Annotated in this window: 50 protein-coding genes and 1 pseudogene (1 of these 51 running past the window's edge); 25 read left to right on the top strand and 26 right to left on the bottom strand. The window is 62.3% G+C overall.

Annotated elements, in window-relative coordinates:
* From A3764_RS25535 to infB, 5 genes and pseudogenes are all read left to right on the top strand, one after another.
* Positions 1 to 317 (top strand): annotated as a pseudogene (locus tag A3764_RS25535) (ABC transporter substrate-binding protein); the annotation flags it as partial.
* A gap of 137 nt (positions 318 to 454) precedes the next feature.
* A complete protein-coding gene (gene rimP / locus A3764_RS22080) occupies positions 455 to 1,033 on the top strand; it encodes a ribosome maturation factor RimP (protein WP_067923481.1) in 579 nt (192 codons plus the stop codon).
* Positions 1,033 to 2,652, top strand: coding sequence for a transcription termination factor NusA (nusA, locus tag A3764_RS22085; protein ID WP_067923484.1), 1,620 nt, complete (start codon positions 1,033 to 1,035; stop codon positions 2,650 to 2,652). The genes rimP and nusA overlap by 1 nt, the downstream gene beginning before the upstream one ends.
* Positions 2,653 to 2,674: 22 nt before the next feature.
* Positions 2,675 to 3,295 carry an RNA-binding protein gene (locus tag A3764_RS22090; RefSeq protein WP_067923487.1) on the top strand — a complete coding sequence of 207 codons (621 nt, stop codon included), beginning with the start codon at positions 2,675 to 2,677 and terminating at the stop codon, positions 3,293 to 3,295.
* 9 nt (positions 3,296 to 3,304) lie between these two features.
* Positions 3,305 to 5,779 (top strand): translation initiation factor IF-2, encoded by a 2,475-nt coding sequence (gene infB, locus A3764_RS22095; RefSeq protein ID WP_067923489.1) that lies wholly within the window; start codon positions 3,305 to 3,307, stop codon positions 5,777 to 5,779.
* On the opposite strand, the gene A3764_RS22100 is transcribed toward infB, so the two are convergent.
* The 5 genes from A3764_RS22100 to A3764_RS22120 all read right to left on the bottom strand — a co-directional run bounded on the left by A3764_RS22100 (position 5,780) and on the right by A3764_RS22120 (position 10,079).
* Positions 5,780 to 6,586, bottom strand: coding sequence for a metallophosphoesterase family protein (locus A3764_RS22100; protein ID WP_067923492.1), 807 nt, complete (start codon positions 6,584 to 6,586; stop codon positions 5,780 to 5,782).
* Positions 6,583 to 7,500: a diacylglycerol/lipid kinase family protein gene (locus tag A3764_RS22105; protein ID WP_067923495.1), complete on the bottom strand. Its 918-nt coding sequence runs from the start codon at positions 7,498 to 7,500 to the stop codon at positions 6,583 to 6,585. Before A3764_RS22105 ends, A3764_RS22100 begins: the two co-directional genes overlap by 4 nt.
* 99 nt (positions 7,501 to 7,599) lie before the next feature.
* Complete coding sequence (gene mutT, locus A3764_RS22110; RefSeq protein WP_067923498.1) at positions 7,600 to 7,998, bottom strand: 8-oxo-dGTP diphosphatase MutT; 399 nt, start codon at positions 7,996 to 7,998, stop codon at positions 7,600 to 7,602.
* Complete coding sequence (argJ, locus tag A3764_RS22115) at positions 7,995 to 9,221, bottom strand: bifunctional glutamate N-acetyltransferase/amino-acid acetyltransferase ArgJ (RefSeq protein ID WP_067923501.1); 1,227 nt, start codon at positions 9,219 to 9,221, stop codon at positions 7,995 to 7,997. Before argJ ends, mutT begins: the two co-directional genes overlap by 4 nt.
* Before the next feature lie 3 nt (positions 9,222 to 9,224).
* Complete coding sequence (locus A3764_RS22120) at positions 9,225 to 10,079, bottom strand: peptidylprolyl isomerase (RefSeq protein ID WP_067923503.1); 855 nt, start codon at positions 10,077 to 10,079, stop codon at positions 9,225 to 9,227.
* Between the two features lie 173 nt (positions 10,080 to 10,252).
* On the opposite strand from A3764_RS22120, the gene secA reads away from it, so the two are divergent.
* The 3 genes from secA (at position 10,253) to A3764_RS22135 (ending at position 15,655) form a co-directional block, all read left to right on the top strand.
* Positions 10,253 to 12,964, top strand: coding sequence for a preprotein translocase subunit SecA (gene secA / locus A3764_RS22125; protein WP_067923504.1), 2,712 nt, complete (start codon positions 10,253 to 10,255; stop codon positions 12,962 to 12,964).
* Between the two features lie 124 nt (positions 12,965 to 13,088).
* The gene (locus A3764_RS22130) at positions 13,089 to 14,075 is read left to right on the top strand and encodes a hypothetical protein (RefSeq protein ID WP_067923507.1); all 987 of its coding nucleotides are present in this window, start codon (positions 13,089 to 13,091) and stop codon (positions 14,073 to 14,075) included.
* Positions 14,076 to 14,092: 17 nt separating this feature from the next.
* A complete protein-coding gene (locus A3764_RS22135) occupies positions 14,093 to 15,655 on the top strand; it encodes a phosphate ABC transporter substrate-binding/OmpA family protein (RefSeq protein ID WP_067923510.1) in 1,563 nt (520 codons plus the stop codon).
* A 7-nt stretch (positions 15,656 to 15,662) separates the two neighbouring features.
* On the opposite strand, the gene radC is transcribed toward A3764_RS22135, so the two are convergent.
* The 3 genes from radC to dnaK all read right to left on the bottom strand — a co-directional run bounded on the left by radC (position 15,663) and on the right by dnaK (position 19,710).
* Complete coding sequence (gene radC / locus A3764_RS22140; RefSeq protein ID WP_082851108.1) at positions 15,663 to 16,460, bottom strand: RadC family protein; 798 nt, start codon at positions 16,458 to 16,460, stop codon at positions 15,663 to 15,665.
* An 89-nt stretch (positions 16,461 to 16,549) separates the two neighbouring features.
* Positions 16,550 to 17,710: a molecular chaperone DnaJ gene (gene dnaJ, locus A3764_RS22145; RefSeq protein WP_067923513.1), complete on the bottom strand. Its 1,161-nt coding sequence runs from the start codon at positions 17,708 to 17,710 to the stop codon at positions 16,550 to 16,552.
* 80 nt (positions 17,711 to 17,790) lie between these two features.
* Positions 17,791 to 19,710 (bottom strand): molecular chaperone DnaK, encoded by a 1,920-nt coding sequence (gene dnaK / locus A3764_RS22150; RefSeq protein ID WP_067923516.1) that lies wholly within the window; start codon positions 19,708 to 19,710, stop codon positions 17,791 to 17,793.
* A gap of 205 nt (positions 19,711 to 19,915) precedes the next feature.
* Between dnaK and A3764_RS22155 the strand changes: the two genes are divergently transcribed.
* Entirely contained in the window at positions 19,916 to 20,518 is a 603-nt protein-coding gene (locus A3764_RS22155) for an alpha-ketoglutarate-dependent dioxygenase AlkB family protein (RefSeq protein WP_067923519.1), read from the top strand.
* Between the two features lie 4 nt (positions 20,519 to 20,522).
* Here A3764_RS22155 and A3764_RS22160 read toward each other — a convergent pair whose 3' ends face one another.
* Positions 20,523 to 21,347: an ABC transporter permease gene (locus tag A3764_RS22160; RefSeq protein WP_067923522.1), complete on the bottom strand. Its 825-nt coding sequence runs from the start codon at positions 21,345 to 21,347 to the stop codon at positions 20,523 to 20,525.
* A 109-nt stretch (positions 21,348 to 21,456) separates the two neighbouring features.
* Here A3764_RS22160 and cysQ point away from each other — a divergent pair, with 109 nt between their 5' ends.
* The 9 genes from cysQ to A3764_RS22205 all read left to right on the top strand — a co-directional run bounded on the left by cysQ (position 21,457) and on the right by A3764_RS22205 (position 31,685).
* On the top strand, positions 21,457 to 22,254 hold the full coding sequence (cysQ, locus tag A3764_RS22165) for a 3'(2'),5'-bisphosphate nucleotidase CysQ (protein WP_067923525.1): 798 nt from the start codon (positions 21,457 to 21,459) through the stop codon (positions 22,252 to 22,254).
* A complete protein-coding gene (locus A3764_RS22170) occupies positions 22,254 to 23,054 on the top strand; it encodes a 3-deoxy-manno-octulosonate cytidylyltransferase (protein ID WP_067923528.1) in 801 nt (266 codons plus the stop codon). The genes cysQ and A3764_RS22170 overlap by 1 nt, the downstream gene beginning before the upstream one ends.
* Positions 23,051 to 24,289 (top strand): glycosyltransferase family 2 protein, encoded by a 1,239-nt coding sequence (locus A3764_RS22175; protein WP_067923531.1) that lies wholly within the window; start codon positions 23,051 to 23,053, stop codon positions 24,287 to 24,289. Before A3764_RS22170 ends, A3764_RS22175 begins: the two co-directional genes overlap by 4 nt.
* 104 nt (positions 24,290 to 24,393) lie before the next feature.
* Complete coding sequence (gene galU / locus A3764_RS22180) at positions 24,394 to 25,287, top strand: UTP--glucose-1-phosphate uridylyltransferase GalU (RefSeq protein ID WP_067923533.1); 894 nt, start codon at positions 24,394 to 24,396, stop codon at positions 25,285 to 25,287.
* Positions 25,288 to 25,310: 23 nt separating this feature from the next.
* Entirely contained in the window at positions 25,311 to 26,294 is a 984-nt protein-coding gene (galE, locus tag A3764_RS22185; RefSeq protein WP_067923534.1) for a UDP-glucose 4-epimerase GalE, read from the top strand.
* The gene (locus A3764_RS22190) at positions 26,254 to 27,495 is read left to right on the top strand and encodes a glycosyltransferase (RefSeq protein WP_067923535.1); all 1,242 of its coding nucleotides are present in this window, start codon (positions 26,254 to 26,256) and stop codon (positions 27,493 to 27,495) included. Before galE ends, A3764_RS22190 begins: the two co-directional genes overlap by 41 nt.
* A gap of 45 nt (positions 27,496 to 27,540) precedes the next feature.
* The gene (locus tag A3764_RS22195) at positions 27,541 to 28,551 is read left to right on the top strand and encodes a glycosyltransferase family 2 protein (RefSeq protein ID WP_067952116.1); all 1,011 of its coding nucleotides are present in this window, start codon (positions 27,541 to 27,543) and stop codon (positions 28,549 to 28,551) included.
* The gene (locus tag A3764_RS22200; RefSeq protein ID WP_067922198.1) at positions 28,548 to 30,245 is read left to right on the top strand and encodes a DUF5927 domain-containing protein; all 1,698 of its coding nucleotides are present in this window, start codon (positions 28,548 to 28,550) and stop codon (positions 30,243 to 30,245) included. The genes A3764_RS22195 and A3764_RS22200 overlap by 4 nt, the downstream gene beginning before the upstream one ends.
* A 3-nt stretch (positions 30,246 to 30,248) precedes the next feature.
* Positions 30,249 to 31,685, top strand: a complete 1,437-nt coding sequence (locus A3764_RS22205) for a nodulation protein NodH (RefSeq protein WP_067922200.1) — start codon at positions 30,249 to 30,251, stop codon at positions 31,683 to 31,685.
* Here A3764_RS22205 and A3764_RS22210 read toward each other — a convergent pair.
* The 15 genes from A3764_RS22210 to pcaF all read right to left on the bottom strand — a co-directional run bounded on the left by A3764_RS22210 (position 31,673) and on the right by pcaF (position 44,171).
* Positions 31,673 to 32,137, bottom strand: a complete 465-nt coding sequence (locus A3764_RS22210) for a PTS sugar transporter subunit IIA (protein ID WP_067922202.1) — start codon at positions 32,135 to 32,137, stop codon at positions 31,673 to 31,675. The genes A3764_RS22205 and A3764_RS22210 overlap by 13 nt on opposite strands.
* Positions 32,138 to 32,185: 48 nt before the next feature.
* Positions 32,186 to 32,749, bottom strand: a complete 564-nt coding sequence (hpf, locus tag A3764_RS22215) for a ribosome hibernation-promoting factor, HPF/YfiA family (RefSeq protein WP_067922204.1) — start codon at positions 32,747 to 32,749, stop codon at positions 32,186 to 32,188.
* A 249-nt stretch (positions 32,750 to 32,998) separates the two neighbouring features.
* On the bottom strand, positions 32,999 to 33,760 hold the full coding sequence (lptB, locus tag A3764_RS22220) for an LPS export ABC transporter ATP-binding protein (RefSeq protein WP_067922206.1): 762 nt from the start codon (positions 33,758 to 33,760) through the stop codon (positions 32,999 to 33,001).
* Complete coding sequence (gene lptA / locus A3764_RS22225; protein ID WP_443069067.1) at positions 33,760 to 34,218, bottom strand: lipopolysaccharide transport periplasmic protein LptA; 459 nt, start codon at positions 34,216 to 34,218, stop codon at positions 33,760 to 33,762. Before lptA ends, lptB begins: the two co-directional genes overlap by 1 nt.
* Positions 34,219 to 34,259: 41 nt before the next feature.
* Positions 34,260 to 34,868 carry an LPS export ABC transporter periplasmic protein LptC gene (lptC, locus tag A3764_RS22230; protein ID WP_150120698.1) on the bottom strand — a complete coding sequence of 203 codons (609 nt, stop codon included), beginning with the start codon at positions 34,866 to 34,868 and terminating at the stop codon, positions 34,260 to 34,262.
* A gap of 6 nt (positions 34,869 to 34,874) precedes the next feature.
* Positions 34,875 to 35,837: a KpsF/GutQ family sugar-phosphate isomerase gene (locus A3764_RS22235; RefSeq protein ID WP_067922214.1), complete on the bottom strand. Its 963-nt coding sequence runs from the start codon at positions 35,835 to 35,837 to the stop codon at positions 34,875 to 34,877.
* On the bottom strand, positions 35,834 to 36,448 hold the full coding sequence (locus tag A3764_RS22240; protein WP_067922215.1) for a ribonuclease D: 615 nt from the start codon (positions 36,446 to 36,448) through the stop codon (positions 35,834 to 35,836). The genes A3764_RS22235 and A3764_RS22240 overlap by 4 nt, the downstream gene beginning before the upstream one ends.
* Positions 36,449 to 36,507: 59 nt before the next feature.
* On the bottom strand, positions 36,508 to 37,290 hold the full coding sequence (locus A3764_RS22245; RefSeq protein ID WP_067922218.1) for a PaaX family transcriptional regulator C-terminal domain-containing protein: 783 nt from the start codon (positions 37,288 to 37,290) through the stop codon (positions 36,508 to 36,510).
* Positions 37,280 to 39,304, bottom strand: a complete 2,025-nt coding sequence (gene paaZ / locus A3764_RS22250) for a phenylacetic acid degradation bifunctional protein PaaZ (RefSeq protein WP_067952118.1) — start codon at positions 39,302 to 39,304, stop codon at positions 37,280 to 37,282. Before paaZ ends, A3764_RS22245 begins: the two co-directional genes overlap by 11 nt.
* A gap of 9 nt (positions 39,305 to 39,313) precedes the next feature.
* On the bottom strand, positions 39,314 to 40,378 hold the full coding sequence (locus A3764_RS22255) for a 2Fe-2S iron-sulfur cluster-binding protein (protein ID WP_067921995.1): 1,065 nt from the start codon (positions 40,376 to 40,378) through the stop codon (positions 39,314 to 39,316).
* Between the two features lie 3 nt (positions 40,379 to 40,381).
* A complete protein-coding gene (gene paaD, locus A3764_RS22260; RefSeq protein WP_067921998.1) occupies positions 40,382 to 40,849 on the bottom strand; it encodes a 1,2-phenylacetyl-CoA epoxidase subunit PaaD in 468 nt (155 codons plus the stop codon).
* Entirely contained in the window at positions 40,843 to 41,565 is a 723-nt protein-coding gene (gene paaC, locus A3764_RS22265; RefSeq protein ID WP_067922083.1) for a 1,2-phenylacetyl-CoA epoxidase subunit PaaC, read from the bottom strand. The genes paaD and paaC overlap by 7 nt, the downstream gene beginning before the upstream one ends.
* Before the next feature lie 29 nt (positions 41,566 to 41,594).
* Positions 41,595 to 41,939: a 1,2-phenylacetyl-CoA epoxidase subunit PaaB gene (paaB, locus tag A3764_RS22270; RefSeq protein ID WP_082851046.1), complete on the bottom strand. Its 345-nt coding sequence runs from the start codon at positions 41,937 to 41,939 to the stop codon at positions 41,595 to 41,597.
* A 4-nt stretch (positions 41,940 to 41,943) separates the two neighbouring features.
* Positions 41,944 to 42,936, bottom strand: coding sequence for a 1,2-phenylacetyl-CoA epoxidase subunit PaaA (paaA, locus tag A3764_RS22275; RefSeq protein WP_067922000.1), 993 nt, complete (start codon positions 42,934 to 42,936; stop codon positions 41,944 to 41,946).
* A gap of 29 nt (positions 42,937 to 42,965) precedes the next feature.
* Positions 42,966 to 44,171, bottom strand: coding sequence for a 3-oxoadipyl-CoA thiolase (gene pcaF, locus A3764_RS22280; RefSeq protein WP_067922002.1), 1,206 nt, complete (start codon positions 44,169 to 44,171; stop codon positions 42,966 to 42,968).
* A 224-nt stretch (positions 44,172 to 44,395) separates the two neighbouring features.
* On the opposite strand from pcaF, the gene A3764_RS22285 reads away from it, so the two are divergent.
* From A3764_RS22285 to A3764_RS22310, 6 genes are read left to right on the top strand one after another with little or no spacing between them, the layout of a single operon-like run.
* A complete protein-coding gene (locus tag A3764_RS22285; RefSeq protein WP_067922004.1) occupies positions 44,396 to 47,257 on the top strand; it encodes a monovalent cation/H+ antiporter subunit A in 2,862 nt (953 codons plus the stop codon).
* A gap of 2 nt (positions 47,258 to 47,259) precedes the next feature.
* A complete protein-coding gene (locus A3764_RS22290; RefSeq protein WP_067922006.1) occupies positions 47,260 to 47,637 on the top strand; it encodes a Na+/H+ antiporter subunit C in 378 nt (125 codons plus the stop codon).
* A complete protein-coding gene (locus A3764_RS22295; RefSeq protein WP_067922009.1) occupies positions 47,634 to 49,250 on the top strand; it encodes a monovalent cation/H+ antiporter subunit D in 1,617 nt (538 codons plus the stop codon). Before A3764_RS22290 ends, A3764_RS22295 begins: the two co-directional genes overlap by 4 nt.
* Position 49,251: 1 nt before the next feature.
* On the top strand, positions 49,252 to 49,755 hold the full coding sequence (locus tag A3764_RS22300) for a Na+/H+ antiporter subunit E (protein ID WP_067922012.1): 504 nt from the start codon (positions 49,252 to 49,254) through the stop codon (positions 49,753 to 49,755).
* Complete coding sequence (locus A3764_RS22305; protein ID WP_067922014.1) at positions 49,752 to 50,021, top strand: K+/H+ antiporter subunit F; 270 nt, start codon at positions 49,752 to 49,754, stop codon at positions 50,019 to 50,021. The genes A3764_RS22300 and A3764_RS22305 overlap by 4 nt, the downstream gene beginning before the upstream one ends.
* Positions 50,018 to 50,383, top strand: coding sequence for a Na+/H+ antiporter subunit G (locus A3764_RS22310; protein WP_067922016.1), 366 nt, complete (start codon positions 50,018 to 50,020; stop codon positions 50,381 to 50,383). Before A3764_RS22305 ends, A3764_RS22310 begins: the two co-directional genes overlap by 4 nt.
* A 21-nt stretch (positions 50,384 to 50,404) precedes the next feature.
* Here A3764_RS22310 and A3764_RS22315 read toward each other — a convergent pair whose 3' ends face one another.
* Positions 50,405 to 52,054: an acetolactate synthase large subunit gene (locus tag A3764_RS22315; RefSeq protein ID WP_067922021.1), complete on the bottom strand. Its 1,650-nt coding sequence runs from the start codon at positions 52,052 to 52,054 to the stop codon at positions 50,405 to 50,407.
* Between the two features lie 76 nt (positions 52,055 to 52,130).
* Positions 52,131 to 52,742: a DedA family protein gene (locus A3764_RS22320; protein ID WP_067922024.1), complete on the bottom strand. Its 612-nt coding sequence runs from the start codon at positions 52,740 to 52,742 to the stop codon at positions 52,131 to 52,133.
* 488 nt (positions 52,743 to 53,230) lie between these two features.
* Between A3764_RS22320 and A3764_RS22325 the strand changes: the two genes are divergently transcribed.
* Positions 53,231 to 57,671, top strand: the 5' portion of a protein-coding gene (locus A3764_RS22325) for a GEVED domain-containing protein (protein ID WP_067922027.1). It continues 1,421 nt past the right edge of the window; 4,441 of the gene's 5,862 nt are visible here — the first part of the coding sequence; the start codon lies at positions 53,231 to 53,233; the stop codon falls past the right edge of the window.

Raw genomic sequence — 57,671 nt, forward strand, 5'->3', positions numbered from 1 at the left:
TCAGCCCGGGGCGGCGGGTGGTGGCGGAGCGCGTCCCCGGCCACCGGACGGAGGGGGCTTCGGCGTGGTTCGATACCGTCGAACTGGTTTCGATCCCAAGTGCCGCGGTGCGGCTGCAGGCCTTCGACGAACATCTCGTGGATGCGCTCGATCTGGCCGAGGGGGACGCATGCGAACCCAGTCGCGAACATGCGGTTCTGCCCACCGACGAGGGCTGTCGCCAGATCGTCAGCCGCGAACTGGCGCTGGGCGCACGGCAAGGCGCAGAGCTGCCCTTCGATGACCTGCGCGCCCCCCGCCGGTGGTGGTTCGCCTGACGGGGGTTGCAGACGGGGCGGATCGGGCGTATATCCCCTTCAACAGCGGCGCGATCGGGTCCAAACCAATCGCTCCACCGATCTTGATAACGGGCCGCGCGCCCGTTTTTTTGTGCCCGCAGTAACGTGGAAACCTGATGTCGAACGACCTGATTGCCAAAGCAGCCATGGACCGACGCCTGGCCGAGATCATCACCCCGGTGATCGAGGATCTGGGCTTTGAGCTCGTGCGCGTCCGGCTGATGAGCGGCAAGTCGATCACGCTTCAGGTGATGGCCGACCGGCCCGAGGGCGGCATCGAGGTCGATGAGTTGGCGTTGATCAGCCAGTCCATCAGCGCGGTTCTCGATGTGGAGGATCCGATCCTCGATGAATACACGCTGGAGGTTTCCAGCCCCGGTATCGACCGGCCCCTGACCCGGCTCAAGGATTTCGAAGCGTTCGAAGGCTACGAGGCCAAGCTGGAAACGGTGGACCTGATCGATGGCCGCCGCCGCTTCAAGGGCGAGCTGGCGGGCACGGAAGGCGACGAGGTGCTGATCAACGTGGAAGAAGGCACCATCGGGCTGAAGTTCGATTGGCTGTCGGATGCCAAGCTGGTGCTGACTGACGAGCTGATCAAGGAAATGCTGCGCCAGCGCAAAGCGTCCGGTGCGATTGACGAAACCAAGTTTGACGACATTGAGACTGAACAGTCTGCCGAGGGAGACGACTGATGGCCATTACATCCGCCAACCAGCTTGAACTGCTGCAAACCGCCGAGGCGGTCGCCCGTGAAAAGATGATCGACCCCGGTCTGGTGGTCGAGGCGATGGAAGAATCGCTCGCCCGGGCGGCGAAGTCCCGCTACGGCGCCGAGATGGACATTCGCGTTTCCATCGACCGCAAGACGGGCCGCGCGACCTTTACCCGTGTCCGCACCGTGGTGGAGGACGAGGAGCTGGAGAACTACCAGTCCGAGTTCACCGTCGAGCAGGCGAAGCAGTACATGGATGATCCCAAGGTGGGTGACACCTATGTGGAGGAAGTGCCCCCCGTGGAAATGGGCCGCATCGCGGCGCAATCCGCAAAGCAGGTGATTCTGCAGAAGGTCCGCGAAGCCGAGCGTGACCGCCAGTTCGAAGAGTTCAAGGATCGTGCGGGCACCATCATCAACGGGCTCGTCAAGCGCGAGGAATACGGCAACATCATCGTCGACGTGGGTGCCGGTGAAGCGATCCTGCGCCGGAACGAAAAGATCGGCCGCGAAAGCTATCGCCCGAACGACCGTATCCGCGTCTATATCAAGGATGTGCGCCGCGAGCAGCGCGGCCCGCAGATCTTCCTCAGCCGCACCGCGCCCGAATTCATGGCGGAACTGTTCAAGATGGAAGTGCCGGAAATCTACGACGGCATCATCGAGATCAAGGCAGTGGCCCGCGACCCCGGTTCGCGCGCCAAGATCGCCGTGATCAGCTATGACAATTCCATTGATCCCGTCGGCGCCTGTGTGGGTATGCGCGGCAGCCGCGTTCAGGCAGTGGTGAACGAGCTTCAGGGTGAAAAGATCGACATCATCCCGTGGAACGAAGACCAGCCGACATTCCTCGTGAACGCGCTTCAGCCTGCCGAGGTATCCAAGGTGGTTCTGGACGAGGAAGCCGGGAAGATCGAAGTGGTGGTGCCCGAAGAGCAGCTTTCGCTCGCCATCGGTCGCCGGGGCCAGAACGTGCGGCTGGCAAGCCAGCTTACCGGTCTTGATATCGATATCATGACCGAAGAACAGGAAAGCCAGCGTCGTCAGGCGGAATTCGAACTGCGCACCAAGCTGTTCATGGACAACCTCGATCTGGACGAATTCTTTGCCCAGCTTCTGGTTTCCGAAGGGTTCACCAATCTGGAAGAAGTCGCCTATGTCGAGGTCGACGAACTGCTGGTGATCGATGGTGTGGACGAGGACACGGCGAACGAACTGCAGGCGCGTGCCCGCGATGTGCTGGAAGCGCAGAACAAGGCCGCACTGGAATCCGCCCGGGCGCTGGGTGCCGAAGATAGCCTCATTGAATTCGAAGGGCTGACGCCCCAGATGATAGAGGCGCTCGCCAAGGACGACGTGAAAACGCTCGAAGATTTCGCGACCTGCGCCGACTGGGAACTGGCCGGTGGCTGGACGACGGTCGACGGTGAGCGCGTGAAGGACGACGGCACGCTGGAAACCTTCGGCATCAGCCTTGAGGAAGCGCAGGATATGATCATGACCGCGCGGGTGATGCTGGGTTGGGTCGATCCCGCCGACCTCGAAACCGAAGAGGGCGAGGAAGAAGGCGAAGACGAAACCGAGGAGGCCGGGGCCTGATCGCAGGCCTCGGGGGCTCTGAATGGGACGCGGTGGCGCCTCGCATGACCGGACGGACGGTCCCGAACGCAAGTGCATTGCCACGGGAGAGGTGCAGCCGAAATACGGGCTGATCCGCTTCGTGGTCGGTCCCGAAGGTCAGGTGGTGCCGGATATCATGGGCAAGCTGCCCGGGCGCGGCATCTACGTGGCGGCGGACCGCAAGGCACTGGAACTGGCGGTGCGGAAGAACCTGTTCTCCCGCTCCGCAAAACAACAGGTCAGGCTGCCGGAGGATCTGGTGGCCGAGATCGAGACCCAACTGGCGCGCCGCGTGGTCGATCTGATCTCGCTGCAGCGCAAGGCGGGCAAGGCGGTCGCCGGTTACGAGAAGGTAAAGAACTGGCTGCAGACCGAAGAAGCCGAAGTGCTGATCCAGGCGGTGGACGGATCGGGGCGCGGAAAATCGAAGTTGAGCACACCGCATTTCGGTCACTACATCGGGTGGTTGACCGCAGATGAATTGGGTTTGGCATTCGGTCGTCAAACTGTGATACATGGGGCGCTCGCCTCTGGTGGACTCACGCAGCGTGTTGTAGAGGAAGCCCAAAGACTTAAAGGCGTGCGCGTAAACGAGGCTGGCAAGGGCCAGCCGAAAGGATAGACGAGCTTCATGAGCGATACTGACGGCAAGAAAACATTGGGTCTGCGCGGCGGTGGCGCGCGTCCGGGCAACGTAAAGCAAAGCTTTAGCCACGGACGGACCAAGAACGTCGTGGTCGAAACCAAGCGCAAGCGTGTCGTGGTGCCGAAGCCGGGCGCCGCCAAACCCGCTGCGGGCGGCAAGTCGCTGGGTGATCCATCAAAGCGTCCGGCAGGCATTACCGATGCCGAAATGGAACGCCGCCTGAAGGCCGTGCAGGCCGCCAAGGCGCGGGAGGCGGAAGAAGCCGCCGAGCGCGAAGCCGAGGAAAAGGCCCGCGCCGAGGAGCGTGAGCGTCGCCGGGCCGAACAGGAAGCCAAGGAAGCCGAAGAGCGCGAGCGCGAAGAAAGCCTCAAGGCCAAGGCCGAGGAAGACGAGCGCCGCAAGCGTGAAGCCGAAGCCGCCGCACAGGCTGCATCCGCCCCGCCGGCGGAACCCGTCGTATCGCGCGGACCCAGCCCGAAATCCTCTTCCGGTGCGCCGGCGCGCAAGACGGAGCGGGATCGGGAAGACACCAACAAGAAGAACCGCGGTGGCGACAACCGCCGTTCCGGCAAGCTGACGCTGAACCAAGCGCTGTCCGGCGGCGAAGGCGGCCGCCAGCGTTCCATGGCGCAGATGAAGCGCAAGCAGGAGCGCGCGCGCCAGAAGGCGATGGGCGGCAGTGTCGAGCGCGAAAAGGTCGTGCGTGACGTTCAGCTTCCCCCGGCGATCGTGGTTTCCGAACTGGCGAACCGCATGGCCGAACGGGTGGGTGAAGTGGTCAAGGCGCTGATGAACAACGGCATGATGGTGACGCAGAACGAAACCATCGACGCCGATACAGCCGAACTCATCATCGAGGAATTCGGCCACAAGGTCGTGCGCGTTTCCGACGCCGACGTCGAAGACGTCATCAAGGAAGTCGAGGACGATCCCAAAGAGCTGCGCGACCGCCCGCCCGTCATTACCATCATGGGCCACGTGGACCACGGCAAGACCTCGCTGCTGGACGCGATCCGGAATGCCAAGGTTGTCGCGGGCGAAGCCGGCGGCATCACGCAGCATATCGGTGCCTATCAGGTAACGACCGATGGCGGCACCACGCTGTCGTTCCTCGATACGCCGGGCCACGCTGCCTTTACCTCCATGCGGTCACGCGGGGCACAGGTGACGGATATTGTGGTTCTGGTGGTTGCGGCGGATGACGCCGTGATGCCCCAGACGATCGAGGCCATCAACCACGCCAAGGCGGCCAAAGTGCCGATGATCGTGGCGATCAACAAGATCGACAAGCCCGCGGCCAATCCTGACAAGGTGCGCACCGACCTGCTGCAACACGAAGTCATCGTGGAAAAGCTCTCTGGCGACGTACAGGATGTGGAGGTTTCGGCCACCACCGGTCAAGGGCTCGACAACCTGCTGGAAGCCATCGCGCTTCAGGCCGAGATTCTGGAACTGAAGGCGAACCCGAACCGCGCCGCCGTCGGCGCCGTGATCGAAGCGCAGCTTGACGTGGGCCGCGGCCCGGTCGCGACCGTTCTCATCCAGAACGGCACATTGCGGCAGGGCGATATCTTCGTCGTGGGTGAGCAATACGGTAAGGTCCGTGCGCTGATCAACGATCAGGGTGAGCGCGTGAAAGAAGCTGGTCCGTCGGTTCCGGTGGAGGTTCTGGGCCTCAACGGTACGCCCGAAGCCGGTGACGTTCTGAACGTGACCGACACCGAAGCGCAGGCGCGTGAAATCGCCGAATACCGGGCCAATGCCGCGAAGGACAAGCGCGCCGCTGCCGGTGCAGCCACCACGCTGGAACAGCTGATGGCGAACGCCAAGGCGGACGAAAACGTCAGCGAATTGCCCATTCTGGTCAAGGCCGATGTGCAGGGCTCTGCCGAAGCGATCGTTCAGGCGATGGAAAAGATCGGCAACGACGAGGTGCGCGTGCGCGTGCTGCATTCAGGCGTCGGCGCGATTACCGAAACCGATGTCGGCCTTGCGGAAGCGTCCAATGCGCCGATCATGGGTTTCAACGTCCGTGCGAACGCATCTGCCCGCAATACCGCGAACCAGAAGGGCGTGGAAATCCGCTATTATTCGGTCATCTACGATCTCGTGGATGATGTGAAAGCGGCGGCCTCGGGCCTGCTGTCGGCGGAGATCAAGGAAAACTTCATCGGTTACGCGACCATCAAGGAAGTCTTCAAGGTCACGGGCGTGGGCAAGGTTGCCGGTTGCCTCGTTACCGAAGGTGTCGCACGCCGCAGCGCGGGTGTCCGTCTGCTGCGCGACAACGTGGTGATCCACGAAGGCACGCTGAAGACCCTGAAGCGCTTCAAGGACGAAGTACCCGAAGTCCAGTCCGGTCAGGAATGCGGCATGGCCTTCGAGAACTACGACGATATCCGCCCCGACGACGTGATCGAAATTTTCGAGCGTGAGGAAGTGACCCGCACCCTTAAATAATCAGTCCGTCGCTGGCTGCACTGTCTGAGAGACCCGGTCGAAGTGCCGGGTCTCTGTCGTTTCAAAGGTCCTGGTTTCATCGGCATAGGCGATGCGCGAGATCTCGAAGTAGTCGGGACTGATGTCGATCAGGTTGAAGTCATTCGGCTCCCCCCGCAGGCGAGAGGACAGGCTGGTCCCGGCATGAAGCTGAACCGCCGCACCCCCTTCTTCGCCGCGGGCGAATTCCCCCACGTGCCAAGTATGAAGATGGCCTGACAGCACCAGATCGGCCCCACAGGCCAGCAGCTTGTTCAGCGCGCGATCCGCCCCCGGGATCGGTCGCTTCTTCGTCTCCTGCGGATGATTGAGCGGGTGGTGGGCCACAAGTATGCGGGCCTTGTGGTCATCCACACCTTCCAGCGCCCGGCAGGCCTTGCGGATTCGCCTGTCGCTCATCCTGCCTGTTTGCCAGCTGAGCGGGTCGACGGTGTTAACCCCGATCACGGTATAATCTTCGCCTTCGTGGATCGGGGTGAGATCCCGTGCGATGAATTTCTTGAAATAGCGCCATGGCAGGAAGAAGCGGGTCAGCGGGCGGTGGATCGGTACGTCATGGTTCCCCGGCACGCAGAGAACGGGTGCCTCCACGCGATCGATGAACCGCCGGGCAGAGGCAAATTCGGTCGCCCGGGCGCGCTGGGTCAGGTCCCCCGAGATCGCGACCATATCGGCAGAGAGACGGTTTACCGCATCCAACAGCGGTTCGAGGAGATCGGGCCTGTCCTTTCCGAAATGCAGGTCGGACAGGTGAACGATACGGCTCATCTTGTTTGCTCCTTTCGCCCAGACGGCACCAGCACGTCGAGCTTGTCTTGCGATAACGTCAGGCGGAAGGGGCCGCGCATCTTGTCCAGCTCTCCGTCCCGCGCCACGTGCCGGCGCTTGCGCGCCATTTCGATCCTGATGTCCTTGCCGCAGTGGAGTTCATAATCCACCTTTTTACGGGCCATTCCCACGGCAAGGGCGAGTGCCAGCTTCAACATGCCCCAGCGATCGGTGTCCGGGGCGACGAGTAGCACCATTTCGCCTGCAGCGATGCAATCGGCGCCGCCCAGTGCCATCTGCTCAAGCTGGAAGGCGTTGTTGACGGCGAAGATCAGCGGTGTGCGGTAGCGATGTTTCGTGCCGTCCACCGTCACGGTCAGCCGCATGGGGGCCCGCAGGGTGGCGAGCGCCTTGATCACCGACCAATAGGCGGCGACACGGCTTCGCCCCCAACGATGATAGATGCCTTCCCGGGTTTGCAGGATTGCGGGATAGGCGCCCAGGCTGGCATTGTTGAGGAATACGCGGTCGTTGATCCGCGCGACCTTGGTCAGTTCGGTTTCCCCGGACAGGATAACCTGAACGGCGGCGTCGATGTCTTCGGGTATGTCGAGCGACCGGGCGAAATAGTTGAAGGTGCCGGAGGGGATGATCCCCATCTTGCGCCCCGTCCCGACGACCAGTTCGGATACACCGCAAACCGTCCCGTCACCGCCCGCGACGACGATGGTGGCATCTTCGGTCTGCAGGGCTTTGCGCGTCACTTCTGCGAGGCTGTTTTCCTTGCCGAATTCCAACACCTCCAGCGTGGCGCCGTGTTGGGCAAACAACCGACGGATACGATCCACCCGGCTCTCCGCATCCTGCTTGCCGGAGCGGCGATTGATGATCAGGATATAGGTGTCCGCTTGCATCGAATGTTCTGCCCCATGCTTCGATCCTCAACGCTGCAGACGCAGAATGGTTCAGGAACGATAGGGCGGAAAGGGAAGACCGTGCGGCCCGTGAAACCGTCAGAGCCAGTCGCGCAGGATGGGGATAAGCGGCAGGTCGGCGGGGGGCATCGGGTAGGATCTAAGGTCCAGCGGCCGCACCCATTTCAGCGCCTGCCCTTCAAGGCCGCGCGGAATGCCTTCCCATTTTCGGCAGGCAAAAAGCGGCATGAGCAGATGAAAGCTTTCGTAGCTGTGGCTCGCAAAGGTCAACGGGGCAAGACAGGACGCCCAGGTACCGATGCCCAGCTCTTCCTGCAATTCACGGATCAGCGCCGCTTCGGGCGTTTCGCCGGGTTCGATCTTTCCACCCGGGAATTCCCAAAGGCCCGCCATGGACTTGCCTTCGGGCCTTTGGGTCAGCAATACGCGGCCGTCAGGATCGATGAGCGCGACGGCCGCGACCGTGACAGTTTTCACGAGCGGTAATCGGCGTTGATGTCGATATAGCCGTGCGTGAGATCGCAGGTCCAGACGGTGGCCGTCCCATCGCCTAGGCCGAGGTCTACGCCGATGTTGATCTCTTCGCCCTTCATATGCCTGGCCGCCGCCTCTTCGGAATAGTCGGGGCTGCGCCAGCCTTCCTTTGCGACTTCGACATCACCGAACCGGATCGCGATGCGATCCCGGTCGGCGGCTGCGCCCGATTTGCCGATGGCCATGACAACCCGCCCCCAGTTGGGATCCTGACCGGCGATTGCTGTCTTGATCAGTGGCGAATTGGCGATGGACAGGGCATGGACCTTTGCATCGGAATCGCTGGCTGCGCCGGATACGGTGATCTCGACGAACTTGGTCGCACCCTCGCCGTCGCGCACCACCTGATGCGCCAGATCCCGCATGATCCGGTGAACCGCCTGATCGAAGGCGTCGCTTTCGCTCACATCGACGCCCGAGGCGCCCGTGGCGGCCATCAGCAGCGTGTCCGAGGTGGAGGTGTCGCTGTCGACCGTGATGCAGTTGAAGGTCCGTTCCGTATGTTCCGAAACGATGTGCTGCAGATCGGCCAGGCCGATTTTCGCATCCGTGAAGATATAGACCAGCATCGTCGCCATATCGGGCGCGATCATGCCCGAACCCTTGGCGATACCGGCGATGCGCACTTCCTTGCCGTCGACCTCGATGGTTTCCCGGGCACCCTTGGGGAAGGTATCGGTGGTCATGATGGCCTTCGCGGCTTCGGCGATGCCGCCCGCGTCCTGATCCGCCTTGAGGCTATCGAGAGCGGCGATGACCCTGTCGTGGGGCAGCGGTTCACCGATCACCCCGGTCGAAGAGGTAAAGACCCGCGCCTGCGGGATGCCACAGGTTTCCGCGACGGCGGCGGTGATCGCCTCCACCGAGGTGACACCGCTGCGGCCCGTGAAGGCATTGGCATTGCCCGAATTCACGAGGATGGCGGCACCTTCATCAGAGGTGCCGCCGATCTTGGCCTGACAATCCAGTACCGGGGCGGCCCGCGTGGCGGAGCGGGTGAAAGCCCCCGCCACCACACTTCCGGGGGCGAGCAGGGCCAGCATCACGTCGGTACGGTCCTTGTAGCGCACGCCTGCAGCGGCGGTCGCAAAGGTCACCCCTTCGATGACGGGAAGATCGGGAAAGCTGGCCGGGGCCAGCGGCGATACGGCCAGCTTCTTTCCCATGGATTACTCCAGCAATTCGGTCTGCTTCAGGACCGCGGGATCGATGCTTTCGACATCCTTGCGGTCGACATCCGCAGCCTCTGCCAGACGCTCGATCTCGGCCTGAAGGGTCTCTTGGCGCAACTGGTTTTCGATATCGGTGCGCACGTCCTCCAGCGCGGGGGCCTCGGCGGTGCGGGTTTCGTTCAGCTTGATCACATGCCAGCCGAACTGGGTTTGGACCGGCTCGGAAACCTCGCCGGGTTCAAGCTCCACCACCGCTGCTTCGAAGGCAGGAACCATCGCGCCCTTGCCGAACCAGCCCAGCGAGCCGCCACCGGGGCCGGATGGGCCGGTCGACTTTTCCTTTGCGGTCTCGACGAAATCGGCACCGCCCTTGACGGTTTCCATGATCTCGCGCGCCTCTTCCTCGGTTTCCACGAGGATATGGGAGGCGTTGAATTCCTGCTCAGGCTCGGCGCTTCCGAACTGTTCGTCATAGGCGGCCTGAACATCGGCCTCGGGCAGGGGATCGGCCATCATCTTTTCGATCACTTCGCCTGCGGTGAGCGAACGCTTCTCGTTCTCCAGCGACAGTGTGACGCGGGCGGGCAGGTCGCCCTCAAACGTATCGGCCAGCGCGGCCTGCTGAATGAGCTGGTCGAGGATGCCGGTAAACAGCACGTCGTCCGGCAGTTCCTGATACTGCGGAGGCAGCGCGGCACGGGCCACGATCATGTGGCCCACGGTGATGTCCGTTCCGTTAACGGTGGCGACGACGGTATCGGCCTTTGGGCCTGCGTCATCCTGCGCGGCGAGCGGCAGTGCGAGTACGGTAGCGACAGCAGCTGTCGCCAGAAGTTTGAAAGGTTTGTGCATGAAGAGTCCTATCGGTTCGATCGTTACGGGCTGCAACGTTGACAGTGTTTATCGCGCCCCTTACATCGCCCTATGGGCGCGGCCCGGGGGGCGGTTCCCCTTCTACTTAGGGACCGAAACGCCGCTGGGCAAGCGGATCACCGCAAGACATCAGAAGTTCGTCTGGAGAGTACATGCTGGGTATCGGAACAATCGCCAAAAAGGTCTTCGGGACGCCGAATGATCGCAAAATCAAGGCGACGCGCCCGCTGGTCGAACGGATCAACGCGCTGGAACCTGAGTTCGAGAAGCTCAGCGACGATCAGATCAAGGAAAAGACGCAGGAATTCGCCCGCCGCGCCGAAGAGGGCGAAAGCCTTGATGATCTGCTGCCCGAAGCCTTCGCCAACTGCCGCGAAGCCGCCCGGCGTACGCTGGGCCTGCGGGCGTTCGACACACAGCTCATGGGCGGGATTTTCCTGCATCAGGGCAATATCGCCGAGCAGAAGACCGGCGAAGGCAAGACGCTGACCGCGACATTCGCCGCCTATCTCAACGCGCTTACCGGCAAGGGCGTGCATATTGTTACGGTGAACGAATACCTCGCAAAGCGCGATGCCGAATGGATGGGCAAGGTTTTCGGTGCGCTGGGGCTGACCACCGGCGTCGCATGGTCCGGCATGTCCGAAGACGACAAGCGCGCGGCCTATGCCTCCGATATCACCTATGCGACGAACAATGAGCTTGGCTTCGATTACCTGCGGGACAACATGAAGCCCGAGCTGAGCCAGATTTTCCAGAAGCATCACAATTTCGCCATCGTGGACGAGGTCGACAGCATCCTGATTGACGAAGCGCGGACACCGCTGATCATTTCCGGCCCCTCGCAGGACCGGTCAGAGATGTACAGCATCATCGACAAGCTGATTCCGTCGCTCCAGCCCGAGCACTACGAGCTGGACGAAAAGACCCGCAACGTGACCTTTACCGACGAGGGTAACGAGTTTCTGGAAGAGAAGCTGCGGGCCCACGAGCTGATCGAGGAAGGCCAGAGCCTGTACGATCCCGAAAGCACCACGATCGTTCATCACGTCAATCAGGGTCTGCGGGCCCACAAGCTGTTCCAGCGGGACAAGGACTACATCGTCCGCGACGGCGAAGTCATGCTGATCGATGAATTCACCGGCCGCATGATGCAGGGCCGCCGCCTGTCCGACGGATTGCATCAGGCGATCGAGGCCAAGGAAGGCGTCAAGATCCAGCCCGAGAACGTGACCCTCGCCAGTGTGACGTTCCAGAACTACTTCCGCCTTTACGACAAGCTCGCCGGGATGACCGGGACGGCCCTGACCGAAGCGGACGAGTTCATGGAAATCTACGGGCTCGGCGTTGTCGAAGTGCCGACCAACGTGCCCGTGGCGCGCGAGGACGAAGACGATCAGGTCTACCGCACCGCGCGCGAGAAATACGAGGCGATGATCGAAAAGGTGAAGGAGGCCAATGAAAAGGGTCAACCCGCGCTGGTGGGAACGACCTCTATCGAGAAATCCGAGATGCTGAGCAATCTGCTGAAGGAGGCGGGGATTCCGCACAATGTCCTGAACGCGCGCCAGCACGAACAGGAAGCCCAGATCGTGGCCGATGCCGGCAAGCTGGGGGCGGTCACCATCGCCACCAACATGGCCGGTCGGGGCACCGACATCCAGCTTGGCGGCAACGTCGAGATGAAGGTGCTGGAAGCGCTTGCCGCCGATCCTGAGGCGGACCCCGTCGAGGTGCGTAACCGGATCGAGGCGGAACATGCGGACGAAAAACAGAAGGTGATCGAGGCGGGCGGCCTCTATGTGCTGGCCTCCGAACGGCATGAAAGCCGTCGGATCGATAACCAGCTGCGCGGTCGGTCGGGTCGTCAGGGGGACCCGGGGCGGTCGTCCTTCTTCCTGTCGCTCGAAGACGACCTGATGCGCATCTTCGGCTCTGAACGGCTGGAAAAGGTGCTGACGACCCTTGGCCTGAAAGAGGGTGAGGCGATCGTTCACCCTTGGGTCAACAAGTCGCTGGAGCGGGCGCAGGCCAAGGTCGAAGGCCGTAACTTCGACATCCGCAAGCAACTGCTGAAGTTCGACGACGTGATGAACGAACAGCGCAAGGTCATCTTCGGCCAGCGTCGTGACATCATGGAAGCCGCCGATCTGAACGAGATCGTCACCGATATGCGGGAGCAGGTCATCGACGACCTGATCGACACCTACATGCCGCCCCGGACCTATGCCGACCAGTGGGACGGCGAAGGGTTCCAGCAGGCCGTGGTCGAGAAACTGAACATCAACCTGCCCGTGGCCGAATGGTGCGACGAGGACGGTGTCGATGACGAGGTCATCCGCGAGCGCCTGACAGAGGCAACATCGCGGATGATGTCCGAAAAGGCGGAAGCCTTCGGCGCGGAAAACATGCGCAACATCGAAAAGCAAATTCTGCTTCAGGCCATCGACAGCAAGTGGCGCGAACACCTGCTGACGCTGGAGCATCTGCGGTCTGTCGTGGGCTTCCGCGGCTACGCCCAGCGGGATCCGCTGAACGAATACAAGAACGAATCCTTCCAGCTCTTCGAGACCATGCTGGACAGTCTTCGCGAAGAAGTAACGCAGAAGCTGTGCCGTGTGCGCCCCATGTCCGCCGACGAACAGCGCGAGATGATGGAAGAGATGGCCGCCCGGCAAGCCGCGGTTCAGGCCGCCGCGAAGGCGGCGGGCCAGCCCGAAGATTCTGCGGGGGCGACCGATGGTTCCGCCCGCGAAGGCTTTGACGAGAACGATCCCACGACTTGGGGAAACCCCGGGCGGAACGATGAATGCCCATGCGGATCGGGGAAGAAATTCAAGCATTGCCACGGCAAGGTCGCCTGACACAGGGCGCCTTTCTGTCGCCCGACGCCGGGCGCCTTTCTTTCGTCAAAGACTCCTCATACGGCGGCCATCATCGTCGGCGATAACCTATCGTTAACACTTTTGTTGATAGGGAATTCGCCCCATGCCAAATCAAAAGGAAATTCTGACCACCGTCGGTGCCTTGGTCGTTGCGGCCGGTATCGGCTTTGCGATGCAAAGCTCTGCCACGGCTGATCGGTTCTATGGCCCCGGAGAGCAGGCGCAGATACCCTCCTCCGCCGGGTTCGCCAATTCCAGCGATGCCCTGCTGGAGGTAGAGGGGATCACCCTCACCTCTGCCGAATTCGACGCGATCGTCGCCTCCCCCGCTGCTGAATCGCAGGTCATCCCCGCAGCCGCGCCCCAGGCCCTGCCGGAACCCACGCCGCCCGCAACACTGCCGGGGCTGGACTGCACCGTAACCGCCGATGCGCGGGCGAAGGCAGCCGCGATGGTTCAGCTGAGCATGTCCGCCCCTTGCCTGCCGAACGAACGGCTGACGATCCATCACAACGGAATGATCTTCACCCAGACCACCTCCGCCGAGGGAGAACTTGATATCACGGTCCCGGCGCTCGCCCGGGATGCGGTTTTCATCCTTGCCTTTTCCAGCGGTGATGGCGCCGTCGCACAGGCCACCGTGGAGGATCTGGAAGACTTCAACCGCGTCGTCGTGCAATGGCGCGGGGACATGGGGTTTCAGATCCATGCACGCGAATTCGGCGCGGCCTATGGGAGCGAAGGCCATGTCTGGTCCGGCGCGCCGCGCGATCTGACCGCGGCGATCACCGGGGCAGGCGGCTACATGACGATGAATGGCGACACCCGCGCCGCCGATCCCCTGCTGGCGGAGGTCTATACCTTCCCCAAGATCGGCACCGGGCGTGACGGGCAGGTTGCCCTGAGCGTCGAAGCGGAAGTGGCCCCTGCCAACTGCGGAACCGAGATCGAGGCGCAATCGCTGGAAATCGGCGGTGACGGAAAGATCAAATCGCAGGACCTGACGCTGGCGGTGCCGGGTTGTGATGCGCAGGGCAACTTTCTTGTGTTGAATAATCTGCTACAAAACCTGAAAGTCGCGCAATACTGACGCAACGCCGGGGCACCATGTACCTCTTGAAACGTGCGGCGGCTTTCGCCGCACTTTTTCTGTTCTGTTCCACAGTCATTGCCGCCGCGCAGGATGTCATGCTGACGTCGCGCGACGGCAAGATCGAGGTTGCAGGTACGCTGCTGGGATTCGATGGTGAATTCTACCGGGTGCAGACCGACTTCGGCGAGTTGACCTTCGACGGGAGCGGTGTGCTCTGCACGGGGCCGGGCTGCCCCAATCTCGACAATTATGTCGCCGAGCTGCAAATTTCCGGCTCTGCCACGATGGGGGCGGTCCTGATGCCCGCTTTGTTGGAAGCTTTCGGTCAGCGTGCGGGATTCACCACCACCCGCGAGGATCTCGAAGCCGGGAGCTTCGTCTATCATCTGTACGGCGAACGGGACGGCGAGCTTGCCGCCAACTTTTCCTTTCGCGCGACCAATACGAATGAAGGGTTCGCCGATCTGTTGGCGGATGAAGCCGATGTGGTGATGGCCCTGCGGGAAATTCGCCTGCAGGAGCGTATCAATGCACGCGAGGCCGGTATGGGAGACCTGACCGGGGCCAACCGCAGCCGCGTGCTGGCGCTGGACGCCATCGTGCCGGTGGTGGCACCGTCGAACCCGGTGGATCGGATTTCGGTGCTCGACCTGGCACGGATCTATTCAGGCCGAATTGTCAGCTGGAAGGATCTCGGCGGGCCGGATGCGCCCATAGAGATGCATCTGCCGGATGAAGGGAACGGTCTGGCGCAGGCTATCGTGGATCAGATCATGACCCCGGCAAAGCTGGAACTGGCGGAGGGTATTATCCGCCACCGGTTTCCCGCCGATTTGTCGGACGCCGTGGCAAAGGACAGCTTCGCCATCGGGCTGACCAGTTTCGCCGAACAGCGCAATACCAAGATGCTGGCGCTCGCCGGGACCTGCGACTTCGCGCTCTCGGCGTCCCGCCGGACGATAAAGACCGAAGATTACCCGCTCACCGCGCCCATGTTCCTTTATTTTCCGGCACGGCGCCTGCCGCAGATCGCGCGGGAGTTTCTGGCCTTCACCCGCAGCCCGGCGGCGCAGGTCGTCATCCGCCGTAGCGGGTTCGTGGATCAGGGGCCGGAAGAGATACCGGTGGACGAACAGGGCAACCGCTTTACCAACGCGATCGCGACAGCGGGTTTCGAGACGTCGCTGGACGAGCTGCAGCGCATGGTGACGACATTGGCCCCCATGCAGCGGCTGACGGTCTCCTTCCGGTTCGAAGCCGGGTCGATCAGGCTGGATGCGCAATCCCGCTCCAACATCCAGCAACTGGCCCGCGCGATGGAGCAGGGGCAATACGATGCGCGGCAGATACTTTTCGTCGGGTTCAGCGATGGCGAAGGCCCGGCAGCGGCAAACCGTGACATCGCGCTTCAGCGTGCCCAGGCCGTATCCCGCGCCGTGCTTGCCGCTGCGGTGACGGCAAACCCCGAAAGGATCGACATCGGGGTGGAAGCCTTCGGAGAGGCCCTGCCCATGGCCTGTGACGACAGCGCCTGGGGCCGGCAGGCAAACCGCCGAGTGGAGGTCTGGGTGCGCTGAGCGCTTGTCAGACCAAGCCTTCTGCCCTGAAGCTCAGCTCCTGCGACTTGCCGATGATGAGGTGATCGTGCAACGCGATCCCGAGCACATCGCAGGCGGAGATGATCCGCTTCGTCATCTCGATGTCCATCTGTGACGGTGTCGGGTCCCCCGAAGGATGATTATGCACGAGGATCAGGGCAGAGGCGTTCAGCTCAAGCGCGCGCTTGGCGACCTCCCTCGGGTAGACGGGAACGTGATCGACCGTGCCTTCGCCTTCCTGTTCGTCGGCGATCAAAGTGTTCTTCCGGTCGAGGTAGAGGACGCGAAACTGCTCCGTCTCCCGGTGGGCCATGGCGGTATGGCAGTAATCGAGCAGCGCATCCCAGCTCGAGACGACGGGCCGCCTGATCACCTTTGAGCGCATCAACCGGTGCGACGCCGCTTCGATGATCTTCAACTCCACCACGACCGCTTCGCCCACCCCATGGACGGAGAGGAGCCGTGCCTTGGGAGCGGTGATGACCCGGTTGAAGTCACCGAAGGTTTCCAGAAGCTCCCGCGCCAACGGCTTCACGTCCTTCCGGCCCAATGCGCGGAAGAGGATGAGTTCAAGCAATTCGTAGTCGGGGACGGCATCGGCCCCGCCCGCCATGAAGCGCGCGCGCAGGCGAACCCGGTGGTCCCTGAGGTAGGAGGGCACCTTTGCCGTTTGGTCCTGTGAGTTGCGGCTGGCGCCGACCTCCTCCGGCAGCAGAAAGAGTTGCCCACTTTCACGCAGGCTCTGATCGCCGGGAGGGTGCGTTTTGTCTTCTGGCCGTCGCATCGGGCCAGAGTGACCCTCGAATGGTTGCCAAGTGGTAAACGAAAAAGGCCGGGCGATGCCCGGCCTTGCTACGACAGATATCAGCTTGGTCAGCCTTTCATCGAATCCCAGAAGGATTTCACGCTGCTGAAAAAGGTGGAGCTTTCCGGGTTGTTCTTGTCCGAAAGCTCTTCGAATTTCCGCAGCAGGTCCTTCTGCTCCGACGTCAGGTTCACCGGCGTTTCGACCGCCAGTTCGATGATCATGTCACCGGCCCCGCCGCCCCGCAGCGGGGGCATGCCCTTGCCGCGCAGACGCATCTGGCGACCGGACTGGCTGCCCGCCGGCACCTGCACCCGCCCGCGACCACCGTCGATGGTGGGGACTTCGATGCTGCCGCCCAGGGCAGCCGTGCTCATCGAGACGGGAACGCGGCAGAACAGGTTCGGCCCGTCCCGTTCGAACAGATCGTGTTCGGCGACCTCGATGAAAATATAGAGATCACCCGAAGGCCCGCCGCGCAGTCCTGCTTCGCCTTCACCGGCGAGACGGATGCGTGTGCCTGTTTCCACCCCCGCGGGGATATTGACCGAAAGCTGCCTGTTCTTTTCGACCCGCCCCGCGCCCCGGCAGGTGTTGCAGGGATTCTTGACGATCTGGCCGAGGCCCGAACAGGTGGGGCAGGTGCGTTCGACGGTGAAAAAGCCCTGCTGCGCCCTTACCTTGCCCATGCCGGAACAGGTGGGGCATGTGGTGGGCTCCGCCCCGCCTTCGGCACCCGATCCGTCACATGCCGAACATTGTACCGATGTCGGCACGTTGATCGACTTCTGCAAACCGGAGAAGGCGTCCTCCAGCGAGATCCTGAGGTTGTAGCGCAGGTCCGCACCACGGGCCGCACGCCGACCGCCGGCCTGGCCGCCGCCGCGTTGGCCCATGAAATCGCCGAACAAGTCGTCGAAGACATCGGAGAAGGCGCTGCTGAAATCACCCTGCTGCCCGCCGCCGAAGCCGCCGCCACCGGGGCGTCCACCGCCCATGCCACCTTCGAAGGCGGCATGACCGTAGCGGTCGTATGCGGCTTTCTTGTCGGCGTCTTTCAGAACCTCGTAGGCCTCGTTGGCCTCCTTGAACTGCGCTTCGGCCTTGGGGTTGTCGGTATTGCGGTCGGGGTGCAATTCCTTGGCCTTGGTGCGGTAGCCTTTCTTGATCTCTTCGGCAGAGGCCCCTTTGGCAACGCCAAGCACCTCGTAGTAGTCACGTTTTGCCATGGGTCATAAGCTCCTGCTGTTGATACATGACGGGCCGGCCCGCCTGACGGACCGGCCCTCATCATGCAGTCAAACCGCGATTACGCGCGCTTGTCGTCGTCCAGATCCTCGAACTCGGCATCGACGATATCGTCATCATCGTTGCTGTCGTTCCGCGGCGCATCGGTGGACTGGGCCACGTCCTCGCCTTCGTCCTGGGCCGCCTTGTAGATCGCCTCACCCAGCTTCATCGCCGCTTCGGTGACGTTCTGGATGCCGGATTTGATCTTGTCGGCGTTGTCCGACTCGAGCTCGTCCTTCAGGGCGGCGATGGCCAGTTCGATCGCTTCGACGGTTGTCGGGTCGACCTTGTCGGAGTGCTCTTCCAGCGACTTTTCGGTCGAGTGGATGAGCCCTTCGGCCTGGTTCTTCGCCTCGATCAGTTCGCGGCGGGACTTGTCGGCCTCCGCGTTCTCCTCGGCGTCCTTGACCATCTTTTCGATGTCTTCCTCGGACAGGCCGCCCGACGCCTGGATGGTGATCTTCTGCTCCTTGCCGGTGCCCTTGTCGAGCGCGCCGACCGAAACGATACCGTTGGCATCGATGTCGAAGGTCACCTCGATCTGGGGCATGCCGCGCGGTGCGGGCGGAATGTTCTCCAGGTTGAAGGCACCAAGGATCTTGTTGTCGGCAGCCATTTCACGCTCACCCTGGAAGACCCGGATCGTCACCGCGTTCTGGTTGTCTTCTGCGGTGGAGAAGATCTGGCTCTTCTTGGTCGGGATGGTCGTGTTGCGGTCGATCAGACGGGTGAAGACACCGCCCAGCGTTTCGATACCCAGCGACAGCGGGGTCACGTCGAGCAGTACGACGTCTTTCACGTCACCCTGCAGAACGCCCGCCTGAATGGCGGCACCGAGTGCCACGACCTCATCGGGGTTCACACCCTTGTGCGGCTCCTTGCCGAAGAACTTGGTCACCTCTTCGACGACCTTCGGCATGCGGGTCATACCACCCACGAGCACGACTTCGTCGATGTCGGACGCGGACAGGCCGGCATCCTTCAGGGCGTCCTTGCAGGGCTTCATCGAAGCCTTGATCAGGTCGCCGACGAGGCTTTCCAGCTTGGCGCGGGTCAGCTTCATGACCATGTGCAGCGGCGAGCCGTCCTTGCCCATCGAGATGAAGGGCTGGTTAATCTCGGTCTGCGAAGAAGACGACAGTTCGATCTTCGCTTTTTCCGCAGCTTCCTTCAGACGCTGCAGCGCCATCTTGTCCTTCGTCAGGTCGACGCCGTGCTCTTTCTTGAACTCTTCGGCGAGGTAATTGACGATCCGCATGTCGAAGTCTTCACCACCAAGGAAGGTATCGCCGTTGGTGGATTTCACTTCGAAGAGGCCATCGTCGATTTCGAGGATGGTCACGTCGAACGTACCGCCACCAAGGTCATAGACGGCGATCGTCTGGGTGTTTTCCTTGTCGAGGCCATAGGCAAGCGCCGCGGCTGTCGGTTCGTTGATGATGCGCAGCACTTCCAGACCGGCGATCTTGCCGGCATCTTTCGTGGCCTGACGCTGGGCGTCGTTGAAGTAGGCGGGCACGGTGATGACGGCCTGCGTGACTTCTTCGCCAAGATACTTTTCTGCGGTGTCCTTCATCTTGCCGAGGATGAACGCCGAGATCTGCGAAGGGGAGTATTTCTCACCCTTAGCTTCAACCCATGCGTCACCGTTGCCACCGTCCATGACGGTGAACGGCATGTTCTTGCGGTCCTTGGCGAGATCCGGGTCATCATTACGACGACCGATCAGGCGCTTGACACCGAAGATCGTGTTTTCCGGGTTGGTGACCGCTTGCCGTTTGGCGGGCTGGCCGACAAGGCGTTCGTCGTCGGTGAATGCGACGATCGACGGTGTCGTGCGCGCGCCTTCGGCGTTCTCGATCACGCGAGGCTGGCTGCCATCCATGATGGCGACACAGCTGTTTGTAGTTCCAAGGTCAATACCAATTACTTTGGCCATGTTTTCGATCCCTCTTTTACTCAGGCGATGAAACGAGGCGTGGACCCGTTTCGGCATCCTGCCCCGATCTGTGGACGCGTCGGACAGGTGGTCCTTCGCGGTTCGGAGGGTATATAAGGAGGCGATTTCGGCCCTGCAACCGTTGCGAAGAGGCGGATGCAGTATTTTCCAACCTTTTCCGATGCTCAGCGCAGGAGGGTCACAGATGGCACCAGTCATGGTCAGGGACTTCGCGATTTACGACGGCTATCTCGATCTGACGGCCCAGCGTGAACTGGTCGAGGCCGTGCAGGATGTGGCCCGGCAGGCGCCGTTCTTTCGCCCGCAGACCCCGTACGGCAAACCGATGTCCGTACGCATCACGGCGGCGGGGAAATACGGCTGGTTTTCGGATCGAAGCGGCTATCGCTATGTGCCTACCCATCCCGACGGTCAGCCCTGGCCGTCGATTCCGGCCCCGGTCCTGCGGATATGGGATGCGCTCACGGGGTTGGAGCGGAGGCCAGAGTGCTGCCTCATCAATCATTACGACGCGCAGGCCAAACTGGGCATGCACCGCGACGCGGACGAAGCGGATTTCGCCTGGCCGGTGGTCTCCGTTTCGCTTGGCGATGACGCGCTTTTCCGGATGGGCAACCCCACGCGGGGCGGCAAGACACAGTCGGTCTGGCTTCGGTCCGGGGATGTGGTCGTCATGGGCGGGGCGGCCCGGCTCACCTATCACGGGGTGGACCGTATCCGCCCGGGTTCATCGCCGCTGCTGCCGGGCGGCGGACGGATCAACCTGACGCTGCGCGTGGTCGACTGATCCGTCAGCGCCGTGCGCTCCAACTGAGCGAGGCATGTTTGCGGGTGTAGAATTCGCCCATCATCCCGATCATCAGCAGGACCAGCCCGACCCAGATCGGATACTCCCAATTGCTGTAGCGGGGGTAGTAATTGATGAACGCGAAGCCCCGGCTTTGATCGATGGCGTGAAACAGCGGGTTCCAGTCGAACATCGCCAGCATGAAACCGGGCAGCGTGTTGGCAAGGAACATCTTGCCCGATGCGATCATGTTCGCGCGCTGATAGACGGTGGTGAAGATCTGCACGAAGGTCGGAAACCACGGCTTGATCGCCAGCAGCACCACGCCGAGCGCGCCCCCTGTGAACCACGCGATGAGCAGCATCCCGAAGGCCGGGATCGGTTGCTCGATCTCCAGCGGGGTCATGACCACGTGATAGGCAAAGAGAATGACGAAGAGCGACAGCACCTGAATATAGAGCGCGCCGAAGGCCGCCGAGGCGATCGAGATGACGGTCGTCATCGGGGCGTGCTGCATCATCGGGCTCGCCGGTCCTTCGGAGGCGACAACGGCGCCGAGCGTCTTGGTGTGCGTGAGGAAGAGGAAGATGCCGGTCATCACGTAGATGAGGAAATCACCACGCACCGCCGCCCCGCGCAGCCCGAGGATGGTGAACATCACGTAGAAGGCCGCGACGAACAGGACCGCCTGCAGCATGTTCGTGAAAATCGCCATGATGGCGTTGTTATGCGTCTTGCGGATCGACCGGACGATCGAGTGATAGATCAGTTCGAGCATCGAAACCGCGCTCGACAAGCGGCCGGTCGGCTTTCGGGTGGACTGGAACATCTGCCTGCGCCTCTGACTGAGCGGGAGTATACACGGAATTCTTGCCGTTCCGTAGTCAGCGCAGCATAAGAGGTTTGAAAAGAATATCAACGAAAGCGGGGCGCAGAGAATGGATTACGAAGAGTTGGTGACTGTGATGCGTCGCCTTGCCCTGCAGGCGGGGGAACGCATCATGGAGATATATGGACAGGACGATTTCGACGTCCGGTCGAAGTCCGACGAAAGCCCCGTCACGGCTGCGGACGAAGCAGCCGACGCCCTGATTTCCGAAGGGCTGCGGGCGGCCTTTCCCGACCTTATGCTCGTGACCGAAGAACAGGCGGAGACTCATTCGGCCCGGGGGGATACCTTTCTTATCGTTGATCCGCTGGACGGCACCAAGGAGTTCGTCCATCGACGGGGGGAGTTCACAGTGAACATCGCGTTGGTGGAGGGCGCGGTGCCGACCCGCGGTGTGGTCTATGCCCCAGCGAAGGGACGCCTTTTCTATACCGATGCAGAGGGGCGTTCGGTGGAGGAAACCGGTGCGCTCGATCCCGACCGGGCGGGTGAGACGATGCCGCTGAATGCGAAGGACCCGGAGGGCAGCGGCCTCATGGTGGTGGCGTCGAAATCGCACCGGGATCAGGCGACGGACGACTACATCGCCCGTTACGACCTGCGGGATATGACCAGCGCCGGTTCATCGCTCAAGTTCTGCCTTGTCGCCAGTGGTGAGGCCGACCTTTATCCCCGGCTGGGCCGTACGATGGAATGGGATACTGCCGCAGGTGATGCCGTCGTGCGCGGCGCGGGGGGCTTCGTTGTGCGTTTCGATGATCACAGCCCGCTGACCTATGGCAAGCCGGGGTTCGAAAACCCGCATTTCATCGTCCATGCGCCGGGCGTCGCGCTGAAGGAGGCATGATGTCCGTTCTGGTGGTAATTCCCGCGCGCTATGCCTCGACCCGCTATCCGGGCAAGCCACTGGTCGCGCTGAAGGGGGCGGGTGGCGAAAGCCGCAGCCTGATCGAACGCAGCTGGCGGGCGGCCCGCTCGGTGTCCGGGGTGGACCGCGTCGTCGTCGCCACCGACGACGCCCGCATTCGCACTGCTGCCGAAGCGTTCGGCGCAGAGGTCGTTATGACGTCGACGGAATGCGCCAACGGGACGGAGCGGTGCGCCGAAGCGCACAAGGCGCTGGGCGGGGGCTATGATATCGTGGTGAACCTTCAGGGCGATGCCCCGTTGACGCCCCCATGGTTCGTCGAGGGGCTGATTGAGGGGCTGCGCGCGAACCCCGGTGCCGCCATTGCCACCCCCGTCTTGCGCTGCGAGGGGGCGACCCTGTCGGCGCTGCTGGACGACCGGAAGGCCGGGCGCGTGGGCGGCACTACGGCGGTCTTTGCGGCCGACAACGCGGCGCTCTATTTCTCCAAGGAAGTCATTCCCTATACTGCGACCCGCTATGATCCGTCGGAACCCACGCCGGTTTTCCACCACGTCGGGGTCTATGCCTATCGCCCGGACGCGCTCGCTGCCTATCCGTCTTGGGAGGTGGGGCCGTTGGAACGGCTCGAAGGGTTGGAGCAGCTTCGGTTTCTGGAAAACAACCGCCCGGTTCTCTGTGTCGAGGTCGAGGCGCGGGGCCGGTCCTTCTGGGAATTGAACAACCCCGAAGACGTGCCCCGGCTTGAAGCCATGATGGAAGAGATGGGGTTGGAGTGAGCGAGACGACGGTCAGCGTCGTCGTTGTCAGCCGAAACCGTCCTTCGGCTTTGCGCCGGTGCCTCGTCGGGCTTTCGCAACTTCGCTATCCCGCGTTCGAGATCGTCGTGGTCGCGGATCCGGCTGGGATCGCGGCGGCCCGGGACGGCGGGTTCGGCGAAACCGTCAAGCTGCTGGAATACGATGTTCCCAATATCTCCGCGGCGCGCAACATGGGCATCACCCATGCCGCTGGCGATATCGTTGCGTTCATCGATGACGATGCGGTGCCCGAACCCCTGTGGCTGCATCACCTGACAGCACCCGCATCGCGCGACGAAGTCGCTGCCATGGGCGGCTATGTTCGGGGGCGCAACGGGATCTCCTTCCAATGGAAGGCGCGCGGCCTCGACAGGCATGGCAGTACCTATCCACTTTCCCTCGACGATGCCCATGCCACGGTTCTTACCCCGGCGCACGGCCATGCAGTGAAGACCGAAGGCACGAATATGGCTTTCCGCCGGGATGCGCTGATCGCCCTCGACGGGTTCGATCCGGCCTTTCACTACTATCTGGATGAAACAGACCTGAACATGCGGCTTGCGCGTACGGGGCAGGCCACGGCGATCGTGCCCCGCGCCGAGGTCCACCACGGGTTCGAGGAAAACCGCGTACGGAGTGCGGACCGCGTGCCACGGGACCTGTTCGACATCGGTGCCAGCTGGGCGGTTTTCGCACGCAAGCATATCCACGAGGCGGACCGGGCCACCCACTGGAAGGCGGTGCAGGGGGCAGAGCGGCGCAGATTGTTGCGGCACATGGTTTCCGGCGCACTTGAGCCGCGAAGCCTGCGCAGACTGATGGCGCGGCTTGAGGAAGGCCATTCGGAAGGTCTCGCACGTGCCATCGGGACTGCCCGCTTGCCCCGGCGCGCGGCGAGCCCTTTCTTGCGGTTCGTATCTTCGACCAAACCCCATGTATGGATCACAACCCGCCCGGCCCGCCGGAAACGGGATGAGACCCGCGCGCGGAAACTCGTCGGGCAGGGGCATGTCGTGACGCTTCTGTCGCTTTCGCCCAGTGCTTTTTATCACCGCGTGGCGTTTACGGAGGAGGGGGTCTGGCGTCAGACAGGAGGCCTCTTCGGACGGTCGGAGCGGGACCAGCCATTGGTCAGCTTCCACCGCAGGAAGGTTCGGAGCCGAACCGAAAGGGAAAGAGTGACGTTTACGCGGGGAGATGCTATTGACCGCTGAAGTATCGATTTACTTTAAATTCATTAAGCGGTCAGAACTACTTTGGGCTGCCTATCGGCAGGCGATGGAGTAGAAGACCAATAAGAAACGAGCCGAGGTTTGAGATGCCGAAGAAAGTGACAAAGGCGATTTTCCCCGTTGCAGGTCTGGGAACGCGCTTTTTGCCCGCAACCAAGTCTGTTCCCAAAGAAATCATGACGTTGGTCGATCGGCCACTGATCCAGTACGCGATCGACGAGGCGCGGGCCGCCGGCATCAGGGAGTTCATCTTTGTCACCTCGCGCGGCAAGGGCGCGCTGGAGGATTACTTCGATCACGCCCCGGTGCTGGAGCAGGAATTGCGCTCCAAGGACAAGAAAGAGCTTCTGAGCATCCTCAAGCAAACCAACATGGAAAGTGGCGCCATTGCCTATATCCGTCAGCACAAGGCGCTGGGTCTGGGCCATGCCGTGTGGTGCGCGCGGCGCCTGATGGCGGATGAGCCTTTCGCAGTCATCCTGCCGGACGATGTCATCGCGGCCGAAAAGCCCTGCCTTCAGCAGATGGTGGAAGCCTATGCCGAAACAGGTGGCAATATGGTCGCCGCGATGGAAGTCGAACCTGAACGGACATCCGCCTACGGTATCCTCGATCTCGCGGAAGATATGGGGAAGATGGTTCAGGTGAAAGGCATGGTCGAAAAACCGAAGACTGAGAATGCGCCCTCGAACCTTGCCGTGATCGGGCGTTATATTCTTGCGCCGACTGTCCTTCAGAACCTGAACAAGATCAAATCTGGTTCTGGGGGGGAGATTCAGCTTACCGACGCAATCGCGGCGGAGATTGCTCAAGACCGGAACGTCTATGGCTATCGCTTTGACGGTCAGCGGTTCGATTGCGGCTCGAAATCCGGCTTCTTGCGTGCCACGGTGGCCTTCGGGCTCGCGCGGGACGAGTTGCGCGAAGATCTGACGCAATACCTGCATGAGATCGTTCAAAGCGACAAGGCCGCGCAATAGCGCTGGTACGGCAAGGAAGACCAATGGCCAATGTTCTGGTGACCGGGGGTGCGGGATATATCGGATCGCACGCCTGCAAGGCGCTTGCGGCGGCGGGCCATACGCCCGTGACCTTCGACAATCTGGTGACCGGCTGGCGGGAGGCGGTGAAGTTCGGACCTTTCATCAAGGGTGACCTGATGAACCGGGCCGAGGTCGACGCGGCTTTTGCAGACTATGAACCCGTCGCCGTCATGCATTTCGCCGCCCTTAGCCAGGTGGGTGAAAGCATGAAGGAGCCGGGCCTTTACTGGCGCAACAACGTGCTTGGCTCACTGAACCTGATCGAGGCGGCCGCCGGGGCGGGGTGCCGGAACTTCGTCTTCTCTTCGACCTGCGCGACCTATGGCGATCAGGATAATGTTGTGCTGGATGAATCCTCGGCCCAGCTTCCGATCAATGCCTATGGCGCATCGAAGCGGGCGATCGAGGATATATTGCGCGATTTCGAAAAGGCGCATGGGCTGAACCACGTCATTTTCCGCTATTTCAATGTGGCGGGCGCGGACCCGGAGGGCGAGGTGGGCGAATTCCATCAGCCGGAAACGCACCTCGTGCCGCTTATGCTGGATGCGATCGAAGGGAAACGCGACGCGCTGACGATATTCGGAACCGACTACGACACGCCGGACGGCACCTGCATTCGGGATTACGTTCATGTCTGCGATCTGGTGGACGCCCACGTTCTGGGCCTCGACTGGTTGTTGCAGGGGCGCGGCAGCCGGGTGTTCAACCTTGGCACGGGGTCCGGGTTTTCGGTCAAAGAGGTTCTTGCCCACAGCCGTTCGGTCACGAACCGTGAAGTGCCCCATGTTATAGGGCCCCGCCGCCCGGGAGATTGCACCAAACTGGTTTCGGGTTCGACCCGCGCGGAAAAAGAACTGGGCTGGCGTCCGCGCCGCTCAACGCTGGAGCAGATGATCACAGATGCCTGGAGATGGCACCAGACCGGGCATTACGACGCCTGAACGCCCGACTGCGCGGTTGCTTGACCTGACGCGCAGCCTGCGCCGCGCCGGTCGCGTGGCGACGGGTGTGGATCGGGTGGAGCTCGCCTATGGCGATGCGTTGCTTTCCGATGAAAGCGTTCCCGTGTTCGGGCTGGCGCGGACAGCATTCGGTTACGTTTTGCTCGACGCAAGCGGCGTACGGAAGTTCATCGAACGTCTTACGGGGCGCGAGGAGTGGGGCGCGCCCGATCTGTTATCGCGGTTGCCACGCGGTCGCTCGAACCTCCAGCGCCGGGCGGAGGCAGACCTGCGCAGGCTGGCCCTCGCGCGGGCGGTTCCGGGCCGGTTGGCACGGATGTTGAGCCGTAACCTGCCGCAGGATTACGCCTATCTGAATGTCGGCCATAGCAATATCACCGACCGCGTGTTTGGCGCGGTTCACGCCTCTGCCGGGCGGATTGCGGTGCTGGTGCATGATGTGATCCCGCTCGAACACCCGGATTTTCAGCGCCCCGGCACGGTCAGCCCCTTTCGGGACAAGGTGCAACGCGTAGCGCAGGACGCCGATCTGGTGATCTATAATTCGGCGGATACCCGGAAACGCGCGGAAACCTTCATGCGGGGTTGGGGGCGGGTGCCGCCCGCCCTTGTCGCGTATCTGGGCGTCGTGCGGCCCATACCCGTGCCTGTCGATCTGCCCCCACATTTGCCCCCCGAACAGCCCTATTTCGTCACTGTGGGGACGATAGAGCCACGGAAGAACCACGCCTTTCTCCTGGATTTGTGGGAGCAGATGGGGCCTTCGGCGCCGCGCCTCGTCATCTGTGGAAACCGGGGGTGGAACAACGCGGCGGTCTTTGCGCGTCTGGATGCCCTGCGGGCCGATGACAGGGTGATCGAGGCTCAGGGATTGTCCGACGGGGCAGTTGCCGCCTTGGTTCAGGGGGCGGCGGGAACCCTGTTTCCGAGCCTGAGCGAGGGCTTTGGTCTACCCCCGGTAGAGTCGGCGGCTCTGGGAACGCGTGTTTTATGCAACGATCTCGAAGTTTTGAAGGAAGTACTTGGCGTCAAAGCGCATTTCCTGTCTGTCGCTGAACCCCGGTTGTGGATAAATACCATCGAGAATTGGGCCAGTAACCCTCCGGAGACGCATCAGCCTGCTGTTTACGACGATCTGAAATGGGACTCCCACTTCAAAACCGTCTTAAGGTTGACCTGATAGCGGAATGAGAGAGCGGTGCGACCCGAGAGCAGGGGACGGTAAGTGAGCGTGTGGCAGTCATACAGGCTGAGGCTTCAGCGCAAGCGATGGCGTATTCGCGCCTTTCGCAAGCGTCGTGAGCTGAAGCGCATCGCTGATCGGACATCCGAGATACGTCAGGATGACATCCTCGTTTTCTGCACCCAGCGGAACGAGCGGGTGAGGCTGCCCTATTTCCTCGACTACTACCGGCGCATGGGCGTGGCGCATTTCTTCTTTGTCGATAACGATAGTGACGACGGATCGCTCGACTATCTTGCCGACCAACCGGATGTTTCGGTCTGGTCAACCTCTGCCGGTTACAAACGGGCGCGCTTCGGGGTCGATTGGCTCAACTGGCTGCAGATGAAATACGCGCACGGCCATTGGACCCTGACGGTCGATCCGGATGAATTTCTTGTGTATCCGTTTTGCGATACGCGCCCCCTGCGCGCGTTGACGGACTGGCTGGACGCCTCTTCGATCAAGTCGTTTTCGGCAATGCTGCTGGACATGTACCCAAAAGGTCGGCTGGACGAACAGCCCTATCAGCCGGGACAGGACCCGATCGAGATCGCCTCCTGGTTCGATAGCGGCAACTACACGATGGAGCCGAACTACCTGTTCCGGAACCTGTGGATTCAGGGGGGGCCGCGTGCCCGCGTTTTCTTCGCGGACCAACCGGAAAAGGCGCCCGCGCTCAACAAAGTGCCGCTGGTCAAATGGGACAGGCGCTATTGCTATGTCAGTTCGACTCATATGCTGCTGCCGCGTGGGCTTAATCAGGTCTATGACGAATGGGGTGGTGAAAAGGCATCGGGCGTGTTGTTGCATGCGAAATTTCTCGACACGTTTTCGGCCAAGGCCGAAGAAGAGCTGGCGCGCGGTCAGCACTATGCCGGATCCGTTGAATACAAGGCCTATGCCGAACGGCTCAAAGACGATCCACAGCTCTGGTGCAAATGGTCGGAGCGCTACATAAACTGGCGACAGCTCGAAATATTGGGGCTGATGTCGAAAGGGAACTGGGCGTGAGCGTCGGGATCGTCATGCTGGTGCACACGGCGCTTGGCCGTGCAGAGCAGGTCGCGCGGCATTGGTCCGCCGCGGGCTGCCCGGTTGTGATTCACGTGGATCGCCACGTGCCGAAGGCGACCTTCGATACCTTCGTGAAGGCGCTGTCCGATGTGCCGGACATCCGGTTTTGCGAACGGTATCGCTGCGAATGGGGCACCTGGGGGCTCGTCGCGGGAACACAGGCCGCTTCAGAGATGATGCTGGCCAGCTTTCCCAAGGTGCGGCACGTCTACCTTGCCTCGGGTTCCTGTTTGCCGCTGCGCCCGGTGCAGGAGCTTATCGATTACCTCGCCTCGCGCCCCCGGACCGACTTCATCGAAAGCGCGACCACATCGGATGTACCCTGGACAGTGGGCGGTCTGGATGAGGAACGCTTTACCCTGCGGTTTCCGTTTTCGTGGAAACGGCATCGCTATTTCTTCGACAAGGCGGTCGCGGTTCAGCGCCGGCTGGGTCTTCAGCGGAAGATGCCGAACGGGCTGGTGCCGCACATGGGGTCGCAGTGGTGGTGTCTGACCCGGCACACCCTTTCCGCGATCCTGCAGGACCCGGAGCGGGATACCTATGACCGCTATTTCCGACATGTCTGGATCCCTGATGAAAGCTATTTCCAGACTCTCGCCCGCCAATATTCGACGAAGATCGAAAGCCGGTCCCTGACCCTCTCGAAGTTCGATTTTCAGGGCAAACCGCATATCTTCTACGATGATCACCTGCAGTTGCTGCGCCGGTCGGATTGCTTTGTCGCCCGCAAGATCTGGCCCTACGCCGATCGTCTCTATGACGCGTTTCTGACCGATGCCGCCGGGGCGATGAAAAAGACGGAGCCGAACCCCGGCAAGATCGACCGGATCTTCGCCAAGGCGGTGGAAAGGCGCACCCGGGGCCGTTCGGGCCTTTACATGCAAAGCCGGTTTCCGAACGAGGATTGGGAAAACGGCGTTACCGCGGCGCCCTATTCCGTCTTTCAGGGCTTTGCCGAACTTTTCGAGAATTTTGAGCCTTGGCTGGCCAAGGCCACCGGCGCGCGGGTGCATGGGCACCTCTTTGCGCCCGACAAGGTCCATTTTTCCGAAGGGCAGACGGCGATCAACGGCGCGTTGAGCGACAGTGCCATCTTGCGCGACCACAATTGCAAGACGTTCCTGACCAACCTGATCTGGAACACCCGGGGGGAACGGCAGTGTTTCCAGTTCGGGCCGCATGACAACCAAGACATTTGCTGGCGCATCGCCAGAGATTCCAACGCGCAGATTTCCGTCATTACCGGCGCATGGGCGGTGCCGCTGTTCCGATCAAACCTCGATTTCGCAGAGATCCGGGCCACTGCCGCCCGTCTGCAGCGGATCGAGAACGAGCATATGGATATCCTGCGGTCCCCCCATGCGAAGGCTCATGTGCGCATCTGGACCATGGCGGAGTTCATCGAGGCCCCGATGGAACCGCTGCAGGGCATATTGGACGAGATCGGGCGCACAAAGCTGCGCCGTCTGGCCGAAGCGCCAAAGATGGTGGACCTTGGCGGGTTCGGGCAGTTCCTGCAGAACCTGAAGAACCAGGGAATGCACCCCTATCTCATGGGCGATTTTCCCGTGGAACGGGGCGTCGAAGCCAGCCCGAAGCCGCCGCGCAAACCCTATCTGGTGCAATAGGGCATGGCGGACGGTTTCCACAGTTTCGTGGTCTTTGCCGAAATGCGTACCGGATCGAACTTTCTCGAATCCAACCTGAACGCCTTTCCAGGAATCGCCTGCCATGGGGAGGCGTTCAATCCGCATTTCCTCGGGTATCCGAGCAGCGAACCGATCCTCGGTATCGATCAGGCCACGCGGGATGCGGACCCTAAAACACTGCTGGACGCAATACGGAACGACCCTTCGGCGCTGGGCGGCTTTCGCTATTTTCATGACCATGATCCGCGCATACTCCACCCTGTGCTTGAGGATCGCGGCTGCGCCAAGATCATTCTGACGCGCAATCCGGTCGAAAGCTACGTGAGCTGGAAGATCGCGCAGGCCACCGGCCAGTGGAAACTGACGGATATGAAAGCGCACAAGGCCGCAAAGGCCCAGTTCGATGCCGATGAATTCGCCAGCCACCTTGATGCCCTGCAGCAGTTTCAGGTACTTTTGCTGAACCGTCTTCAGCGCAGCGGACAAACGGCTTTCTACGTGGCCTACGAAGACCTTCAGAGCGTCGATGTCATGAACGGGCTGGCGCGCTACCTCGGGGTGGACGAGGCGCTGGAAAGCCTTGATCGGAACCTGAAAAAGCAGAACCCCAGCCCGATTTCGGAAAAGGTCGAAAACTACGACGAGATGCTGGATGCGCTCGCATCGCTCGACCGGTTCGATCTTACCCGGACGCCAAATTTCGAACCCCGGCGCGGGCCGAACGTGCCGTCCTACGTCGCCGCACCAGAGGCCGGTCTGCTTTATCTTCCGCTGCGGTCCGGGCTGGAGGGGCAGATCAACGAGTGGCTCGCCGCACTGGACTATGCGGAAACCGAAGCCTTGCATACGCGGATGTCCCAGAAAAGCCTGCGGCAGTGGAAACGTCGCCACCCGGGGCATCGCAGCTTCACCGTGCTGCGCCATCCGCTCGACCGTGCCCATGATGCGTTTTCTCGTCATATCCTGACCACGGGCAAAGGCGCCTATATCCAGCTGCGGAAGACGTTGATCCGCCGGTACAAGCTGCCCCTGCCGGAGGGTGAGCCCGGGGCGGATTGGACGCTGGAGACGCATCGCGCGGCATTTGCCGCTTTCCTGCGCTTTCTCAAGGGGAACCTCGCCGGGCAGACGGCGATTCGCGTCGATCCGGCGTGGTGTACGCAGGCGCAAGCTTTGCAGGGGTTCGGCGAACTGACGTTCCCTGACCGCGTGCTTCGTGAAAATGAACTGGCCGAAGGCCTCGCCGATCTGGCGCGGGCGGTTGGGTATGACGATGCCCCGGCATTGCCCGCAGCGGAGCCGGTAGGCCCCCATGCGCTGGGCGACTTCTATGATGCGGAATTGGAAGCATTGGTCGCGGATGCCTACATGCGCGACTATGTGACCTTCGGCTTCGGAAAGTGGGATCAGGCCGCCTGAACGGCGCTGTCCTCCGTCAGGATCGTATAGAGGGTCGCCGCATCGGGGTTCGCGCGCAGCTTCGTGCAGATCGCGTTGTCCCGCAGGGTGCGCGCCACCAGCGCCAGCGCCTTGAGGTGTTCGACTCCGGCGTCTTCCGGCGCGAAGAGCGCGAAGGCGATATCCACCGGCTGACGATCGACCGAGCGGAAGTCGATCGGCTTGTCCAGAAGGACGAAGGCCCCGATCACATGATCAAGGCCTTCCATCCGTGCATGTGGCAGAGCCACCCCATGGCCTACGCCCGTGGGTCCAAGGGATTCGCGGGTCATCAGCGCGTCGACGACATCGCCGCCATCCAGATGATAGGCGACATGCATGAGCTCGCCGATGTCATGCAACAGACGCTTCTTGCTGGAGGCCGAGGTGAGAACCTTGACCGCCTCCGGCTTCAGGAGTTTAGCAAAATCCATTCGTTCCGCTCTGCTCTCTCCGACGGACTGGTGCCGCCGCTTGCTCGTTCAGGGATCGATCCAGCCGATGTTGCCGTCATCGCGGCGGTATACGACGTTCAGACCGGAATTCCCTTCCTTTCGAAAAACCAGCACGGGCGCACCTGCCAGTTCCATCTGCATGACCGCCTCTCCGACCGAAAGCGTCGCGATGCTGGTCTGCATCTCGGCGATGATCATCGGCTGGAGGCTGTCGGGTTCCTGCGTGTCAGAATCATTTTCTGAAGCGAGGATATATGATGAGGCTCCCATGAGTTCAACCGGTTCGGCCCGCTCGCGGTGGTGGTCCTTCAGCCGGCGCTTGTAGCGGCGCAGCTGCTTTTCCATTTTCTCGCGGCAGGCATCGAAAGCCCCATATATTTCAGTAGCATGCGCCCGCGCGGAGGCTGTCAGTCCCGTGGAAAGGTGCACCGTGGTTTCGCAGACATATTCATGCCCCGACTTGGAAAAGACGATCTGAGCGTCCGTGGGACGCCCGGCGTATTTGTTGACCGCCTCCCCCAACTCTTCCTTGACGTGGGTCTGCAGTGCTTCGCCTATGTCGATCTGTTTTCCACTGATCTGGTACCGCATGGGTTCTCCTCTTTTTTTTGTATGGCAAGAACAGACTGCCCCCGTCGAAGGGCGGACGGATCATGCCGGATGCGGAAAATATGGGCCTGTTTTCCGCCTGTGTTCAGCCGCGCCCTGGCGTGAAGGCATGCGCGCTGACAAGTGGGAAAGACGGGTTTCCATACCCCCATCAGGGCAAATTCGCCCTGAAAAGTCAACGAAAAGCCGCTGTACCCCGGTCACGGAAACGGTAGCGATTCCTTAACGATTTTAGGAAATCTTGAAATTATCGCCGAGGTAGACGCGGCGCACGTTCTCGTTCTGCACGACTTCCCCCGGGGTGCCCGACATCAGCACCCTTCCTTCGTGCAGGATATAGGCGCGGTCCACGATCTCCAGCGTTTCGCGCACGTTGTGATCAGTGATCAGCACGCCGATTCCGCGTTTCTTCAGGTCGCTGACCAAGGTGCGGATGTCCCCGACCGAAATCGGGTCGACGCCCGCGAATGGTTCGTCCAGCAGTAGGTACTTGGGGTTGGCAGCAAGGCATCGGGCAATCTCCACCCGGCGTCTTTCGCCGCCCGACAGGGCGATGGCGGGCGCGCGGCGCAGATGCTCGATGGAGAATTCGGTAAGCAGTTCCTCCAGCCGCTCGCGGCGCTGGTGGCGATGCGATACCGTGATATCGAGGATCGCGGCGATGTTGTCCTGCACATTGAGCCCGCGAAAGATGCTCATTTCCTGCGGCAGATAGCCTACGCCCAGTTGCGCGCGCCGATACATGGGCAGCTGGGTGACGTCTTTTCCATCCACTGTCACGGTGCCGCCTTCGGGGGTTACCAAACCGGCGACAGCGTAGAATGTCGTCGTTTTCCCCGACCCGTTGGGGCCGAGAAGGGCAACGACCTCTCCCCGCTCCAGATACATGGAAAAATCGCGGATCACGGTCTTCTTGCGGTAGGACTTGCGCAGATGTTCGATACGCAGGCCCGCCCCGCCGTCGGAGACAGCCAGTTCGGGCGGCGTGGTCATCAGTTGCCGCTGCCGGTCTGCAAGATGGTTTTCACCCGCCCGGACATCTGCGCCGTGCCGTCTTCGAGCTGGATGGTCATCTGTTCGGACGACAAAGCACTGCCGCCCTGTGTCAGAAGGACATTGCCCGTCATGACGAGCGTTCCCGCGTCGATGTCATAATCGGCCCGGTCCGCTTCGGCGGCGTCGTCACCGGAAACGAGGGTGACGCCGCCCGTCGCTTCGAGCTTTGCGATACCCTCGGCCTCCGCGCGGTACACGACCTCGACCCGTTCTGCGGTCAGCCGCATGGCGCCTTGCCCGATAAGCACGTTTCCGGTGAAGACCGCCGTGCCGGTCGCCTGATCCACCGAAAGGTTGTCGGCCGTGACCTCAACCGGGAGGGAGGTATCCTGCTCGATCGTGCCGAAGGCGACGGTGGCGCCCTGAGCCAGCAGGGGGGCGGCGAGAATCGCCATCAGGAGCGATGCGATCAACGAACGGATGTATGTCACCTGAGCTACTCTACCTGTTGTCGGGGCGTGTATACCAGTTTCACGCCGCGAGTGAAATTCATTTGCGCGCTATCGGTTGCGCCATCTTTCTCAAGAGTCATCGCACCTGCTGTGAGCGTGCCGCCGGGCGCGGTTCCCTCCACTGGTCCGGGTGAAACGATGCGCAGCGTCGACAGTTCCGAAGTCAGCAGATCCGAGGTCAGCCGGTAGCCGTCGGCGGTCGTGATCACGACATCGCCGGTCAGGTCGGCCCGGTCCTCGGAAATGTCGAAATCCGCCTGTTCGGCATTGATCGTGATCTCTGCCCCCCTGGTCGGACGCAGCCGGGCATTGACGGTTTCCGCCCGGTTGGCACCGTCCTGTCCGGAGGGGGAGGTCAGCCGGTTCGCGGAAAAGGAGATCTGGTCGCCATCCGCGGTGGTGCCGGAGAAGAACGGGCCGGTTACCTGCTGATCGCGAAGTCGGTCCTGAATTTCCTTGTCGGCGAAGGGAATCGCGGCATCCGGATCGTTCTGGCGAGAGAGCAGGAAAAGCGTCGACAGCAACCCCAACGCCATGAGGGGGAAGGCCACCTTCAGCAGGGCGACGAGCCGCGTGTGACGGTCCGAAGCCACGGCTCCTCAGCCCAGCCCGACGCGCAGGCAGTCGTGAATGTGGATCAGCCCTTCGGGCTGCCCCGTGCCCGCGGGATCGACGACGAAGAGGCAGGTGATCTTGCGCGCGTTCATGATCCCCACGGCCTGTTCCGCAAGCGCCCCCGGCCCGATGGTCGTGGGGGTCTTGGTCATCACGTCCCCGGCGGAAAGCGATAGCAGCCCGTCCATATGGCGGCGTAGGTCGCCATCGGTGATGACCCCCCTGAGAGCACCCGCCTCGTCCGTCACGCCCACGACGCCGAACCCCTTCTGGCTGATCTCTATCAGCGCGTCGGTCATGGGCGTGTCGCGTGTGATCAGCGGCAGCGCCTCTTCCCGGTGCATCAGGTCGGACACGCGGCTGAGCTGCGCGCCCAGTTTGCCGCCCGGGTGAAAATCACGAAAATGTTCGGGCGTGAAATTGCGGTTTTCCATGAGCGCCACGGCAAGCGCATCGCCCAAGGCCAGCGTCATGGTGGTGGAGGAGGTGGGCACAACCCCCGTCCCGCAGGCTTCGCCTGTCTGGGGCAACAACAGCACCACGTCGCATTGAGCGCCCAACGCGCTTTCCGCGCGGCTGGTGATCCCGATGAGCGGTATCGAATAGCGGCGGGAATAGGCGATCAGGTTTGCCAGTTCCGGCGCTTCGCCCGAGTTCGAGATTGCCAGAACCACATCGGCAGAGGTGATCATGCCCAGATCGCCGTGGCTCGCTTCGGCGGGGTGAACGAACTGGGCCGGCGTTCCCGTGCTGGCAAGCGTTGCGGCGATCTTCTTGCCGATGTGACCGGATTTGCCGATGCCGGTCACGATGACCCGGCCACGCGTATCCTTCAGCAGGTCGATGGCTGCGCGAAAGCGGTCATCGAGCCCGGCGGCGAGGGTGGTCAGTGCATCGGCCTCGGCTTCGATCACACGCCGTGCGGTATCGATGAAAGGCGTGCTCATGCGTGCGCGAAGATGTCGGTCTCGGGCCAGCCTTCGAGGTCGAGGCGAGCGCGGGTCGGCAAGAAGTCAAAGCAGGACTGGGCAAGCTCCATGCGTCCTTCGCGCAGAAGCCGGGCATTCAGTTCATCCCGAAGCCGGTGCAGGTAAAGCACGTCGGATGCCGCGTAGTCGATCTGTGCATCGGTGAGCGTCTCGGCGCCCCAGTCGCTGGATTGCTGCTGCTTGGAAATGTCCACGTTCAGGAGCTCCTGCAGCAATTTCGCCAGCCCGTGACGATCGGTGTAGGTGCGGATCAGGCGGCTTGCGATCTTGGTACAATAGACAGGCGCAGTCTCTGCGCCGAAAGCATTCAGCAGCGCCGCGATATCAAAGCGACCGAAATGGAAAAGCTTGAGCACCTTGGGGTTTTCCAGCATGGCGCGCAGGTTGGGCGCCTCTGTCTGGCCCTTAGCGATCTGGATAAGATGGGCGTTGCCATCCCCGCCGGACAGTTGCACGACGCAAAGCCTGTCCCGGTGCGGGTTCAGCCCCATGGTTTCGCAATCGACGGCGACCATCGGTCCGAGGTCGAGACCGTCTGGAAGATCATTCTGGTAAACGTGGTTTGTCATGGCCTTCCTATATAGCGCGTACACCGGCTGGGAAAGCGCGTGTTTCCGGGCCGGGCGGATCAGTTCCGGCTGCAGCCGATATCCGAAAGGGAAGGGCGCGGAAAGCGCTGCAGCAGGTCCGCCACCAGAATATGCGCGCGGTGCCCGGCCCAGTCGAGGGACACGAGCGCACGCGGCGGCCAGTTGTGCTTGAGCACCAGTCGGCGCCAGTTGTGCACGACAAGACAACGCAGGACCGCGGTTTCGACCGCCGACAGGCTGGCATCGCGGGGCAAACGTTCCGTCAGTTCGCCAAGCGTTCGGGCCAGCGCGGCATAATCCTCGGCCAGCCATGCAGGCTCTACCGCTTCGCGCAGCCATGGGGGCGCATCCTTGGCCTGCAGTTCCAGCGCCCCAGCGGGCAAAGACGCGGCTGGCGGTTTGGCATAAAGCCGGGGCAGGATCTGGATGTAGCCCGCCTGCCCCAGCGCGTCGGACGCGGTTGCGTCGGGGGGGAGGAGGACGAGGCTCCATTCCTCCGGTCCGGCGTATGGGTCCGCGTAGATCACCGGGCTTGCCTCGGCGCTCAGCTTGCGGCCATGCGGGGTGAGCGTGTGACGGCTGATGCGCCCGCGCTTTTCTGAGGCGATCCATCCATCGTTGCGCAGCCGGTGGAGCGCCACCCTTGTGGCTTCCGGTCTGATCTGCATTGCGGTCATGATCCGCGACAGGACCGGCCCGTCGATCCCCGCGCCTTCGGCCTGGGCCAGATCACCGAAGAGGCTGACCATCAGCGACCAGACCCGCTGACCGCCGAGCGTGCGCAGATCCGCGACCGTATGGGTAAAAACGTCAGACGGCATTCATCGTCAGCAAATCGTAGGTGGCCACGGTTTCGCCCTTCTGGTTCGTCAGCGTGACGTCCCAGCGTATTTCGCCATAGTCGTCGTTGCGGGGTGTTTTCTGTTTGACGACGAGCCGTACCTTGATGCTGTCGCCTGCCTGTACCGGTGCCATGAAGCGCAGGTTGTCCAGCCCGGTGTTCGCCAGCACGGGGCCGGGATCAGGTTGCACGAACAGCCCCGCCGCGAAGCTGAGCAGCAGGTAGCCATGCGCCACCCGGCCCGGGAAGAACGGATTGGCCGCCGCCGCTTCGTCATCCATATGGGCGTAGAAGGTATCGCCGGTGAAATGGGCAAAGGTCTCGATATCGTCGAGCGTGACCACGCGGCTGTCGCTGTTGAATGTTTCGCCCAGCTCCAGTTCGGTGAAGCTGCGGGTGAAGGGATGCGCCCTGTCGTCGATCTCCGCCGCGCCGGGTATCCATTGCTGGCCTATGACGCTGAGCATGTCGGGGCTGCCCTGAACAGCGGTGCGCTGCATGTAGTGCATGACGCCGCGGATGCCGCCCAGTTCCTCGCCGCCGCCCGCGCGACCCGGGCCACCGTGCACCATATGGGGCAGGGGGGCACCGTGGCCGGTGGCTTCCTTCATGGAGGTTCGGTCGGCGAAGTAGAGCCGCCCGTGATAGGCCGCCGAACTCAGGGTGATGTCCCGCGCAAAGCCTGCGTCATGCGTGATGACAGAGGCGACGAGCGAGCCTTGCCCGCGGTTCAGCAGGTGCGCCGCATGTGCCACGTCGCGGTAGGGCATAACGGTCGAAACCGGGCCGAAGGCTTCGGTATCATGCACTCGGCTGGCGGTATCGGGGTCGGTGCAATGAAACAGCATCGGTGGCAGGAAGGCACCCGCCGCGGCATCCGCACCGTGAACTTCGAACCGGTCCGGGTCGCCCGACACACGCTCGGCTTCCCGCGCCAGCAGTGCTGTCTTTTCCAAAACGTCGCGCTTTTGTGCGGCGGAGACGAGGGCGCCCATCTTCGTGTCCTTGTCGCGCGGATCGCCGATGCGGGTGGCTTCCAGCTTTTCCTTCAGCGCCTCGATCAAAGGTGCCACCAGCGGTTCGGGGGCCATGATCCGGCGGATCGCGGTGCACTTCTGCCCGGCCTTCGCCGTCATTTCGCGATGAACCTCCCTAACGAAGAGGTCGAATTCCGGCGTGCCCGGTGTTGCATCGGGGCCAAGCACCGAGGCGTTGAGGCTATCCTGTTCGGCGGCGAACCTGACGGAGCGCGCCAGCAGGTTGGGATTGCCGCGCAGCTTCAGCGCGGTATCGGCGGAACCGGTGAAGGCAACGGTATCCTGACAATCCAGCCTGTCCAGCATATCGCCCAGCCCGCCCGCGACGAACTGGAGCGAACCTTCGGGCAGGATGCCCGACTCCAGCATCAGGCGCACGCAGGTTTCCGTCACATAACAGGTCGCCGTTGCGGGTTTCACGATGGCGGGCATCCCGGCGAGCAGGGTAGGCGCCAGTTTTTCCAGCATGCCCCAGACGGGGAAGTTAAAGGCGTTGATATGAACGGCGGCGCCCTGCAACGGGGTGCAGATATGCCGCCCGAAGAATTGACCACCCCGGCCAAGCTGCTCCGCCGGACCGTCAAGGAAGACATGCGCATCCGGCATTTCCCGCCGTCCCTTGGAGGCGAAGACGAGCATCGTGCCGATGCCGCCATCCACGTCGATCAGGTGATCTGCTTGCGTGGCGCCGGTATCGAAAGACACATCGTAAAGCTGCTGCTTGCGTTCCTTGAGATGGAGCGCCAGCGCCTTCAGCATCCGCGCCCGGTCATGGAACGTCATGGCGCGCAGGGCCGGACCGCCGGTTTCGCGGGCATGGCGCAGCATGGCGTCTGGGTCGATGGCCCCGCCCCCGGCGCGGGCAAGCGGGATGTTGTCTATCGCGCTGCGAATGTCGCGGGCATCTGTGCCGGGCGGCACCCATTTTCCGACGGCAAAACTGTGAACGTCTTTCATCGGCGCCCCCTAATGTGTGTCGTAATCGATCGTCAGCTTGTCCGAGACCGGGTAGCTCTGACAGGTCAGCACATAGCCACGCTCGACCTCGTAATCCTCCAGCGCGTGGTTCGACAGCATTTCGACCTCGCCCTCCAGCACCTTGCCCATGCAGGTGGAACAGACCCCCGCCTTGCAGGCGAATGGCGCATCGAGACTGTTTTCCAGTGCCGCCTCCAGCACCGACTGGCCGCGTGACATCGTAAAGCTTCGGCGGGCGCCTTCTATGATCACCGTCACTTCGGTGCCAGCAGCGCTTTCGCTTCGCTTTTCCATTTCGCGCTTTGCAAGGCGGCCCTGCTGGCTTTCCCCGAAGAGTTCGAACTTGATCTGATCGGGGTCCATGCCATGGGCCTTCAGCGCCTCGGCGATGGCGAGCATCATGGGTTCGGGCCCGCAGATGAAGGCGGTGTCGAGCTTGGAGGGATCGATCCAGAGCTTGAAGAGCAGCGCGCATTTCTCGGCATCGACCCGGCCGGTGAACAGGTCGATGTCCTGCCCCGATTCCAGCATGTGAATGATGGTCAACCGGCCCATGTAGCGGTTCTTGAGGTCCTCAAGCTCCTCGCGGAACATGATCGTGTTCACCGCGCGGTTGGCGTAGACCAGCGTGAAGGTCGATTGCGGTTCGCGCTTCAGCACGGTCTTGAGGATCGACAGGATCGGCGTGATGCCGGAGCCGCCCGCGAAACCGATATAATCCTTGGCGCGGTCGGGCTCGATCTCGGTGAAGAATTTCCCCTGCGGCGGCATCGCATAGAGCACATCACCGACCTTCAGTTCCGTGTTCGCGTAGGTCGAAAAGGCGCCGCCATCGACCCGCTTTATGCCGACCTTCAGCTCGCCGTCGTCAAGGCCTGCGCAGATCGAATAGTTGCGCCGAACCTCTGTCCCGTCGAAATCCTTGGAGAATGTCAGGTACTGCCCCTGACGAAAGGCGAAGGCCTGCGGATCCTCCGGGCGCAGGGTCAGAACCACCGCATCGCGGATGGTATGATGGATGTCGGTGACTTCGAGGGGATGAAAGCTGGACATGGTTCAGATGCACTTGAAATAGTCGAAGGGTTCCAGACAGGCGCGGCAGCGCCATTGCGCCTTGCAGGGGGTGGAGCCGAATTGGCTGATCCGCTCCACATCCGGCGATTTGCACAGCGGGCAATGTTCCGGCCCACCTGCGGGACGGGGCGGGGCGATGCCGTAACGCTCCAGCTTCTCGCGGCCCTCGGCTGTCAGCCAGTCGGTTGTCCAGGCGGGGGAAAGCTGGCGTTTCAGGCGGATGTTCTCCACCCCGCGTTCGCGGAGGGCCGTTTCGATGTCGAGGTTGATGATCGTCGTAGCCGGGCAGCCCGAATAGGTCGGCGTGACCGTCACTTCGAGCGTATCGCCCGCCCACGCGACATCCCGGACGATCCCCAGATCGGTGAGCGAGATCACGGGGATTTCGGGATCGGGGACTTCGGAAAGCCAGCCCCAGACCGTGTCTATGGAGGGGCGTTCGATTACCATGTCGCGTCCGGATAGGCCCGTTGCAGCCATTGCATCTGCGTCAGCATGTGACCCAGATGTTCGGAGTGGCGCGCACCGGTCTTGCCGCCCTTGTGGGCAAAATCATCTTCGGGACGCTTCAGCGTGGCCGCCGTGAACACATCGCCCACCAGCTCGTCATAGCCGGGGCGCAGGCTGGCCGGGTCCGGCGCGAGGCCCCGTTCCTGCAGGGAACTGTCGACCGCGTCGCCGACGAACATCTCGCCGACATAGGGCCACAGCCGGTCCAGCGCCGCCTGCATGCGGTTGTGGCTTTCTTCGGTGCCGTCGCCCAGACCGATCACCGTGTCGGTCGAACGTTCGAGGTGATAGGTCACTTCCTTCGCCGATTTCTCGGCGATGGCGGCGATGCGCGCGTCCTTCGAGTCCATCAGGGCGGTCAGATACGGCAGATGCCATGCGTCGAACAGGAATTGCCGCATCATGGTGCGCCCGAAATCGCCGTTCGGTTGTTCCACCAGCAGAAGGTTGCGGAAGTCCCAGACATCGCGGCGGAAGGCCAGTGCATCGGCGTCGCGCCCGGCATCTTCGACCTCGGCGGCGAGGCCGAGCCAAAGTTGCGTCTGACCGATGAGATCGAGCGCGGTATTCGCGAGCGCGATGTCTTCTTCCAGTACCGGTGCCACCCCGCACCATTCGGACACGCGATGCCCCAGGACGAGCGTATTGTCCCCCATGCGGCAGAGGTATTCGAACAGCGGATCGCTCACATGGCCCCCACTTCATCTGGAATGTCGAAGAAGGTCGGGTGGCGATAGACCTTGTCGTTGGCCGGATCGTACATCGGGCCCTTGTCTTCGGGGGAGGAGGCGGCGATGGCCTCTGCTGGGATGGCCCAGATGCTGACCCCTTCGTTGCGCCGGGTATAGACGTCGCGCGCGTTCTTGATCGCCATTTCGGCATCCGCCGCGTGCAGGCTACCCACGTGGCGATGGCTCAGCCCGTGCTGGCCCCGGATGAAGATTTCCCACAGGGGCCATTCGGTGGCGCGGGCCTTGCCGTGCTTTTCCGCATGGGTTTCGCGATAGGGGGAGGATTCAGGGCTGCTCATCTCTTCACTCCGCCGCCAGTTTCGCGATGCGTTTCTTGGCTGCATGGGCCAGCAGACCCTCCCGCACCCAGCGACCGTTGTCCCACGCCTTATTGCGTGCTTCCAGCCGTTCGGTGTTGCAGGGGCCATTGCCCTTCAGAACGTCGAAGAATTCTTCCCAGTCGGGTTCCGAGAAATCGTAGCCGCCCTTCTCCTCGTTCCATTTCAGGTGTTCGTCAGGCACCGTGAGGCCGAGATATTCCGCCTGCGGCACCGTCTGATCGACGAACTTCTGCCGAAGCTCATCATTGGTGTTCATCTTGATTTTCCACGCCATGCTCTGCGCCGAGTGGACGGATTCCTTGTCGGAGGGGCCGAACATCATCAGCGACGGGTACCAGAAGCGGTTCAACGCATCCTGCGCCATCTTGCGCTGGGCGGGCGTGCCCTTGGCCATCTTCATCATGATGTCGTAGCCCTGCCGCTGGTGAAAGGATTCCTCCTTGCAAATGCGGACCATGGCACGGGCATAGGGTCCGTAGGAGGTACGTTGCAGTGGCACCTGATTCATGATCGCGGCGCCGTCGACCAGCCAGCCGACCGCGCCCATATCCGCCCAGGTCAGCGTGGGATAGTTGAAGATCGAGGAATATTTCATCTTGCCCGACAGCAGGTCGCGGGTCATCTGGTCCCGCGTGACGCCGAGCGTTTCTGCCGCGCAATAGAGGTAGAGGCCATGGCCCGCCTCGTCCTGAACCTTTGCCAGCAGGATCGCCTTTCGTTCCAGCGTGGGCGCGCGGGTGATCCAGTTGCCTTCCGGCAACTGGCCCACGATTTCCGAATGCGCATGCTGTCCGATCTGGCGGATCAGGTTCTTGCGATACCCCTCGGGCATCCAGTCCTTCGGTTCGATCTTGCCGCCCGCGTCGATACGTTCCTGAAAGGCGCGTTCCTGCGGATCCATCTCATCAAGGGATTTCACGCCCTTTCCGGTGGACTTGATCATCTGTGCATACATGGTTCAGATCCTTTCGAGGATAAGAGACTTCAGCTTGCGTTTTCCAGTATCAGCGCCACGCCTTGACCCACGCCAACGCACATTGTGCAAAGCGCGTAGCGCCCGCCTGTCCGCTTGAGTTGCAGTGCAGCGGTCATCACCAGCCGTGCCCCCGACATGCCGAGCGGATGCCCGATGGCGATGGCGCCGCCGTTGGCGTTGACCCGCGGGTCATCGTCCGCCACGCCCAGCGCGCGCAACGTCGCGAGCCCCTGGCTGGCGAAGGCTTCGTTCAGTTCGATCACGTCGATCTGGTCGATACCGAGGCCAGCGCGGTCCAGCGCCTTGCGGCACGCCGGAATTGGGCCAATGCCCATGACCCGGGGCTCGACCCCGGCGGCGGACATGGCGACGACCCGGGCGATGGGGGTGAGCCCCTGATCTTTCGCCGCGGCCTCCGACGCGATGAGAAGTGCTGCGGCCCCGTCGTTCACGCCAGAAGCGTTGCCCGCGGTGACCGTCAGGTCCGGCCCGTTGATGCCGCGCAGTTTGCCCAGTTTGTCCAGCGTCGTGTCGGGGCGGGGGTGTTCATCCCGGTCGACGACGATGGGATCGCCCTTGCGCTGGGGAATGGTGACGGGGGCGATTTCCTCTGCGAAGACGCCCGCTTTGTCCGCGGCGGCCCAGCGTTCCTGACTGCGCGCGGCAAAGGCATCCTGATCTTCGCGGCTGACGTCATGGTCCTCGGCCACGTTGTCGGCGGTCTGCGGCATGGAATCGACGCCGTATTGATCCTTCAGCTTGCGGTTGACGAACCGCCAGCCAATCGTGGTGTCATAAACGGCATTGCTGCGGGAGAATGCGGTTTCTGCTTTTGGCATGACAAAGGGCGCACGGCTCATGCTTTCGATACCGCCCGCGATGCCAAGGTCCATATCGCCGGCGCGGATCGCCCGGGCGATGGTGCCCACCGCATCCATGCCCGACGCGCAGAGCCGGTTGATCGTGGCGCCCGGAACATCCACCGGCATCCCCGCCAGCAGTACGGCCATGCGGGCGACGTTGCGGTTGTCTTCCCCCGCCTGGTTCGCGCAGCCCATCACGACATCGTCGACCCTGGACCAGTCCACCTGACTGTTGCGTTCCATCAGCGCAGCGAGCGGTACCGCCGCCAGATCGTCAGCCCTGACGGACGAAAGCGCACCACCATAGCGCCCGATGGGTGTGCGTTGCGCGTCACAGATGAATGCCTGCATTATCGTTCTCCCAAATTGTCATCAGTGTACCGCTACCTGCGATTCGCAACAATATAAATGTTACGAAATCGCGCATACAACCAGAGGATCGTAACGTATTGAGGGCCGTGCGACCTGCGCGCGCTTCTGGTGCGGCGGGGCAACTGTGACAAAGCGAATATGCCGCTCCGAAAACACCCATTGGGGTATTTCCAAACATTTCGCTTTCCTTCATGTTCGCGCGCATGTCGTTGTTTCTTATCGTGGCTCTTCCCTTCATCGGCGCCCTGCTGCCGGGTCTGATGATACAGGCGGGCCGACAGGCCTGTTTTTACGCAACCTTTCTGGTTACGCTCGTCGCCGCGATAGGGCTTGCGACCCATGCGCCTGCCGTCTTCGCGGGGGAGGTGGTCACCGCACGGATCGACTGGCTGCCGCAGCTTGGTCTGAACGCGAATTTCTTCCTTGATCCTTTGGGCTTCATGTTCGCGGCGCTGATCCTCGGTATCGGGCTGCTGATCATCGCCTATGGGCGTGCCTATCTGTCGCGCAACGACAACATGGGCGAGTTCTTTACCTATCTGCTGCTGTTTCAGGGCGCGATGGTCGGGATCGTGCTCAGCGACAACATCCTGATGTTGCTGGTGTTCTGGGAGCTTACCTCGCTGTCGTCCTTCCTGCTGATCGGTTTCTGGAAGCATCTGCCCGAGGGCCGGCGGGGTGCTCGTATGGCGCTGACGGTCACCGGCATGGGCGGGCTTTCGATGATCGGCGGGATGCTCATGCTGGGCAATATCGCGGGCAGTTTCGATCTGACGGTGATCCTGCAGAACAGGGAGCTGATACAGGATTCCCCGCTATATCTGCCGGCCCTTCTGTTGATCCTCCTGGGGTGTTTCACCAAGTCCGCGCAGTTCCCCTTCCATTTCTGGCTGCCGCACGCCATGGCGGCACCCACGCCGGTTTCGGCCTATCTGCATTCCGCCACGATGGTTAAGGCCGGGCTGTTCCTGATGGCGCGGCTCTGGCCGGTGCTGTCGGGCACCGAGGCATGGATCGTCATCGTCAGTTCGGCGGGTCTGCTGACCATGGTGCTGGGCGCGATCATCGCGCTGTTCAAGAATGACCTCAAAGCGCTGCTGGCATTCTCCACCGTCAGCCAACTTGGGCTGATCACGTTCCTTCTGGGCACCGGCACAGCATTCGGTGCGATGGCGGCGGTGTTCCACATCCTGAATCACGCCAGTTTCAAGGCCGCGCTCTTCATGAGCGCGGGTATCGTCGATCACGCGGTGCATACGCGCGACATCAGGCGTTTGGGCGGGCTCGCCCGGGTGATGCCTGCGACCTTCGCCATCGCGACGCTGGGAGCGTTGTCCATGGCCGGCATACCGCTGCTGAATGGCTTCCTGTCGAAGGAAATGATGCTGGAGGAAGCCACCCATGTGACGCTTTATGGGTCGCCCTATCTGGTGGCCGCCGTTGCGACGCTTGGCGCGGTATTCTCGGCGGCCTATTCCTTCCGTTTCATTGCCCATACTTTCCTCGGGCCGGTGCGGAACGATTATCCCGCCAAGCCGCATGATCCGGGCGTCGGCCTCTGGCTGCCGCCTGCCCTGCTGATCATTCCGGTCGTCGCGATCGGGGTTGCGCCCTTCCTTGCCGAACCCTTCGTTAAACTCGTAACGGGGGCGGTGATCGGAAGCGCGGCGGAGCTGCCCGATACGCACCTGAAGATCTGGCACGGGGTCAATCCCGCGCTGATGATGTCCGCCGGGGCGCTTGTCGGCGGTCTGATCCTGCTGGCGCTCTACTCCCCGCTGGCGAGGGGCTGGAACGCCGCGCCAAGGCCCGAGGCGAAGGATATCTTCGACGGGGTCATCGCCCGCTGCGTGTCTGGCGCAGAGCGTTTGGCCGGGGGGCTGCACAACGGGGCCTTTACCCGGTACGCGGCGATTTTCCTTGTCACCGTGATCGCCATCGGGGTGCATGCGTGGGTTACCGGCTCCAACGCGGCGTTCAGCCGGACGATGCTGCCCATCACCCCCAACGCCGTGGCCGCATGGGCGATGCTGGTGGCGGCAACCGGTTTCCTCGTCGCGGTACACCGGAACCGGCTGGCCGTTCTGATCCTGATGGGTGTGATCGGCCTGATGGTATCCATCGGCTTCAATTTCTTCTCGGCCCCGGACCTCGCGCTTACGCAAATCTCTGTCGAGGTTGTGACGATCATTCTGCTGTTGCTGGCCCTGAACTTCCTGCCGAACCGATCCCCCGCGGAATCCTCCGCCGGGCGGCGGCTGCGTGACGGGACGATTGCACTGGCTGGGGGCGCTGCGGCTGCGGCGCTGGTTTATACCATGATGCTGTCGGACTTTTCGGCGGAGACCATTGCCGAATACCACCTCGCCAATTCCTACAAGGGCGGGGGCGGCACCAACGTCGTCAACGTCATCCTCGTGGATTTCCGGGGCTTCGATACGTTCGGCGAGATTATCGTGCTGGGGATCGCGGCGCTGGTGATCTACGCGCTGACCGAGGCGCTGCTATCCGGCCCTGTCCGCGCCAAGCTGCTGAACCGCCGGTTCGAGGAACGCCGCGCCGGGGATCCGCATCCGTTGATGATGGTGGTGCTGACCCGCGTGATGATGCCCGTGGTGCTGATGGTCGGTGTCTACATCCTGTTGCGGGGTCACAATGATCCGGGCGGCGGATTCATCGCGGGGCTCATCGTCGCGATTGCCGTGGTGATGCAATACATGGCGAGCGGTTTCGCCTGGGCCGCGCAACGGCAGCGTTATCCTTACCATGGCATCATCGGCGCGGGGGTGCTGGTCGCGGGGCTGACGGGCATTGGCGCATGGTTCGCCGGTCAGCCGTTCCTGACATCCGCCTATGGCTATTTCCAGATACCGCCGATGGCCGAATTCGAACTGGCGACCGCCATGGGCTTTGACCTTGGCGTATTCCTTGCGGTCGTGGGCGCGGTGATGCTGTCGCTTGAAAGCTTTTCGCGGCTGGGTCGCCGGGCCGGGACCGCCGTCAGCGAACACGCGATGGATATCGACCCGTCCCGCGATGCTGCCGCCGAACGGGAAGGGGGCTGAACATGGAGCTTCTGGTCGCTACTGCCATCGGTGCGCTGACAGCCGCCGGCATCTACATGGTGCTGCGCCTGCGGACCTTTCCGGTCATTATCGGTACGTCTCTGCTCAGTTATGCGGTGAACGTGTTTCTCTTTACCGCCGGGCGTCTGGCGGTGGACGCGCCCCCGATCCTGCAGGATGGGGTCGAGGTCTACACCGACCCGTTGCCGCAGGCTCTTGTGCTGACGGCCATCGTGATCTCCTTCGGCATGACCGCGGTTGTCGTCATTATCGCGCTGGGGTCCTACCTCAGCTGTGATGACGATCTGGTGGACGCGCCCGCCACGCAACCCGAAGCGCAGCCCGCGCCGGAGGCAAAGCGCGGGGAGGCGCCGTCATGATGCATTGGACGGTTTTGCCGGTCGTGTTGCCAGCGATGATGGCCGCGATCATCGTACTGGTTGCGCGTCACCACCAGATGCTGGCGCGCGTGCTGTCGATCGCCAGCACGTTCGGGCTGCTGGCGCTCGCGCTCGGGCTGTTCTGGCAGGCGTCGGACGGCACGATTTCGATCTATCAACTGGGGGCGTGGAAGGCGCCTTTCGGCATCATCCTCGTGGCTGACCGGCTGGCGACGCTGATGGTCCTGCTGACGGCGCTGCTGGCTGTGCCGGTCCTGCTTTATGCTGTGGGATCCGGCTGGGATGCCCGGGGGCGACATTTCCATGCGCTGTTCCAGTTCCAGCTCATGGGGATCATGGGGGCGTTTCTCACCGGGGATGCCTTCAACCTTTTCGTGTTCTTCGAAGTGCTGCTCATCGCCTCCTACGGGCTGATGATCCATGGCGGCGGGGCAGAGCGGCTGCGCGCGGGCACGCAGTATGTCCTCTACAACCTGCTGGGCTCCACGCTCTTTCTCTTTGCGCTGGGCACGCTCTATGCCGAGACCGGAACGCTCAACATGGCAGACCTTGCAGGGCGGGTCGCGGCGCTGGATGCGGGCGATACGGCGGGGATCCGGGTGGCGAGCGTTCTGCTTCTGGGTGTCTTCGCGGTGAAGGCGGCGCTTCTGCCGCTGCATTTCTGGCTCCCGGCGAGCTATGCCCAAGCGCCCGCGCCTGTCGCGGCGCTCTTTGCGATCATGACCAAGGTGGGGGCTTATGGCATCATTAGGTTCTATACGCTGGTCTTTCCGCCGGACCTTGATCTGACGACGGGGTTGTTCGGAACTTGGCTTTTGCCCGCCGCCCTGGCGACACTGGCGCTGGGGATGATCGGGGTGCTGGGCGCGCGGGAGATAGGACGGCTCGTCGCCTTTTCCGTTATCGGTTCCATGGGCATGCTGCTGGCCGCCGTGGCGATCTTCACGCCCGAGGGGATATCGGCGGCGCTTTATTACGCGGTGCATTCGACGTTCACAGCCGCAGCGCTTTTCCTTCTGGTCGATGTCATCCGTGACCGCCGGGCCGCAGAAGGACGGCTGGAACAAGTCGCACCCCCCCTGCGGGGCGGGGCGTTAATGGCGGGAATGTTCTTTGTCGCGGCCATTGCGCTTTGCGGCCTTCCGCCGCTTTCCGGCTTCGTCGGCAAGTTGCTGGTGCTGGATGCGGCCTTGGACAGTGACTTGATCTGGTGGATCTGGGCCGTCATCCTGATTTCGTCACTGGTCGCCGTGGTGGGTTTCGGGCGCGCGGGATCGCAGATTTTCTGGAAGGCCTATCAGGATGCCGACCCGGTCCCGCCGGAGGAGGCGCCGGAGGGGACGATGCCGCCACCCCGCAACAGCGTCCTGCCGATGACCTCCGTGGGGATCCTGCTGGGCTATGTCGTGGTCGTCACTGTCTTTGCCGGTCCGCTCACACGGGTGACGGATGCCACCGTTGCGCAACTTTTCGCGCCGCAGCCCTATATCACCAAGGTGTTGGAGACCGAGGGGCGGATCATCGGGAAGGCCAAGGACGCCGGTGATCCGAAGAAGAAGACCTCGGACAAGCCAGATGAAGGAGGCCACTGATATGCGTTCACGCGTCTTGAACCGGCTCTTGCCGCATCCGCTGCTGACGGTCCTTCTGGTGGCGGTCTGGGCGCTGCTGAACAACAGCGTATCGCTGGGCACCTTCGTGGTCGGCCTTTTTCTGGGGTGGATCATCCCTGCGGCCACGGCGGCCTATTGGCCGGATCGGCCCGCCGTTCCCCGGCCCTTCAAGCTGCTGACCTACGCGGTGATCGTGATCTGGGACATCCTTGTTGCCAATGTGGTTGTGGCGCTCATCGTGTTGTTCAAGCCGAACCGGAACATCAAGTCGGCATGGGTGGAAATCCCGCTCGAACTGCGGGCGCCCGAGGCGATCACCATGCTGGCCGGAACGATCACGCTGACCCCCGGCACGCTCAGCGCCGATCTGTCCCGCGACGGACGCTCGCTGCTCGTACATGCCCTCCACGCGCCCGACCCCGACGCCGTCCGCGACGACATCAAGAACCGCTATGAACGCCGGCTGAAGGAGATTTTCCAGTGATCGAGATCGCCTTCTACTTTGCGCTTTTCGCCGCAGGCCTCGCACAACTTCTGGCGATGGTCAGGCTGATCATCGGGCCGCATATCGGGGATCGTATCCTTGCGCTCGATACCATGGTCATCAACGCTATCGCGCTCATCGTGCTTATCGGGCTGAAGTGGGGCACGCAGATCTATTTCGAAAGCGGTATGATCTTCGCCATGCTCGGGTTCGTTTCCACCGTGGCGCTTGCGCGCTTCGTCTTGCGGGGGGACATCATCGAATGATCGAAGATATCCTTGCCATCGCCACCGTGATCTTCCTCTTTGTCGGCGGAGCATTCACCCTTGTGGGATCCATCGGGCTGCTGAAACTGCGCACCCCGATGGCGCGTCTCCACGCACCGACGAAGGCTTCCACGCTGGGGGTCGGGTCACTCCTGCTGGCCTCCATCCTCGATTCCTACGTGCGGGGGGAACCTTCGCTGCATGAGGTGCTGATCATGGCGTTTCTTTTCGTGACCGCCCCGATCTCTGCGCATTTTATCGCGAAGGTGCATATCCACCGCAAACACAACAAGGACGCGCTGCCCCAGCCCGAACCCGACAAAGTCTGGGCCACGCTCGAAAAGGTCGACGAACCGGGCTGATCGACCGGGGGTGAGCCCTTTTCAGAAGGTCGTGTCGATCTTTCCGAGGCGCTCTGACAGCTTCATGTTCTCACGGTAGTCGATGGGGATCACGACGAGCGCAGGTCCCTTGTGATCCAGTGCCTCGCGAAGCGCGTCCTGCAGATCGGCGGCATTTTCGCAGCGATCGCCCTTCCAGCCCATCGCGGTGCAAAGGTTCAGCCAATCGGGATTGCCAAAGGAAAGATCGGTATGTTTGCCGAACTCCTCCTCCTGCTTCCATTCGATGAGGCCATAGGCCTTGTCCTCCCAGACCAGCATGGTGATGTCGGAGCCGAGCCTGCTCGCTGTCTCCATCTCCTGCAGGTTCATCATGATATCCGCATCGCCCACGACGGCCATGATCCTAGCTTCGGGCCGGGCGTGGGTGGCTGCGATGGCGCCGGGCAATGGCATTCCCATGGAACTGAATCCGTTGGAAATGATACAGGTGCCGGGTTTGTGGCACTGATAGTGCCGGGCAACCCACATCTTGTGCGCCCCTACGCCTGACAGCAGGATATCCTCTGGCTTCAGAACGGCGCGGACATCGGCGATGGCCTTTTGCGGGCGAATGCTGCCTTCGGTTTTGTCCTCCGCATGTTCCGCGAATTCCGAAAGCATCTTTTCACGCAGCTTGGCCTGCGCGCGCAGGTCGAAGTCGGGGGCGCCATCGCGTGCGACACGTTCGTTCAACATGCGCAAACCATGGGCCAGATCGCCGACAACCTCGAACTGTGGCTGATAGTGCCGGTCGCTTTCAGCGGGGAGGAAATCCATGTGGATCACATCCGTCTTCGCTTCGGCGTTCCACTTTTCCGGCCCGTATTCCACGACGTCATAGCCCACCGTGATAACGAGATCCGCCGCATCTATGGCTAGTTGCGTGAAATCCCGCTGGCCCATGCCCACGGTAAAGAGGCATTGCGGGTCATCCATATCCACCGCGCCCTTCGCCATGAAGGTCATCAGCACGCCGATGCCTGTCGCGCGGGAGAATTCGGTCAGCGCCGCGCTGGCGCGGGTCCGGATCGCGCCGTTGCCCGCGATGATCAGGGGGCTTTTGGAGCTCTGGATCCGCTCCCACACATCATCGATCAGGCTTTCTTCGGGAACCGGGCGGCGCGGGCGGGCAGGGCGCATCGGCGTCATCTCCACCTCTGTCGCGGCGATATCCTCGGGCAGTTCGATATGCGTGGCGCCGGGCTTTTCGGCGACGGCGAGCTTTACCGCGCGATTTACGATTTCCGGAATGTTTTCGCCAGCGTTCACCGCGCAGGACCATTTCGTGATGGGGGTATAGAGGTCCACCACATCCACCACCTGATGGCTTTCCTTGTGCTGCCGGGTAAGCGCGCCCTGTCCCGTGATCACCAGAAGCGGCGCGCGGTCCATGTTCCCGTCGGCAACGCCTGTCATGAGGTTGGTCGCCCCGGGGCCGAGCGTGCCGAGGCAAACGCCCACCTCGCCAGTCAGCCGCCCATGGACAGAGGCCATGAATGCCGCGGCCTGTTCATGCCGGGTCAGGATGAATTCGATCTTCGAAGATTGGAGGGAGATCATCAGATCGGCGTTCTCTTCCCCCGGAAGGCCGTAGATACGTGTGATACCTTCCGCTTCGAGGCAGCGGACGAAAAGATCGGATGCTTTCATGAGGTCTCCTTGCAGATGCGTGAAAAGGTCGGCTCCCGGCCGACACCATGGGCCGAAGGTGCCGGGGCGGGACAGTTCACGGCTCTCGAGGTGTTTTGCCCTTCCCCCTCACCAGCCGGTACACGTAAAGCAGCGCTATTGCGGCGAAGATGATGTTGGAGACGGGATTGAGGTAGGTCTGGACGAGATCGTACTGGCTTCCCAGCGCATAGCCCAGACCGGTGAGCAGAAGGTTCCAGATCAGGGTACCGATCAGGGAGTAGACGAGGAACGGCGTTACCGCCATGCCGGTCAAACCCGCGGGCACTGAAATGACCGTTCGGATGCCCGGGACCATACGGCCGATCAGCACGGCCCCGCGACCGTGGCGTTCAAACCAGTCCGATGCCCGGTCAAGGTCTTCGAGGGTGATGGTAAGCCAGCGGCCATGGCGGGCAATGAATTCGCGGACCCGCCTGCGCCCGATCTTCCGTGCGCCAAGATACCAAAGGCCGGTTCCGAGAAGCGAACCGATACTGCCTGCCACAAGGACGGCAAAAAAATTCAGATTGCCTTCGTAGGTCAGGAACCCCGCCAGGGGCATGATCAGTTCGGACGGGATCGGCGGAAAGACATTCTCCGCGAACATCAGGAAGCCGACCCCAAAGTATCCGAACTGGTCCAAAAGACCGGTGATCCAGTCGAACATGAGGTCTCCTGATCAATCTGAGCGATGGCGCCGGGCCTCTGCCCGACTGCGTTCAGCGATGTGTGGTGCCGGGCTTTCGTGCCGGGACGCGGGCCGGCGCGGGCGCCGTTGCGACTGCGCGCAGGGCAAGGGCGATAAGACTGGTACAAAGAACGATTGCTAAGAACGCGAACATGGCGGACCCCCCATTTGCATGTCTGTCTATCTGTCTTCCCATGACCAACCCTTCGTGGGGTCTATGGTTCCGAATTGCGGACAGATGGCGGCCCTTCGGCCCCCGGCCCAAAACTATCCTTTCGTGACCGCGGGTATTCGGATGCGCACCGCGGCTGGCCCGAAGCGCGCCCGACTTTCCGAAAGCCGTAGCCTAAAACCATAGGTCGAGGCGGAGCCGTACGCTTTGCCTGAACGGACTTAACCGGCGGTTAGGTTCTGACCAATTAAGCAGGGTTGTGGTGCCCGACACCGCGGCGGAGAGGGAGATAACGATGGACAGATCGTCGCCGAAGGGAAAGCAGTTTCGCCGCCTCCGGGTGTATGGCCTTGCATTGCTTTTCTGGTGCCTTCTGGTCGCGATCGTGTTCAGCCACGGCGCCTGGCTGGGCACCGGCGTCATCGACCTTACCCCGGCATCGCGGAACGAGATCAAGGCCCGGGTCCAGAGCGGGGGGCAGGCGCTTTCCAACGGCGACGTGATCGAGGTCTATTCCAGCTTCCCCGCCATCGTCGCGGGAACGGATGACGGCCCGGGCGGCTATGCCACGCTGTATGTCCCGGAGGGTACGGAAGTCGTCGGGGCCTATATCACCGACGCGGCTGGCAATCCGGTGGACGCCCGGCCCGCGCGCGCCTCTACGGGAAGCGGGATTTCGAAGGGATGGGGGCCGAAGGGCCAGCTTACCTTCGATGTCACGGCCAATGGTTGGCAGCCCGAGGATGACAGCGCATGTACCGTCGCAGGCTACCCGGTCGCCGAATGCAACGCGGGATTGGCCTATATCTACGGTGACACCGGTATCTTCTATTCGACCCGTGCGGATACGGCGATGTTTGCCAATGGATCGGACCGGGCAGACCTGACGAACGGATACCTCGTCGATCCGACCAACGGCACCCCATGGGGGACCGTCGGTGGCACCGGCACCGCCCGGGTGCACAACAAGTGGGATGCGGTTCAAGTCAACGCCTTCGGATCGGGTGGCTCGATCTTCGACAACGGTTTCTCGACGGCGGAGCAGACCTCCCTCACTGACGGGCGGGGGGCCACTCCGTTCCGCTCCGGCAGTCCCGTGGCGGGGCCCGAATCCGGTTCCGACTGGGACCGCTATGGGACCACGGGGCCGTGGAACCGTATCCAGTATCCGGGGTCGTGCCGGGCGGATGATCCTGCCTTGCCGGGGCAGGAGGGCCCCGCGACCGGCGCGGGCAGCGTGTTTCCCGAAACGACCGATCCGGGCGTCAATTCCGTAGATGTCTGCACCGAGGTGCCGAATGTCGGCTATGACCTGAACAGTACGGACCTGACCGCCTTGCCCGCCGGTACGAACGCGGTGCGCTTCGCTTTCGGCGGTATCGCGGTGAATGAGGTCTATTACGCGGCCCTGCGGCTGCGGGTAACGGACATCAACAATCTGGGCGTGCTGAATGCCGAAGGTCACGGGGGCGATTCGGCCGAAGGGGGCGCTGCGGGCAATGACAACCCGTGGCGTTACTGGGTTGCCGGCTCATCCTCCTACGCACCCGCGACGCTGAATGATATCGCGGTGGGCATTACCATCGTCGAGGTGAACGGCGCCCCCTACAACGGGGGGGACATCCCCCCGGCGGCGACCCTGCGCTACCGGGTGAGCTATGCCAACACCTCCGTCAGCGACATGACGAACACTGTCGTTCAGGTGGCATTGCCGTCGCAGACCGTATCGACCGACAATTTCGAGGTTATCTCGGGTGATGACATACGCCCCGCAACCAACCCTTCGGGTGGTACCTTCATCTTTGAAACAATGCCCGTTCTTGAGGGGCTCGGGAGCGGCGCGATCGAATTCGACGTGCGGACGAATGCGGCCGCTGCGGAAACGGTGGACGCCAGCACCAGTATTTCCAGCGCAGAAGCCGGGCCAGCATCAGACAGTGTTTCCGTCAATGTGACGAACGTTCCTGTGGAAACCCTGCCGTCCTGTAACGGCAACCGATTTTCCGTTGTGGATTGGACCAGCGATACGCCCACGCTGCTGGGGCAGTCCGTCCCCTTCTCCCGCCTGGGGCTGAGCGGTACGGTTACCGTAAACGACGCCTCTGCCCCATTCCGCCCCGCGACCGTGGGCACGGCGACGCCGCTCTATTCCGGCGGCGATGCGATGCTCGACACCCAATATTCCGAAACGATCGTGGATCTGAACACGCCGCTCAAGGGTGTGCAGCTTTACATCGCGGACCTCAATGCTGACGAATCCGTCACGATCTATGGTGAATATCAGGGTGTCCGTGTTTCGCCTGCCATGGCGACCAACCCGGCAAGCCTGCCCATGACCCGGGTCGCGAATGACGATGGCAGCGTGACGGGGGAGCGTAGCGGCCCCTTCGGCACCGGCACCAGCCGAGCGCTTGACGTGGGCTTCAGCCAAACGATCGATCGCCTGATCATCCGCCACACGCCCTTGCAATTGAGCGCGCCCGGCCTGTCCGGGGCGGACAGCATGCATATGGCCGATATCCAGGCCTGCGCCGACATGACGGATGCGCCCAGCACCCTCGGGGATGCGCTTCACAACTTCATCGACAGTGACGGCTTTCGCCTTGGTGCGGTCGTTTCGGGCGATGCCGCGCCGGGGAACGCCGCGAATGCCGACAGCGACGACGATGACGGCATGGATATTCCGCCCATGACCCAAGGGCTTCTCACCACGATCACCGCAGAGGTGACGGGCAATGAGGGTCTTTTGCAGGCATGGGTCGATTACAACGGCAATGGTGTTTTTGAGGTGGGGACAGCGGAACAGATCGCGCGGGACCTCGCAGATGATGGAACCGGGCGCGACGAAGCCGCGAACGACGGCTTCATCCAGTTCGATGTCATCGTGCCGGGCGATGCCGTGCTAGATCAGACCTTTGCCCGGTTCCGCTGGTCGCAGCAGGCGGGGCTTTCGCCCACGGTCTTCGCCCCGGACGGTGAGGTCGAAGATTACGCCGTGGTCATCGCGGCGGCCCCGGTCGTCGACCGGGGCGATGCCCCGGCGAGCTACGGCGATCCGCAGCATGTCATCGCGGATACCGGGGTGGCGGGTACCTACCTCGGCAGTGTGCCGCCCGATCCCGATGCCGCTTCCCAGTCCAACGGCAATGCGACAGGGGACGATCTGGATGGCAATGATGACGAAGACGGTGTGATCCTGCCCCAGTTCTTCCGGGGGGCCCGCACGGAAGTCAGTGTAACGGTCAATGAGGTTACCGGCGGGGCAGCTTCGGCGACCGGGGGTGTTGCCTATCTTCAGGCTTGGGTGGATTTCGGGGCGGATGGCAGTTTCGATCCCGGCGACATGGTGGCCACGGATGTTCAGGATGGTAGCGCCAGCGACAAGGACGGGTTGCTGAACGGTGTGATCGTCTTCGACGTGGACGTGCCCGCCGGTGCGGCGCTGACGCAAACCTATGCGCGCTTCCGCTGGTCGACCAGCGCGGGGGTCGTGCAGCTCGCGCTGGACGGCGAGGTTGAGGATTATGCGCTGACGATTTCGGGCGATGCGCCGCCCGTGGTCTGCGATGCGGGATTGTACCAGATCGCCACATCCAACTCGACGTTGAAACGGCTGGTCTTTTCGGCGGGACTGACCGGCTACACCCTGAACCTGCAAGATATCGGGTCCACAACGGACAACCTGAATGGCGGTTGGGGGTACAACGAGGTGGATGGCTACCTTTATGCCGTACGCAGTGGCAAGAAGGAGCTTTGGCGCGTGGACGGGGCCGGTGAATTCACCCAGATGCCGGACCCGCCCAACAGCATTGAAAAGGGCACGAACGCGGGGGACATCATGCCCAACGGCACCATGGTCTACCGCGTAGACAACAACACCTTTCAACTGCTGGACCTTTCCAACGCGAACGCGTCCGTCGATTTGGGCCTGCTTGAACTGAGCGACAATGTCGGCGCCGTGGATTTCGCCTACAATGCTCAGGACGGTCGACTTTATGGTGTCGACAGCAGGACCGACCGGCTGTTCAGCGTGTCGGCCAACAACGGGACGGCCTCCGTCGGCACGGAGACCGTTCAGTTCTTCGGCCCATCGACCTATACCGGAACCTATGGCGCGGTCTGGTTCGACGATACCGGTCGCTTCTACATCTACGACAACGTTTCCAACGAAATCTCGCTCGTCGACCTGTCGACAGGCATCAGTCAGGTCATCGCCGTCAGCCAGGACGAAGAGGGCGGCACCAATGACGGCGCCTCCTGCCGCGGCCCTTCGGCGATCCCCTTCGGCTCCCTTTCGGGGAACATCTACATCGACCAGAACGCCTCCGACGTGAAAGACCCGGGCGAGTTGAATCTGGGCGGCGGTATCCTGATCCGGGTATTCGACGACCGGAACACGCCGAACGATCTGTCGGATGACGTCTTCCTCAAAAGCGTGGAGACATTCGCTGACGGCACCTATTCGGTGGGGGATCTTTCGCCCGGGACGAGCTACCGGCTTGAAGTCGATGTGAACGATACCGATCTTCCCGCCGGTTCGCAGATCGGCACGTCGAATCCGATCGTCGGTGTCGTGGTCGCGCCCTACAGCGACACGCCGGAGCAGAACTTCGGTTTCGATCCCCAGGAAAGCGACCTCTCGCTGACCAAGGTCGCCTATGCGGTGGGGGGCAACACCGTCATCACCACCGCGGCGCCGGGGGATGTGATCGATTTCGTCATTTCCATCAACAATT

It is taken from the genome of Sulfitobacter sp. HI0129 (genome assembly GCF_001635395.1).
GTDB lineage: Bacteria > Pseudomonadota > Alphaproteobacteria > Rhodobacterales > Rhodobacteraceae > Sulfitobacter.

Excerpts from the sequence above, each read along its gene's own strand:
- pcaF (WP_067922002.1), bottom strand. The coding sequence starts at position 44,171 with ATGCAGGCATTCATCTGTGACGCGCAACGCACACCCATCGGGCGCTAT.
- A3764_RS22290 (WP_067922006.1), top strand. The coding sequence starts at position 47,260 with ATGGAGCTTCTGGTCGCTACTGCCATCGGTGCGCTGACAGCCGCCGGC.
- dnaK (WP_067923516.1), bottom strand. The coding sequence starts at position 19,710 with ATGGCCAAAGTAATTGGTATTGACCTTGGAACTACAAACAGCTGTGTC.
- A3764_RS22120 (WP_067923503.1), bottom strand. The coding sequence starts at position 10,079 with ATGCACAAACCTTTCAAACTTCTGGCGACAGCTGCTGTCGCTACCGTA.
- A3764_RS22210 (WP_067922202.1), bottom strand. The coding sequence starts at position 32,137 with ATGGATTTTGCTAAACTCCTGAAGCCGGAGGCGGTCAAGGTTCTCACC.
- paaA (WP_067922000.1), bottom strand. The coding sequence starts at position 42,936 with ATGTATGCACAGATGATCAAGTCCACCGGAAAGGGCGTGAAATCCCTT.
- lptB (WP_067922206.1), bottom strand. The coding sequence starts at position 33,760 with ATGACCACGCCGCCCGAACTGGCTGTCTCCGACGGCGGGGCGGGCCTG.
- rimP (WP_067923481.1), top strand. The coding sequence starts at position 455 with ATGTCGAACGACCTGATTGCCAAAGCAGCCATGGACCGACGCCTGGCC.
- galE (WP_067923534.1), top strand. The coding sequence starts at position 25,311 with ATGGCCAATGTTCTGGTGACCGGGGGTGCGGGATATATCGGATCGCAC.
- A3764_RS22315 (WP_067922021.1), bottom strand. The coding sequence starts at position 52,054 with ATGAAAGCATCCGATCTTTTCGTCCGCTGCCTCGAAGCGGAAGGTATC.
- A3764_RS22155 (WP_067923519.1), top strand. The coding sequence starts at position 19,916 with ATGGCACCAGTCATGGTCAGGGACTTCGCGATTTACGACGGCTATCTC.
- A3764_RS22240 (WP_067922215.1), bottom strand. The coding sequence starts at position 36,448 with ATGACAAACCACGTTTACCAGAATGATCTTCCAGACGGTCTCGACCTC.
- A3764_RS22105 (WP_067923495.1), bottom strand. The coding sequence starts at position 7,500 with ATGCAAGCGGACACCTATATCCTGATCATCAATCGCCGCTCCGGCAAG.
- paaZ (WP_067952118.1), bottom strand. The coding sequence starts at position 39,304 with ATGAAAGACGTTCACAGTTTTGCCGTCGGAAAATGGGTGCCGCCCGGC.
- A3764_RS22130 (WP_067923507.1), top strand. The coding sequence starts at position 13,089 with ATGCCAAATCAAAAGGAAATTCTGACCACCGTCGGTGCCTTGGTCGTT.
- dnaJ (WP_067923513.1), bottom strand. The coding sequence starts at position 17,710 with ATGGCAAAACGTGACTACTACGAGGTGCTTGGCGTTGCCAAAGGGGCC.
- infB (WP_067923489.1), top strand. The coding sequence starts at position 3,305 with ATGAGCGATACTGACGGCAAGAAAACATTGGGTCTGCGCGGCGGTGGC.
- A3764_RS22300 (WP_067922012.1), top strand. The coding sequence starts at position 49,252 with ATGCGTTCACGCGTCTTGAACCGGCTCTTGCCGCATCCGCTGCTGACG.
- hpf (WP_067922204.1), bottom strand. The coding sequence starts at position 32,749 with ATGCGGTACCAGATCAGTGGAAAACAGATCGACATAGGCGAAGCACTG.
- A3764_RS22190 (WP_067923535.1), top strand. The coding sequence starts at position 26,254 with ATGCCTGGAGATGGCACCAGACCGGGCATTACGACGCCTGAACGCCCG.
- argJ (WP_067923501.1), bottom strand. The coding sequence starts at position 9,221 with ATGGGAAAGAAGCTGGCCGTATCGCCGCTGGCCCCGGCCAGCTTTCCC.
- A3764_RS22235 (WP_067922214.1), bottom strand. The coding sequence starts at position 35,837 with ATGAGCACGCCTTTCATCGATACCGCACGGCGTGTGATCGAAGCCGAG.
- radC (WP_082851108.1), bottom strand. The coding sequence starts at position 16,460 with ATGCGACGGCCAGAAGACAAAACGCACCCTCCCGGCGATCAGAGCCTG.
- A3764_RS22170 (WP_067923528.1), top strand. The coding sequence starts at position 22,254 with ATGTCCGTTCTGGTGGTAATTCCCGCGCGCTATGCCTCGACCCGCTAT.
- galU (WP_067923533.1), top strand. The coding sequence starts at position 24,394 with ATGCCGAAGAAAGTGACAAAGGCGATTTTCCCCGTTGCAGGTCTGGGA.
- A3764_RS22090 (WP_067923487.1), top strand. The coding sequence starts at position 2,675 with ATGGGACGCGGTGGCGCCTCGCATGACCGGACGGACGGTCCCGAACGC.
- cysQ (WP_067923525.1), top strand. The coding sequence starts at position 21,457 with ATGGATTACGAAGAGTTGGTGACTGTGATGCGTCGCCTTGCCCTGCAG.
- A3764_RS22310 (WP_067922016.1), top strand. The coding sequence starts at position 50,018 with ATGATCGAAGATATCCTTGCCATCGCCACCGTGATCTTCCTCTTTGTC.
- A3764_RS22100 (WP_067923492.1), bottom strand. The coding sequence starts at position 6,586 with ATGAGCCGTATCGTTCACCTGTCCGACCTGCATTTCGGAAAGGACAGG.
- A3764_RS22205 (WP_067922200.1), top strand. The coding sequence starts at position 30,249 with ATGGCGGACGGTTTCCACAGTTTCGTGGTCTTTGCCGAAATGCGTACC.
- A3764_RS22285 (WP_067922004.1), top strand. The coding sequence starts at position 44,396 with ATGTCGTTGTTTCTTATCGTGGCTCTTCCCTTCATCGGCGCCCTGCTG.
- A3764_RS22245 (WP_067922218.1), bottom strand. The coding sequence starts at position 37,290 with ATGCCGTCTGACGTTTTTACCCATACGGTCGCGGATCTGCGCACGCTC.
- paaD (WP_067921998.1), bottom strand. The coding sequence starts at position 40,849 with ATGGTAATCGAACGCCCCTCCATAGACACGGTCTGGGGCTGGCTTTCC.
- A3764_RS22135 (WP_067923510.1), top strand. The coding sequence starts at position 14,093 with ATGTACCTCTTGAAACGTGCGGCGGCTTTCGCCGCACTTTTTCTGTTC.
- A3764_RS22160 (WP_067923522.1), bottom strand. The coding sequence starts at position 21,347 with ATGTTCCAGTCCACCCGAAAGCCGACCGGCCGCTTGTCGAGCGCGGTT.
- nusA (WP_067923484.1), top strand. The coding sequence starts at position 1,033 with ATGGCCATTACATCCGCCAACCAGCTTGAACTGCTGCAAACCGCCGAG.
- paaB (WP_082851046.1), bottom strand. The coding sequence starts at position 41,939 with ATGAGCAGCCCTGAATCCTCCCCCTATCGCGAAACCCATGCGGAAAAG.
- A3764_RS22295 (WP_067922009.1), top strand. The coding sequence starts at position 47,634 with ATGATGCATTGGACGGTTTTGCCGGTCGTGTTGCCAGCGATGATGGCC.
- lptA (WP_443069067.1), bottom strand. The coding sequence starts at position 34,218 with ATGGCGATTCTCGCCGCCCCCCTGCTGGCTCAGGGCGCCACCGTCGCC.
- A3764_RS22320 (WP_067922024.1), bottom strand. The coding sequence starts at position 52,742 with ATGTTCGACTGGATCACCGGTCTTTTGGACCAGTTCGGATACTTTGGG.
- A3764_RS22255 (WP_067921995.1), bottom strand. The coding sequence starts at position 40,378 with ATGTCCAGCTTTCATCCCCTCGAAGTCACCGACATCCATCATACCATC.
- paaC (WP_067922083.1), bottom strand. The coding sequence starts at position 41,565 with ATGGGGGACAATACGCTCGTCCTGGGGCATCGCGTGTCCGAATGGTGC.
- secA (WP_067923504.1), top strand. The coding sequence starts at position 10,253 with ATGCTGGGTATCGGAACAATCGCCAAAAAGGTCTTCGGGACGCCGAAT.